The organism is Idiomarina sp. 28-8, assembly GCF_000320945.2.
Lineage (GTDB): Bacteria > Pseudomonadota > Gammaproteobacteria > Enterobacterales > Alteromonadaceae > Idiomarina > Idiomarina loihiensis.
The window spans coordinates 113224-169752 of record NZ_DF266793.1 but is presented as its reverse complement, the minus strand read 5'-3'; the positions used below and the strand labels follow the sequence as shown (position 1 = coordinate 169752).

The 56529-nt window shown below is 47.1% G+C and carries 59 protein-coding genes (2 of these 59 cut by a window edge); 35 read left to right on the top strand and 24 right to left on the bottom strand.

Annotation, left to right across the window (positions count from 1 at the left end; genetic code table 11):
- The 4 genes in view from RJ32_RS12900 to RJ32_RS12885 are tightly spaced (at most 18 nt apart) and all read left to right on the top strand, a layout consistent with a single transcriptional unit that may run on beyond the window.
- Positions 1 to 233: the 3' portion of a hypothetical protein gene (locus tag RJ32_RS12900; RefSeq protein WP_011235670.1), read on the top strand. Its footprint begins 7 nt before the window's first position; the window shows 233 of its 240 coding nt (coding positions 8-240); its start codon lies off the left edge, out of view; the stop codon is at positions 231 to 233.
- Positions 230 to 880, top strand: coding sequence for a DUF2959 domain-containing protein (locus RJ32_RS12895; protein ID WP_011235669.1), 651 nt, complete (start codon positions 230 to 232; stop codon positions 878 to 880). The genes RJ32_RS12900 and RJ32_RS12895 overlap by 4 nt, the downstream gene beginning before the upstream one ends.
- Positions 881 to 898: 18 nt before the next feature.
- On the top strand, positions 899 to 1417 hold the full coding sequence (locus RJ32_RS12890) for an NADPH-dependent FMN reductase (RefSeq protein WP_011235668.1): 519 nt from the start codon (positions 899 to 901) through the stop codon (positions 1415 to 1417).
- The gene (locus RJ32_RS12885) at positions 1417 to 1917 is read left to right on the top strand and encodes an MgtC/SapB family protein (RefSeq protein ID WP_011235667.1); all 501 of its coding nucleotides are present in this window, start codon (positions 1417 to 1419) and stop codon (positions 1915 to 1917) included. The genes RJ32_RS12890 and RJ32_RS12885 overlap by 1 nt, the downstream gene beginning before the upstream one ends.
- On the opposite strand, the gene RJ32_RS12880 is transcribed toward RJ32_RS12885, so the two are convergent.
- Positions 1914 to 2528 (bottom strand): TetR family transcriptional regulator, encoded by a 615-nt coding sequence (locus RJ32_RS12880; RefSeq protein WP_034822751.1) that lies wholly within the window; start codon positions 2526 to 2528, stop codon positions 1914 to 1916. The genes RJ32_RS12885 and RJ32_RS12880 overlap by 4 nt on opposite strands.
- A 180-nt stretch (positions 2529 to 2708) precedes the next feature.
- Between RJ32_RS12880 and RJ32_RS12875 the strand changes: the two genes are divergently transcribed.
- A complete protein-coding gene (locus tag RJ32_RS12875) occupies positions 2709 to 2990 on the top strand; it encodes a DUF3081 domain-containing protein (protein ID WP_011235665.1) in 282 nt (93 codons plus the stop codon).
- Positions 2987 to 3655 carry a hemolysin III family protein gene (locus RJ32_RS12870; RefSeq protein WP_011235664.1) on the top strand — a complete coding sequence of 223 codons (669 nt, stop codon included), beginning with the start codon at positions 2987 to 2989 and terminating at the stop codon, positions 3653 to 3655. The genes RJ32_RS12875 and RJ32_RS12870 overlap by 4 nt, the downstream gene beginning before the upstream one ends.
- A 75-nt stretch (positions 3656 to 3730) precedes the next feature.
- Here RJ32_RS12870 and typA read toward each other — a convergent pair whose 3' ends face one another.
- On the bottom strand, positions 3731 to 5572 hold the full coding sequence (gene typA, locus RJ32_RS12865; protein ID WP_034822749.1) for a translational GTPase TypA: 1842 nt from the start codon (positions 5570 to 5572) through the stop codon (positions 3731 to 3733).
- 310 nt (positions 5573 to 5882) lie between these two features.
- Between typA and glnA the strand changes: the two genes are divergently transcribed.
- The 6 genes from glnA (at position 5883) to RJ32_RS12835 (ending at position 12949) form a co-directional block, all read left to right on the top strand.
- Entirely contained in the window at positions 5883 to 7292 is a 1410-nt protein-coding gene (gene glnA / locus RJ32_RS12860) for a glutamate--ammonia ligase (protein WP_011235662.1), read from the top strand.
- A gap of 72 nt (positions 7293 to 7364) precedes the next feature.
- Positions 7365 to 8438: a nitrogen regulation protein NR(II) gene (gene glnL, locus RJ32_RS12855; RefSeq protein WP_231378597.1), complete on the top strand. Its 1074-nt coding sequence runs from the start codon at positions 7365 to 7367 to the stop codon at positions 8436 to 8438.
- Positions 8428 to 9834 (top strand): nitrogen regulation protein NR(I), encoded by a 1407-nt coding sequence (ntrC, locus tag RJ32_RS12850; RefSeq protein ID WP_011235660.1) that lies wholly within the window; start codon positions 8428 to 8430, stop codon positions 9832 to 9834. Before glnL ends, ntrC begins: the two co-directional genes overlap by 11 nt.
- Before the next feature lie 75 nt (positions 9835 to 9909).
- Entirely contained in the window at positions 9910 to 10590 is a 681-nt protein-coding gene (locus tag RJ32_RS12845; protein ID WP_011235659.1) for a response regulator transcription factor, read from the top strand.
- A 95-nt stretch (positions 10591 to 10685) separates the two neighbouring features.
- The gene (locus RJ32_RS12840) at positions 10686 to 11948 is read left to right on the top strand and encodes a HAMP domain-containing sensor histidine kinase (protein ID WP_227016379.1); all 1263 of its coding nucleotides are present in this window, start codon (positions 10686 to 10688) and stop codon (positions 11946 to 11948) included.
- Positions 11945 to 12949, top strand: coding sequence for an alpha/beta hydrolase (locus RJ32_RS12835; protein ID WP_011235657.1), 1005 nt, complete (start codon positions 11945 to 11947; stop codon positions 12947 to 12949). Before RJ32_RS12840 ends, RJ32_RS12835 begins: the two co-directional genes overlap by 4 nt.
- On the opposite strand, the gene RJ32_RS12830 is transcribed toward RJ32_RS12835, so the two are convergent.
- Positions 12939 to 13868: a cation diffusion facilitator family transporter gene (locus tag RJ32_RS12830; protein WP_011235656.1), complete on the bottom strand. Its 930-nt coding sequence runs from the start codon at positions 13866 to 13868 to the stop codon at positions 12939 to 12941. The two genes, RJ32_RS12835 and RJ32_RS12830, sit on opposite strands and share 11 nt — an antisense overlap.
- Positions 13869 to 13922: 54 nt before the next feature.
- Here RJ32_RS12830 and trmL point away from each other — a divergent pair, with 54 nt between their 5' ends.
- Positions 13923 to 14387: a tRNA (uridine(34)/cytosine(34)/5-carboxymethylaminomethyluridine(34)-2'-O)-methyltransferase TrmL gene (gene trmL, locus RJ32_RS12825; protein WP_011235655.1), complete on the top strand. Its 465-nt coding sequence runs from the start codon at positions 13923 to 13925 to the stop codon at positions 14385 to 14387.
- On the opposite strand, the gene RJ32_RS12820 is transcribed toward trmL, so the two are convergent.
- Entirely contained in the window at positions 14371 to 15711 is a 1341-nt protein-coding gene (locus RJ32_RS12820; protein WP_016341407.1) for a hypothetical protein, read from the bottom strand. The two genes, trmL and RJ32_RS12820, sit on opposite strands and share 17 nt — an antisense overlap.
- 298 nt (positions 15712 to 16009) lie before the next feature.
- On the opposite strand from RJ32_RS12820, the gene RJ32_RS12815 reads away from it, so the two are divergent.
- Positions 16010 to 17686, top strand: coding sequence for a cyanophycinase (locus RJ32_RS12815; protein ID WP_034822746.1), 1677 nt, complete (start codon positions 16010 to 16012; stop codon positions 17684 to 17686).
- A 102-nt stretch (positions 17687 to 17788) separates the two neighbouring features.
- Here RJ32_RS12815 and pyrE read toward each other — a convergent pair whose 3' ends face one another.
- Both pyrE and rph read right to left on the bottom strand, forming a co-directional pair.
- A complete protein-coding gene (gene pyrE, locus RJ32_RS12810; protein ID WP_034822744.1) occupies positions 17789 to 18433 on the bottom strand; it encodes an orotate phosphoribosyltransferase in 645 nt (214 codons plus the stop codon).
- Positions 18434 to 18468: 35 nt separating this feature from the next.
- The gene (rph, locus tag RJ32_RS12805) at positions 18469 to 19182 is read right to left on the bottom strand and encodes a ribonuclease PH (RefSeq protein ID WP_034822742.1); all 714 of its coding nucleotides are present in this window, start codon (positions 19180 to 19182) and stop codon (positions 18469 to 18471) included.
- A 136-nt stretch (positions 19183 to 19318) separates the two neighbouring features.
- Between rph and smrA the strand changes: the two genes are divergently transcribed.
- Both smrA and RJ32_RS12795 read left to right on the top strand, forming a co-directional pair.
- A complete protein-coding gene (smrA, locus tag RJ32_RS12800; RefSeq protein ID WP_034822740.1) occupies positions 19319 to 19906 on the top strand; it encodes a DNA endonuclease SmrA in 588 nt (195 codons plus the stop codon).
- Positions 19907 to 19915: 9 nt separating this feature from the next.
- Complete coding sequence (locus tag RJ32_RS12795; protein ID WP_034822739.1) at positions 19916 to 20779, top strand: YicC/YloC family endoribonuclease; 864 nt, start codon at positions 19916 to 19918, stop codon at positions 20777 to 20779.
- Positions 20780 to 20980: 201 nt separating this feature from the next.
- Here RJ32_RS12795 and RJ32_RS12790 read toward each other — a convergent pair whose 3' ends face one another.
- Complete coding sequence (locus RJ32_RS12790; RefSeq protein ID WP_034822738.1) at positions 20981 to 21556, bottom strand: helix-turn-helix domain-containing protein; 576 nt, start codon at positions 21554 to 21556, stop codon at positions 20981 to 20983.
- 88 nt (positions 21557 to 21644) lie between these two features.
- Here RJ32_RS12790 and RJ32_RS12785 point away from each other — a divergent pair, with 88 nt between their 5' ends.
- The 4 genes from RJ32_RS12785 (at position 21645) to RJ32_RS12770 (ending at position 25881) form a co-directional block, all read left to right on the top strand.
- A complete protein-coding gene (locus RJ32_RS12785) occupies positions 21645 to 22283 on the top strand; it encodes a LysE/ArgO family amino acid transporter (protein ID WP_034822737.1) in 639 nt (212 codons plus the stop codon).
- A gap of 127 nt (positions 22284 to 22410) precedes the next feature.
- Positions 22411 to 23514, top strand: coding sequence for a Fic family protein (locus RJ32_RS12780; RefSeq protein ID WP_034822736.1), 1104 nt, complete (start codon positions 22411 to 22413; stop codon positions 23512 to 23514).
- A gap of 102 nt (positions 23515 to 23616) precedes the next feature.
- Positions 23617 to 23913: a hypothetical protein gene (locus RJ32_RS12775; RefSeq protein ID WP_034822735.1), complete on the top strand. Its 297-nt coding sequence runs from the start codon at positions 23617 to 23619 to the stop codon at positions 23911 to 23913.
- 99 nt (positions 23914 to 24012) lie between these two features.
- Complete coding sequence (locus tag RJ32_RS12770; protein WP_034822734.1) at positions 24013 to 25881, top strand: DUF885 family protein; 1869 nt, start codon at positions 24013 to 24015, stop codon at positions 25879 to 25881.
- Positions 25882 to 25944: 63 nt separating this feature from the next.
- Here RJ32_RS12770 and RJ32_RS12765 read toward each other — a convergent pair whose 3' ends face one another.
- Positions 25945 to 26844: a sensor domain-containing diguanylate cyclase gene (locus tag RJ32_RS12765; protein ID WP_011235640.1), complete on the bottom strand. Its 900-nt coding sequence runs from the start codon at positions 26842 to 26844 to the stop codon at positions 25945 to 25947.
- Positions 26845 to 27104: 260 nt separating this feature from the next.
- Positions 27105 to 27248 (bottom strand): DUF2256 domain-containing protein, encoded by a 144-nt coding sequence (locus RJ32_RS14565; protein ID WP_082815469.1) that lies wholly within the window; start codon positions 27246 to 27248, stop codon positions 27105 to 27107.
- Positions 27249 to 27391: 143 nt separating this feature from the next.
- Between RJ32_RS14565 and RJ32_RS12760 the strand changes: the two genes are divergently transcribed.
- Positions 27392 to 27862, top strand: a complete 471-nt coding sequence (locus tag RJ32_RS12760) for a hypothetical protein (RefSeq protein WP_034822802.1) — start codon at positions 27392 to 27394, stop codon at positions 27860 to 27862.
- A gap of 21 nt (positions 27863 to 27883) precedes the next feature.
- Here the strand turns inward: RJ32_RS12760 and RJ32_RS12755 are convergent, their stop codons facing one another.
- Positions 27884 to 28162 carry a peptidylprolyl isomerase gene (locus tag RJ32_RS12755; protein ID WP_034822733.1) on the bottom strand — a complete coding sequence of 93 codons (279 nt, stop codon included), beginning with the start codon at positions 28160 to 28162 and terminating at the stop codon, positions 27884 to 27886.
- 26 nt (positions 28163 to 28188) lie between these two features.
- Entirely contained in the window at positions 28189 to 28623 is a 435-nt protein-coding gene (locus RJ32_RS12750; protein WP_034822732.1) for a nuclear transport factor 2 family protein, read from the bottom strand.
- A gap of 86 nt (positions 28624 to 28709) precedes the next feature.
- Between RJ32_RS12750 and RJ32_RS12745 the strand changes: the two genes are divergently transcribed.
- Positions 28710 to 29132, top strand: coding sequence for a secondary thiamine-phosphate synthase enzyme YjbQ (locus tag RJ32_RS12745; RefSeq protein WP_034822800.1), 423 nt, complete (start codon positions 28710 to 28712; stop codon positions 29130 to 29132).
- Between the two features lie 135 nt (positions 29133 to 29267).
- On the opposite strand, the gene RJ32_RS12740 is transcribed toward RJ32_RS12745, so the two are convergent.
- Complete coding sequence (locus RJ32_RS12740; protein ID WP_034822731.1) at positions 29268 to 30446, bottom strand: nitrate/nitrite transporter; 1179 nt, start codon at positions 30444 to 30446, stop codon at positions 29268 to 29270.
- A 133-nt stretch (positions 30447 to 30579) separates the two neighbouring features.
- Here RJ32_RS12740 and RJ32_RS12735 point away from each other — a divergent pair, with 133 nt between their 5' ends.
- Complete coding sequence (locus RJ32_RS12735; RefSeq protein ID WP_034822729.1) at positions 30580 to 31026, top strand: GNAT family N-acetyltransferase; 447 nt, start codon at positions 30580 to 30582, stop codon at positions 31024 to 31026.
- A gap of 77 nt (positions 31027 to 31103) precedes the next feature.
- A complete protein-coding gene (locus RJ32_RS12730) occupies positions 31104 to 31994 on the top strand; it encodes a TIGR00730 family Rossman fold protein (RefSeq protein ID WP_034822727.1) in 891 nt (296 codons plus the stop codon).
- A gap of 25 nt (positions 31995 to 32019) precedes the next feature.
- Here RJ32_RS12730 and pgsW read toward each other — a convergent pair whose 3' ends face one another.
- The 3 genes from pgsW to pgsB are packed head-to-tail and all read right to left on the bottom strand — an operon-like array spanning position 32020 to position 34963.
- Positions 32020 to 33171, bottom strand: coding sequence for a poly-gamma-glutamate system protein (gene pgsW / locus RJ32_RS12725; RefSeq protein WP_034822725.1), 1152 nt, complete (start codon positions 33169 to 33171; stop codon positions 32020 to 32022).
- Between the two features lie 14 nt (positions 33172 to 33185).
- Positions 33186 to 33761, bottom strand: coding sequence for a poly-gamma-glutamate biosynthesis protein PgsC (gene pgsC / locus RJ32_RS12720; RefSeq protein WP_011235627.1), 576 nt, complete (start codon positions 33759 to 33761; stop codon positions 33186 to 33188).
- The gene (gene pgsB / locus RJ32_RS12715) at positions 33758 to 34963 is read right to left on the bottom strand and encodes a poly-gamma-glutamate synthase PgsB (RefSeq protein WP_011235626.1); all 1206 of its coding nucleotides are present in this window, start codon (positions 34961 to 34963) and stop codon (positions 33758 to 33760) included. The genes pgsC and pgsB overlap by 4 nt, the downstream gene beginning before the upstream one ends.
- A 103-nt stretch (positions 34964 to 35066) precedes the next feature.
- Between pgsB and RJ32_RS12710 the strand changes: the two genes are divergently transcribed.
- Complete coding sequence (locus RJ32_RS12710) at positions 35067 to 35561, top strand: DUF4199 domain-containing protein (RefSeq protein ID WP_011235625.1); 495 nt, start codon at positions 35067 to 35069, stop codon at positions 35559 to 35561.
- Here the strand turns inward: RJ32_RS12710 and RJ32_RS12705 are convergent.
- The 3 genes from RJ32_RS12705 to RJ32_RS12695 are packed head-to-tail and all read right to left on the bottom strand — an operon-like array spanning position 35558 to position 38551.
- Positions 35558 to 36766: an ectonucleotide pyrophosphatase/phosphodiesterase gene (locus RJ32_RS12705; RefSeq protein WP_034822723.1), complete on the bottom strand. Its 1209-nt coding sequence runs from the start codon at positions 36764 to 36766 to the stop codon at positions 35558 to 35560. The genes RJ32_RS12710 and RJ32_RS12705 overlap by 4 nt on opposite strands.
- Positions 36767 to 36787: 21 nt before the next feature.
- Positions 36788 to 37126, bottom strand: coding sequence for a zinc ribbon domain-containing protein YjdM (locus RJ32_RS12700; RefSeq protein WP_034822721.1), 339 nt, complete (start codon positions 37124 to 37126; stop codon positions 36788 to 36790).
- Between the two features lie 60 nt (positions 37127 to 37186).
- Positions 37187 to 38551, bottom strand: coding sequence for a DASS family sodium-coupled anion symporter (locus RJ32_RS12695; protein ID WP_034822719.1), 1365 nt, complete (start codon positions 38549 to 38551; stop codon positions 37187 to 37189).
- Positions 38552 to 38639: 88 nt separating this feature from the next.
- Between RJ32_RS12695 and RJ32_RS12690 the strand changes: the two genes are divergently transcribed.
- Both RJ32_RS12690 and RJ32_RS12685 read left to right on the top strand, forming a co-directional pair.
- Complete coding sequence (locus tag RJ32_RS12690; RefSeq protein WP_034822717.1) at positions 38640 to 39863, top strand: APC family permease; 1224 nt, start codon at positions 38640 to 38642, stop codon at positions 39861 to 39863.
- A gap of 9 nt (positions 39864 to 39872) precedes the next feature.
- Positions 39873 to 40820 carry a RimK family alpha-L-glutamate ligase gene (locus tag RJ32_RS12685; RefSeq protein WP_034822715.1) on the top strand — a complete coding sequence of 316 codons (948 nt, stop codon included), beginning with the start codon at positions 39873 to 39875 and terminating at the stop codon, positions 40818 to 40820.
- Between the two features lie 64 nt (positions 40821 to 40884).
- Here RJ32_RS12685 and RJ32_RS12680 read toward each other — a convergent pair whose 3' ends face one another.
- Positions 40885 to 43014 (bottom strand): TonB-dependent receptor domain-containing protein, encoded by a 2130-nt coding sequence (locus RJ32_RS12680; RefSeq protein ID WP_034822713.1) that lies wholly within the window; start codon positions 43012 to 43014, stop codon positions 40885 to 40887.
- Positions 43015 to 43244: 230 nt separating this feature from the next.
- Here RJ32_RS12680 and RJ32_RS12675 point away from each other — a divergent pair, with 230 nt between their 5' ends.
- From RJ32_RS12675 to RJ32_RS12665, 3 genes are all read left to right on the top strand, one after another.
- Positions 43245 to 44186 carry an META domain-containing protein gene (locus RJ32_RS12675; RefSeq protein ID WP_034822711.1) on the top strand — a complete coding sequence of 314 codons (942 nt, stop codon included), beginning with the start codon at positions 43245 to 43247 and terminating at the stop codon, positions 44184 to 44186.
- A gap of 18 nt (positions 44187 to 44204) precedes the next feature.
- Positions 44205 to 44657 (top strand): Rrf2 family transcriptional regulator, encoded by a 453-nt coding sequence (locus RJ32_RS12670; protein ID WP_034822709.1) that lies wholly within the window; start codon positions 44205 to 44207, stop codon positions 44655 to 44657.
- 94 nt (positions 44658 to 44751) lie between these two features.
- Complete coding sequence (locus RJ32_RS12665) at positions 44752 to 46026, top strand: amidohydrolase family protein (protein WP_034822707.1); 1275 nt, start codon at positions 44752 to 44754, stop codon at positions 46024 to 46026.
- A gap of 15 nt (positions 46027 to 46041) precedes the next feature.
- Here the strand turns inward: RJ32_RS12665 and RJ32_RS12660 are convergent, their stop codons facing one another.
- Both RJ32_RS12660 and RJ32_RS12655 read right to left on the bottom strand, forming a co-directional pair.
- Positions 46042 to 46932 (bottom strand): MaoC/PaaZ C-terminal domain-containing protein, encoded by an 891-nt coding sequence (locus RJ32_RS12660; RefSeq protein WP_034822705.1) that lies wholly within the window; start codon positions 46930 to 46932, stop codon positions 46042 to 46044.
- A gap of 112 nt (positions 46933 to 47044) precedes the next feature.
- On the bottom strand, positions 47045 to 49087 hold the full coding sequence (locus RJ32_RS12655; RefSeq protein WP_034822703.1) for a BCCT family transporter: 2043 nt from the start codon (positions 49085 to 49087) through the stop codon (positions 47045 to 47047).
- A 151-nt stretch (positions 49088 to 49238) separates the two neighbouring features.
- Between RJ32_RS12655 and RJ32_RS12650 the strand changes: the two genes are divergently transcribed.
- Positions 49239 to 50405, top strand: a complete 1167-nt coding sequence (locus RJ32_RS12650; protein ID WP_235598961.1) for a PAS domain-containing protein — start codon at positions 49239 to 49241, stop codon at positions 50403 to 50405.
- Here the strand turns inward: RJ32_RS12650 and RJ32_RS12645 are convergent.
- Positions 50402 to 51670, bottom strand: a complete 1269-nt coding sequence (locus RJ32_RS12645) for an AMP-binding protein (protein WP_011235612.1) — start codon at positions 51668 to 51670, stop codon at positions 50402 to 50404. The genes RJ32_RS12650 and RJ32_RS12645 overlap by 4 nt on opposite strands.
- Before the next feature lies 1 nt (position 51671).
- Positions 51672 to 52049: a photoactive yellow protein gene (pyp, locus tag RJ32_RS12640; RefSeq protein ID WP_034822699.1), complete on the bottom strand. Its 378-nt coding sequence runs from the start codon at positions 52047 to 52049 to the stop codon at positions 51672 to 51674.
- Between the two features lie 143 nt (positions 52050 to 52192).
- Here pyp and RJ32_RS12635 point away from each other — a divergent pair, with 143 nt between their 5' ends.
- A complete protein-coding gene (locus RJ32_RS12635) occupies positions 52193 to 52783 on the top strand; it encodes a TetR/AcrR family transcriptional regulator (protein WP_034822697.1) in 591 nt (196 codons plus the stop codon).
- Here the strand turns inward: RJ32_RS12635 and RJ32_RS12630 are convergent.
- Positions 52767 to 53975 carry a CynX/NimT family MFS transporter gene (locus RJ32_RS12630; RefSeq protein WP_051018795.1) on the bottom strand — a complete coding sequence of 403 codons (1209 nt, stop codon included), beginning with the start codon at positions 53973 to 53975 and terminating at the stop codon, positions 52767 to 52769. The two genes, RJ32_RS12635 and RJ32_RS12630, sit on opposite strands and share 17 nt — an antisense overlap.
- A 114-nt stretch (positions 53976 to 54089) precedes the next feature.
- On the opposite strand from RJ32_RS12630, the gene gmk reads away from it, so the two are divergent.
- The 3 genes from gmk to spoT form a co-directional block, all read left to right on the top strand.
- Positions 54090 to 54722: a guanylate kinase gene (gmk, locus tag RJ32_RS12625; RefSeq protein ID WP_011235608.1), complete on the top strand. Its 633-nt coding sequence runs from the start codon at positions 54090 to 54092 to the stop codon at positions 54720 to 54722.
- Positions 54723 to 54790: 68 nt separating this feature from the next.
- Positions 54791 to 55060: a DNA-directed RNA polymerase subunit omega gene (gene rpoZ / locus RJ32_RS12620; RefSeq protein ID WP_011235607.1), complete on the top strand. Its 270-nt coding sequence runs from the start codon at positions 54791 to 54793 to the stop codon at positions 55058 to 55060.
- Positions 55061 to 55162: 102 nt separating this feature from the next.
- Positions 55163 to 56529: the 5' portion of a bifunctional GTP diphosphokinase/guanosine-3',5'-bis pyrophosphate 3'-pyrophosphohydrolase gene (spoT, locus tag RJ32_RS12615; RefSeq protein ID WP_034822695.1), read on the top strand. 739 nt of this gene lie beyond the right edge of the window; only the first 1367 of its 2106 coding nucleotides appear in the window; its start codon is at positions 55163 to 55165; its stop codon lies beyond the right edge, outside the window.

The window sequence follows — 56529 nt, the reverse complement described above, 5'->3', positions numbered from 1 at the left end:
ATATTTTAGCTATTTTACTTCCCCCCGTCGCTATTTTACTGACGGGTAAAATTTTTCAGGCGATATTTAATGCGGTTATCGCTATTGTCGGCGTAGTACTTTTTATTGTCTCGCTTGGTGCGCTGGGAGCTCTTTATATTATCGCTATTCTTCACGCCATTATTGCGGTGCATGGTTATCACCGTGACAAACGCGACGAACGTATTATTAAAGCTGCACGAGGTGACAAATGAGAAAATGGACATTGCCGTTGGTAACGGTCTTCATGCTGTCAGCATGTCAAAGTGCTTACTATGGCACTATGGAAAAATTTGGCGTAGAAAAGCGCGATATTTTAGTCGATAGAGTGGATGATGCACGTGACTCACAAACCGATGCTCAGGAAGAGTTCCGTTCTGCATTAGAGCGTCTGGACGCTATGCTAAACATTGATGGTGGTAATCTGGAAAAGCAATATAACGCGCTGCTTGATGATTACGAAGACAGTAAATCTGCAGCAGAGAGCGTTCGTAGCCGTATCGACGAAGTTGACGAAGTAGCTAATGACTTATTCGACGAATGGAGCGAAGAGCTGGGTGAATACAGTAACGACACTATGCGTCGCGAAAGTGAGCGACAGTTACGCCAGACGGAACGCCGTTATGCCGAGTTGCTGAGGGTGATGGAGCGCGCGGCAGATAAGATGCAGCCGGTGCTGGATAAAATGCAGGATAACGTGCTTTATCTGAAACATAACCTGAATGCTAAGGCCATTGATGCTATTCGCGGTGAGTTTGGTAATCTGCAGAATGATATTTCCGCATTAATTAAAGACATGGAAGCGGCGGTAAGTGAGTCAAACCGCTTTATTGAAGCAATGAAGAGTTCTCAATCCGAATAATCAGGAGATAGTAATCGTATGACCGTTGTATTCATTGGTGGTAGCCGTCGTAAAGACTCGCTTAATGCCAAACTCAAACATCGTTTGGCTGAAGTTGCAGATAAGCATGGCATTCGACATGACATCGTTGATGCCGATGCGCTGGACGCGCCGATCTACCATGGCGACTTAGAGGCCGCAGATGGTGTTCCCGAGTCGATGAAAAAGTTGGCTGAAAAGATTCAGTCAGCCTCAAAAGTGGTTTTAGTCAGCCCTGAATATAATTCGTCGGTCTCTCCACTGATAAAAAATGCGATTGACTGGGTGTCGCGGGTTGAGACGCAGGCCTGGGCCGGTAAAACGGTATTATTGGCTGCTGCTTCACCCGGGGGGTTAGGGGGCATTCGGGGGCTAAGCCACTTGCGGGACATTCTTGGCAATGTGAAGGCATGGACTGCGCCGTTGTTTGCCTGCTGTCCGAATGCCAATGACGAAAGCATTGCGGCAATGGATGAAAGTTTTCTTAAGCAATTTTTAGAGCAAGGAGAGGCCAGCTAGTGATTGACTGGCAAGTTGTTCAGGAACTGGGTCCTTACTCATGGAATGGCATCGGCACTGCCCTGCTCTGTGGTGCCATTGTCGGGCTCGAGCGACAGGTTAGAGGCAAACCGGTTGGTATAAGGACCGCTGCACTTATCATCTTAGGTACCTATCTATTTTTAACTGGTGGCTCCTCGGTTGTCAGTCAGGGCGGCGATCCATCCCGCGTCATTGGACAAATTATTACCGGCATTGGCTTTCTTGGTGCAGGCGTTATGTTGGCTCGGGACGGTGTTGTAGTTGGTGTCACATCGGCGGCGACAATCTGGGCCCTGGCGGCAATTGGCATTGCAGTCGGTCTTGGTATGTACGGGGTTAGTATTGTGTTGTCGATGGTAATTGTTGGTGTATTGCTTGGTGTCGACTTACTGGAAGATACTTTTCAATCTTTGACCCGCGGCGTGCACCGAAAATACAATGGCTGGCGCCGCGGACGTGCAGACAGCAACGAGCCTTAGCGTGCTAACCCGTTAATATAGCTATCGATAGCCTGGTTGCCGTACTCCACTAAAGGAAAGTAATCCGGAGCAAGCAGCCAGTTATAAATAAGGCCGTCCACTAATGAAAACAAGCCAATAACCGCAACCCTGGGGCTAGCTTTTGAGGACAACTGACCTTTTTGGATAGCTGATTCAAACAACTTTTCGACTTCACAAACGCATTCGTTACGACCGCTAACATGCCGTAATTTTATAGGATTTACTTCGTCAATGTACTCGCACTTGTGAAGAAGGATGCTGGCAATAGAACGTACCTGGGGCTCATTTTGAACGCGAGCTAAAAATTCTTTAGAGCGGGCTTTTACTTCTTCTAAGGCATCGAATTCTAAACTCTCGGCTATTTGTTCCCGCATTTCATCGATCGGAAGAGAAATTCTTCCCATTAACGATTCAATGAGATCCATTTTATTTTCAAAATGGTGATAGATAGCACCGCGAGTGACACCCGCTTTTTCAGCCACTTGCATCATCGACGTTTGAGTCACACCATTCTCGCTGAATAAAGCCTCAGCAGCGTCTAATAACTTGGCGCGGGTCTCCATTGCGTCTTCTTTTGTGCGTCGAACCATGTTCGGCTCCTATTTCTTAACATCCGTTCATTATTATAGCGGCTTTTGCCTAATCATGCACCTATGTATGTATATTCTGATACAAGGTTTTTGAAACAAATAGGTAAAAGCGGTTGTGGAATGGACATTCGACCCTAATAATAAGGGTATACATTTAGTTAGAAAACGCTGAGGTGTGTGATGAAAAACGAACTTGATAACAAACTGATGTTGGATGCGTACGAAAAGATCCACACTCATGGCGAAGCTCGTCAGGGACGTCACTACTTGGACGGAATAGAAGCTTATACCGACCATGACGGTTATACCGTTTTTTTGGAAGGGCATGGTGTCACGCTAACCCTGCAGTTTCATAACTCATATAACTTAAAATACGACAATGAAAGACAGTATGACCAGTTTATAAGGGCACTCAAGAATATCAGTAAAGGTTATGAGACGCCGGGAATGGAACGAGGATGAGCAATCAGCATAAAGTCTATACCGTAAAGGAAGAGGTGGCTCATGCATTAACTCATGGCATTGGTGCCGTTTTAAGTATTGTTGCTTTAGTTTTCATGTTGATTTGGGCGGCGGCTTACGGTGATGGTTGGCATGTTGTTGCTGCGAGTATCTACGGTGCTAGTCTTATTCTGCTTTATACCGCTTCAACGCTTTATCATGCGTTTCCCTGGCCAAAAATGAAAGCGGTGTTTCAACAGCTTGATCATGCCGCTATTTACATTTTAATTGCTGGTACTTATACGCCATTTGCTTTAATCAATTTAAGAGATGCCTGGGGCTGGACCTTATTGGGCGTGGCTTGGGGAATTGCTTTGGTGGGTGTCGTGCTTGAGCTGACGCTGAAAAAGCGAATTGCCTGGCTGTCGCTTACTCTCTACCTTGGAATGGGCTGGATGGCGATTATTGCGATTAACCCGATGATTGATAATGTGGATGCAGGTGGCTTGATGTTGCTTGTCGCCGGCGGTTTAGCTTATACGCTGGGTGTTATCTTTTATGTCTGGAAATCTCTGCCTTATCATCATGCCATCTGGCATTTGTTTGTATTGGCGGGCAGCGTCTTCCATTTCTTCTCGATTTTCTACTTTGTATTGCCGCAACCGGAGTTGCTGAGTGCGAACTAGCTGATAAGCTGAATTTTGGTTATAAAAAACGCCCGCTAAAGTAGCGGGCGTCTTTTTATAACAGCTCTGCAAATCTTAACCGTTCTTCGGCTCACGACCTAAACGTTTACGATCGTTTTCTGTCAGTGCGCGTTTACGAATACGAATAGACTCAGGTGTCACTTCGACCAGTTCATCGTCATTGATGAATTCCAGTGCTTGCTCCAACGTTAAACGAATTGGTGTACTTAAGGTCTGTGCTTCGTCAGTACCAGAAGCGCGTACGTTAGTCAGCTGTTTACCTTTCAGGCAGTTTACTGTCAGGTCGTTTGAACGGTTATGAATACCGATGATCTGGCCTTCATAAACTTCATCACCGTGTGATGCAAATAACTTACCGCGCTCCTGCAGGTTAAACAGTGAGTAAGTCAGAGCTTTACCCTGAGCATTTGAAATCAGTACACCGTTACTACGCTGACCGATGGTTCCGCCTTTGTGCGGACCGTAGTGGTCAAACGTATGGTACATAAGGCCAGTACCTGAAGTCAGTGTCATGAATTCTGTCTGGAAGCCAATCAAACCACGGCTTGGTACTTCAAAATCAACGCGAACGCGACCTTTACCGTCTGGTGTCATGTTGGTCATTTCGGCTTTACGCAAGCCTAATTTTTCCATAACCGCACCTTGATGCTGCTCTTCAATATCAACCGTCATGGTTTCATAAGGTTCCATTTTCTTACCATCTTCGTACTTGATGATAACTTCTGGACGAGAAACGGCTAATTCAAAACCTTCACGACGCATGTTTTCAATAAGAACACCTAAGTGAAGCTCACCACGGCCAGATACGCGGAAACGATCCGGGTTGTCAGTTTCTTCAACACGTAAAGCTACGTTATGAACCAACTCTTGTTGCAAACGTTCAAGAATTTGACGAGAAGTAACAAACTTTCCTTCTTTACCTGCGAAAGGTGAGGTGTTTACCTGGAAGGTCATAGTTACTGTTGGCTCGTCAACGGTCAGTGGCTTCATAGCTTCAGCTTTACCAACTGCACACACGGTGTCGGAGATTTTTAGCTCGCCCAGACCGGTAATGGCGCAGATGTCGCCTGCTGCAGCTTTGTCCGCTTCAATGTGGTCAAGACCCAGGTAGCTAAAGACTTTACCAATTTTTCCGTTACGTTCTTTGCCGTCGGCACCAACAATAGTCACTTGCTGGTTCACTTTAACGCTACCGCGGGTAACGCGACCAATACCAATAACGCCTAAGTAGCTCGAGTAATCAAGCTGTGACACCTGCATTTGCAGGTCGCTTTCAGGGTCAGCATCGGGATGGCTTACCTTACTAACGATAGTTTCGAACAATGGCGTCATGTCGCCGTCTTGATCTTCTATGTCTAATGATGCCCAGCCGTTAAGCGCTGATGCGTAAACTACCGGAAAGTCCAGCTGTTCGTCAGTAGCGCCCAGGTTATCAAATAAGTCGAATACCTGATCCATCACCCAGTCAGGGCGTGCACCAGGACGGTCAACTTTGTTAATAACAAGAATAGGGTTCAAACCATGAGAGAAAGCTTTCTGCGTGACAAATCGAGTTTGAGGCATAGGACCGTCAACGGCATCAACCACTAACAATACGGAGTCTGCCATAGAAAGTACGCGTTCAACTTCGCCACCGAAATCGGCGTGTCCCGGAGTATCCAGAATGTTGATGCGGTAATCTTGCCAGTTAACCGCGGTGTTTTTGGCGAGGATAGTAATACCACGTTCTTTTTCAAGATCGTTGGAATCCATAATACGGTCTTCTATTTCGCCACGGCTTTCTAAAGTGCCAGATTGTTGCAACAACTTGTCGACTAGGGTGGTTTTACCATGGTCAACGTGCGCGATAATCGCGATGTTGCGTAATTTTTCTATATCAAATACCTGAATTGTCATTAAGAACTGCCTGTAGTTGTCCGGGAATGAAACCCGTCCAAGGGGTTTTGTGAAAAATAGCGGCGTATTCTACCTTTTTGAGTTGGATTAAGAAAGACCTGATTGTTTTTTGTTCGTTATATTTTTATGACGTTATCTTAGAATGTTACTTTTGCACCAATTTTGTGCGTTATGCGCTATACTGGTGCGTATTAATTTACGCATTATAGTGCTAAATGAACTAACTTTATGAATATAAACAAAAAAGTCAGTTGGCACAGGCTTTGCTATACTCAAGCTGTATTTTTAGACGCTGTCTACGGAGGACAACATGTCAGCTAATAAGATTTTCGATACCATCAAAGAACACGACGTAAAATTCGTCGATTTACGCTTTACCGATACTAAAGGTAAAGAGCAACACGTCACTATTCCGGTGTCGCAAATCGATGAAGACTTCTTTGAAGAAGGTAAAATGTTTGATGGTTCATCTATTTCCGGCTGGAAAGGCATTAACGAATCAGACATGGTACTGATGCCAGACAACGAGTCTGCGGTGATTGATCCCTTTACTGATGAAGTCACATTGAATGTACGTTGTGACATTCTTGAGCCGGAAACTATGCAGGGCTATAGCCGTGACCCTCGTTCAATTGCAAAGCGTGCGGAAGATTTCCTGCGCTCATCAGGCATTGCAGACGACGCTTACTTCGGTCCGGAACCTGAGTTCTTCCTGTTCAACGACGTACGTTTCCACACAGACATGAGTGGTTCGTTCTACAAGATTGACGCGGAAGAAGCGAAGTGGAACTCAGGCCGTGAATATTCAGAAGGTAACCTGGCTCACCGTCCTGGAGTAAAAGGCGGCTACTTCCCGGTACCTCCGGTAGACTCAGCGCACGACATTCGTGGCACCATGAGCTTAGTAATGGAAGACATGGGTATGGTTGTTGAAGCCCATCACCACGAAGTAGCAACAGCAGGTCAGAACGAAGTGGCTACACGCTTCAATACTCTGACTAAGAAAGCTGATGAACTGCAGGTTTATAAGTATGTGGTGCATAACGTCGCGCACTCTTACGGCATGACCGCAACCTTTATGCCGAAGCCACTGGTTGGCGATAACGGCTCTGGCATGCACGTGCATATGTCACTGAACAAAGGCGGCGAAAACTTATTTGCCGGCGACCAGTACGCAGGCTTGAGCGAAACCGCGCTGTTCTATATTGGCGGTATTATTAAGCACGCACGTGCCATTAACGCTTTTGCGAACGCCTCTACTAACTCGTACAAGCGTCTGGTTCCTGGTTTTGAAGCACCGGTGATGCTGGCTTATTCCGCCCGTAACCGTTCGGCTTCTATCCGTATTCCATTGGTTTCCAGCGCGAAAGGTCGCCGTATTGAAGTGCGCTTCCCTGACCCAAGTGCGAACCCGTACCTGGCCTTTACTGCGCTGTTAATGGCTGGCCTTGACGGTATCCGTAACAAGATCCACCCTGGCGATGCCATGGACAAAGATTTATACAATCTGCCTCCTGAAGAAGCGAAAGACATTCCGACCGTTTGTCACTCACTGGAAATGGCTCTGGACGCGCTGGATAAAGACCGCGACTTCCTTAAGCAAGGCGGCGTTATGGACGACGACATGATTGATGCCTACATCGATCTTAAGTACAACGAAGTAGAGACATTGAAGAAGACTACCCACCCGGTAGAATTCGATATGTACTACAGCGTTTAATGGTTACTGGCCGGGTAAGGTGTCTTGCCTTACCCGGTTGCACCAACTTGGTGCGTAATTTATCCTGCCTTCGTGAACGATAGCGCGCTACTTAACCAACTACTCACAGGCATACTCATCCTCGATGATCGCCTGACCATCCGTTACGTCAATTCGTCTGCTGAATCCTTACTCGATCACAGTGCAAAACGCCTGTTGGGCGAACCTTTCACTGCGGCTTTTTATCAGTGTTCGCTGGCGTCAGAAACGCTGATGGAGTGCCTGAATAGCGAGCAAACGGTGCTGAATGCGGAAGCTCAGTTCGCGCTGCATTCCGGGCACAATATTCGGGTGGAAACCAGTATTCAAACAGTAGAGCAACCTTTTGGACGTGCTTTGCTACTGGAATTAAAACAAGTAGACCAGTTGCGGCGAATAAATCAGGAAGATCAACAGCGTAATCAGCTATTCGCTACCCAGCACTTATTGCGCGGTATGGCGCATGAAATAAAGAACCCTCTGGGAGGTTTACGCGGCGCTGCGCAGTTACTGGCACGGCAACTTCCGGACGAGAGCCTGACAGAGTATACGGACTTGATCATCACCCAGTCGGACCGGTTAAGGTATTTGGTCGACAGGTTATTAGGGCCGGTAAAAAGGGGCGAGTCGAAGGAAACCAATATTCATGAAGTGTTGGAAAGAGTTGCCAGAACTTTGGTGTACGAATATGGAGACTCGCTGAATTTAGTTCGGGATTACGACCCGTCGCTGCCGGATATTCAGGTGGTTGCGGAAGCTTGTGAACAGGTGTTTTTGAATATTGCCCAAAATGCAGCACAAGCTATGTCAGGCGAAGGCACTATTACAATTAAAACGCGGGTAGAACACCAATTGACTCTGTTTGGACAGCGCTATCGACAATGTGCGGTGGTTACTTTGACCGATAATGGGCCCGGTATTCCGGCCGAGTTGCGCGAAACCCTGTTTTATCCGTTGATAAGCGGCCGTGCTGAAGGAACCGGACTCGGCTTGTCGCTGGCACAAAATTTAGTGCATCAGCATAAAGGGAAAATTGATTTTGATTCCAGTCCCGGAAAAACCCGATTTTCAGTGTATTTGCCTTATCTTTCAGCAGAAAATGGTAATGAGGTGACGGATGACCACTAATGCTCAGTTATGGATAATTGATGATGACGACTCTATTCGCTGGGTACTGGAAAAAGCCTTTGCTGATAGCCGTTATCACGTGCGCAGTTTTGCCAATGGCGAAGACTTTTTCATGGCTCTAAAGAGCGATAAACCAACCGTTGTGCTCACCGATATCCGTATGCCGGGAGAAAACGGCCTGGCTGTACTGGAGCGGCTGCATCAGACCGAGGCGCATTTGCCTGTTGTGGTTATGACCGCGCATTCCGATCTCGAGACAACGGTAAAAGCGTTTCAGGGCGGCGCATTTGAGTATCTGGCAAAGCCCTTTGACATTGATGAAGCTATTACCGCCGTTGACCGTGCTCTGCAGCATGCCAGACAAAGTGAAAATGCGCCCGCGCAAATAGACGCAAATTCAGTTCCCGAGCTTATTGGTGAAGCCACGCCTATGCAGGATGTGTTTCGTGCTATCGGTCGCTTGTCGGGCTCAAGCGTTAGTGTGCTGCTTACCGGAGAAACCGGTACTGGCAAAGAAGTTGTCGCGCGAGCTCTGCATAAACACAGCCCACGGGCGGATAAACCTTTTATTGCGCTTAACATGGCAGCAATACCCGCCGATTTAATTGAGTCGGAGCTGTTCGGGCACGAACGCGGGGCCTTTACCGGAGCCGACCGTAAACGCGTCGGGCGTTTTCAGCAAGCTGACGGTGGTACTTTGTTTCTGGATGAAATTGGCGATATGCCTTTACCAGTTCAGACACGGCTGTTGAGAGTTCTGGCCGAAGGACAGTTTTACCCGGTGGGAGCGTTGCAACCGGTAAAAGTGGATGTGCGCGTTATTGCCGCCACCCACCGGGAACTAGAACACTTGGTTAACCAGGGCACATTCAGGGATGACCTTTATCATCGTCTTAACGTTATCCGTTTGCGGCTGCCGCCTCTGCGTGAGCGGGCGGAAGATATCGATACTCTGGCAAGACACTTTCTTAAAAAGTCGGCCGAAGAGTTGAATGTCACACCAAAAACATTGTTAAATGAAACGCTTAGCACATTAAAGAGTTACAATTGGCCAGGTAACGTCCGACAACTGGAAAATACCTGTCGCTGGCTAACCGTTATGGCGCCCGGGCAGCAAATAAGTCCCCGGGACTTGCCTGAAGACATTCTGGTGACTTCAGAGCCAGGTTCGACAGAGCCAGGCGGTGAGCTTACCTGGTTACACTTTTTGCAAACTGAGCTGGAACAGCAGCCGTTAAACTCGCAGGATGTTCTGCAAAGTTATCAGCAGCAGCTGGAGCAGGTTGCGTTACAGACTGCTTTAAAACGTTTTTCCGGACATAAACAAAAAGCAGCCGCATGGCTGGGCTGGGGAAGGAATACCTTAACCCGAAAGTTGAAAACTCTGCTAAAGTAAAAGTTATGTAAAGAGGGTCGTATCCATCCCCGGCATTTTGGATCATGGATTTATTTCTGGAGAGAACAACAAGTTATGAGACATTCCGTACTACTCATTGACGATGATACTGAAATGTCTGTCATGCTGACAGAATTGTTTAAACGTGAATCTGTGGATTTAAGTGTCGCCGAAGATGGTGTCACTGGTCTTGATAAAGCACTTAACGGTGACTACGAACTTATTTTGCTGGACGTTATGCTACCCGGCATTGATGGTATGCAGCTTTTGCAGCGGTTACGCCAACAACATCGTGATACCGCGGTGCTGATGCTGACGGCTCGTGGTGACGATGATGACAGAGTCATGGGGCTGGAGCTTGGCGCAGATGATTATCTGCCAAAGCCTTTTAATCCACGTGAGCTGATTGCCCGTGTAAGAGCTTTGCTGCGTCGCACGCCAAACACAACCATGCAGAATGAAAGCCTGAACGTTTGTGGCATAGTGCTGGATCCGGCTACTACGGAAGTAAAATGCGATGATGCTGAACTGATTCTGACACCAACTGAGTTTGATATTTTGCGTTGTCTGATGCAGCAAGCCGGTCAAATGGTCAGTAAAGATCAGCTTTCTGTTGCGGCACTGGGACGAAAAATGGAGCCTTTTGACCGCAGTCTTGACGTGCATATTAGTAACATCCGGAAGAAATTCCCGGCAAAACCTGATCGTATTCAAACTATACGAGGTCGCGGCTACCGACTGATTGCAAGCTTATGAAGAACCGGCGTACGCGGTGGTACCGATCGCTTGCTCTGAGATTACTTTTCATTTTTTGGGCGCTGCTTTCGGTCACAGCGGCCAGTGGTTATTTGTTGGCGGTTTGGAACAAACCTAAAGCTGAACTTAAACCACTGGAGCCGGAGATTTATCAGACGTTACAGCCTTTATTGAGCGATGCGTTAACCTTTCACTCTCTACAACCCGGCCGGCTTATTGCTGGCGACTACCGCGTTGCCGCACAGTTGTCGGTGCAGGGCAGCGAAAAGCTATTAATGGACGAGATGCTGCGCGTAAGTCACGGTTCCACGCTATTGCGTATGCTGGGTCAAGAGTCTCCGCAGCAGATTCCTCTGGACGAGCGTTTGTTAATGGGTCCGTTCGAGCTCGACGGCAATAAAATTCTGGTGACTAAGCCCTTAGGCATTGAAGAGCAGGTTGACCGTGAGCGGTTGGAAGCAGAATCGACCCGCGCGCGCATACTGACCTTAATGGTTGGTAGCGGTTTACTCGCAGTATTACTGGGTATTTGGCTTATTCGACCTATACGACGAATGATTCTGGCAATGCGCGAAGTGGCTGATGGTAGTGCAACGCCTGAACTTAAACGTTTACCTAAACGTGGTGATGAAATTGGTGAACTGGCACGGGCTTTATCGCAAGGGGCGGTCGACTTAGCAACTTCGCGTGACGCGCAACGGCGATTACTCAGCGATGTATCGCACGAATTACGTTCACCTATGGCGCGTATGCAGGTGGCTCTGGATTTAGCCGATTGCAATGAGGACGACCCTAATTGGCAACAATTGCGCCGCGATACGGAACGTCTCAGTGTGATTATTGAGCGAATTCTTTCGCTGTCGAGACTGGAGAATGGGCTGGTTGATCTGAACCATGAAAGCCTGGATAGCGGTGAACTGGTGCAGCAGCTTATTAATGATATGTGTTATCAGCATCCAGAAGTACGCGAGCGCTTGCTGCGGCATGGTAGCAACTGGCCGGTTATTGATACTGACCCTGAATTGCTGCGGCTGGTTCTGGAAAATATTGTCCGTAATGCACTGCACTACACCGAAGATAACGTAGAGCTTTCCTGTGACGATTACGGCAAAGGCTGTCATATTCGCATTCGGGATCACGGCCCGGGGGTTGATGAGAGCACCATAAGTAAACTGTTTGTGCCTTTTTATCGCGGCGATCCGGCGCGACACCATAAAGCCGGCGTTGGTCTTGGTTTAGCCTTGAGTCATCGCGCGGCGGCTGTTCTGGGTGGTGAATTAAAAGCTCATAATCACTCTGAAGGGGGACTTGAAGTCGTGTTAGACTTACCCAAAAGTCAGCCCGAACAGAAAGAATGAAGCAACCGCCTACTACACAACAACGCCCTGCAGACGACACGCCCGAATGGCTGGAGTTTTTTAAGGCTCAAGTCGAAGTCTTTTGGGAACAACAAGTTACCTCTGAGTATTTTGCTGCGTTTGATGGTCTCAAATTACATTTTGCCTATTACCGACATAGTGACTCCGCACCCTTAGTGGTTATTGCTCCGGGGCGAATAGAGTCGGCACTGAAGTATCAGGAACTGTTTTGGGAGCTGGCACAGCAGGGCTTTTCTGTTGCGGCACTGGATCACCGTGGGCAGGGATTGTCGGGGCGCCTGACGGCGAACCCTCATCAGGGACATGTCGAAAACTTTAATGACTTTGTACGTGACTTTTCGGACTTTACCAACCTGTTAGTGGCACGATTTGGCGATGTACCCAAAACACTGTTTTCTCACTCGATGGGCGGAACAATAGCGACCATTTACTGTGCCACTTACCAGCATCCTTATAAAAAACTCATACTCTCTGCTCCTATGTTTTCTATAGAAACAGGAATAGTGCCTTATTGGTTCGCGCGTTGGATAGTTTTTGCGGGAGCCTGGTTAAACCGCTGGCTGGCAAAACCGTGGTATTTTCTCGGTATGGGAAATTATAAGCCGGTGCCTTTTGAAGAGAACGTTCTGACACATAGCCGACAGCGATATAAGGCGTTTCGGGATGCTTATGATAATGTTTCGGATGTTCAGCTAGGCGGGCCCACATTTAATTGGCTGTATGAGGCCATCAGTGCCGCTATCAACGCGCAGAAACTGGCAAATGACATTACCATTTCGGTCATTCTGTTTCAGGCAGGGAATGATAAAGTGGTTTCCGCGTCAGGACAAAAGAAAGTAGCTGCTGCGGTTACCCGGGACCACTTTAGGTTTGAGACCATTAAAGGTGCATCGCACGAGCTTATGATGGAAACTGACAAGTTTCGTCAACCTGTGCTGGACGCTCTTATTGAAGAAACCCGGAAACTTGCTAACGCTTAAGTGAACCTTCTACCACGGCGACAATTTCAGGATCCATGTGGACAATAATATCGGCGCCCGGGAAAGCTTTCATCAGCTGTGCTTCAACATCATCGGCAATGGCGTGAGCCCGTAATAAAGACAATTCGTTGGCCAGCTCAATGTGTAACTGAATAAAGCGCACCGGGCCTGCCTCCCGTGTGCGTAGACCGTGAAAGCCTTTAACGCCGTTTACCGCCATTGTGATATTAGCAATCTGCTCTTGCAGCTCTTCTGACAACTCACGATCCATCAGTGCCTGAAATGCATCCCAGCCAATACGAACTGCGCCAATAATGAGGTAAACGGCAATGCCCATGGCAAAAATACTGTCAGCCCAGAGCCAGCCATAGCTACTTAAAATTAACGCCACAATAACGGCTAAGTTCAGCAGTATGTCCGACTGATAGTGAAGATTATCGGCCTGCACGGCCTGAGAGTTGGTATGACGAATAGCCATACGCTGTATAACAATTAAAACAAAGGTAATGACAATAGCAATGGCAGAAACCGCGATACCGTAACCCACTTTAGGCACACTGCCGCCCTGCATAAACTGTTGAACGCTGTGAAAAATAAGCAGCATGCTGGAACCGGAAATAAAGGCGCTTTGCGCTAACGCCGCCAGGGATTCGGCTTTACCGTGACCGAATCGATGCTCTTCATCTGCTGGTTGCAAAGCGTAGCGAATCGCAAAAAAGCTGAATATGGAAGCGCCGCTGTCTAAAATTGAATCGGTGAGAGATGCCAGCATACTGGCGGATTCTGTCTGGAACCAGGCAAAAAGCTTAATGGTAATTAGGATTATGGCAACGATAACCGACGCTGTACTAGCCAGTCGTACCCAAAAAGCATAATTCTGTTGGTAGTTTTTCTGATTTGCCACAGTACCGGTACACATTTATAAAAGATATTCTGCTATTCTACCGCTTTTACCCAAGTGATGAAAACGACCATGTTGCACCTTGTACTGTTTGAGCCTGAAATTCCCCCTAATACCGGCAACGTTATTCGTTTGGCGGCGAACACGGGCATGTCCTTGCATTTAATTGAGCCCTTAGGGTTTGAGCTGGATGAAAAAAAAGTACGTCGGGCGGGTCTTGATTATCACGATTTAGCTTCTGTAAATATCCATAAAGACTGGCAGAGCTTTCTGAATAGTACCTCGTTTAACCGCATTTTTGCGTGCACAACCAAAGGTAAGACAAATTACTCTGCAGTGGCTTATGAGGCCGGCGATGTTTTGTTGTTTGGCCCTGAAACTCGCGGGCTGCCAATGGAGGTCCTGGAAACTTTTCCACAAGAGAACTGGTTGCGGTTGCCAATGGCGGACACCAGCCGAAGCCTGAATTTATCCAATTCAGTGGCTATTTTTGCTTATGAAGCCTGGCGCCAGAACGATTTTACAGGCGCTCGTTAATTTGCTGTTTAGCCCTTTTTTCAATTGTCTGTTCGAACAGCGTGTTATCAAATAGTTGACGAAGTGCACGGCCTCTGTTGTTGTCGAGAAAGGCCATGAATAAAGGTTGTGGTCCCGACAGCTTCTGTTTCTTGTAGGGCTTTTCGGTCCAGTCAGGCAGGTTGTCCTTGTAGTCTATTACCGCACTGACCCTTTCCATATCCAGCAGTGCAAAGCAGTCCAGTGAATTCGAGGCCCGGTAAAAGGGTCGGTCGGTATCCACTAAGGTTTGCATGAAGCGAGGGCCGGATACACAAATAGGACCATCATTCGGTTGTTCAAGGGTGAAAAGAAAAATGCTGTCGTCGTAGCCAATATGATATTTAGACAGAATGATATTTTTTATTTTCTGATCAGGACGAACACCGATTAACGCATCTGCACGGCCTTCCTGTAGTAATTGAATACTTCGCTGCCAACTGCTGACAACCGTATTGAGCCGGGAGGTAAAAGTCGGAAATACGGATTTAGCCAAATTCCATAATTTGCCCGTGCCGTCGGCATTCAGTAAGCCCTGGTGTATGGCTCCTACAACCGTCAGTTGCTCAGGACGCTTTATGGGCTGTATTGGTGTTTCCAGGGTGACACCATACTGCTCGCGCAGTGCCTTCATCCGGCCGTTGTCGCGCATAGTTTGCAGGTGATAAGTCAGTTGAGGTATCAGTCTCGCATGCTCTTCATTCAGATAATGAAAACCAACCTCTGTCGATAACTTATGAGTAATTAAATGAGGGTTATCTTTCAGATCTGAATTTTCAAATTGAAAATCCCCCATAAATGCCATTTGAATGCGCCCCGAATCGAGTAATTTTACCACTTGCTCAATATCAATAGGGGTGACAATAGACGGTTCGTAAGGCAGGTTTTCGACCAATTTGGTAATTGAGTCCATACCGTTAACATAGGCCAGACTTTTCATTTCTGACAATGGGCAGTAACCACAGTTACGACGATCGGCTACCGCGATAATATCGAAAGTGAATAGTGGAAAAGGCACCCGGCGCAGGTGCCGGCGCTTGTCTTCAAGTAGCGCTGTTCTTCCCAGCTCCCCGGCGATGGTACCTTCAGCAGCCAACTGCTCACCTCGTAAGCGGGGAAGTTCGATGTACTCGAGTTCAATACCGAGTTTTTCGTATGCCTCTTCAAGCACCGCTGTTACATATTGCGTAAAGGGACCTTCCTCGGGAGCACGGAAAGTCAGTTTCTGCTCTGAGAAGGCAAAACTGGTCATCGGGAGCAGGCCCGCGAGCAGTAACAGAACGCAAAAACGTAACGGTGACTTCATAACAACACGTGTGATCTTATTTCATAAAAGAGAGATTAGTATAGCAGTGTTCGGATGCTCGTCACGAGCCCTGAAAATTATTTATTTTCATAGGTTTACGCTTATTAACAGTGAGTTTACTATGCCGTATCACATAAGTTAATTCTGCGAGAATTTTAGGTCTGTCTATAATAAATGCGTTAATCTATTGTCCTATATTTGACAGTTGGGTTGTTAACGCTCTAGCGTTGCAGCCTGTTGATTTTGTTAGTTGAAATATTCTAGCGGTGAAAGCCGTCGGTAACTAGGGGTTTTATTTATGGTTAAGTCGTTGTTTTCCTTGCTCTCTTTGGCGGCATTGTCATCAGCTTTTGCGGCGCCGTCAAATGCTGCCGATGACGATACATACCGACATTTATTGTTGGCTGGTGGCGGTCTGACGGCCTGTTCCAGTTTCGCGTCGGATAACTGTGATGACGTTGACTGGATTGATAAGGAAACGATGCGCACCGACAGGTATTTAAACCTGTCGAAAAAATTTCGTTCGAGAGCAACGGCAGAGTCGGTTTGGCCTAGTTACCGTGAAGAAACTCGCAAAAAAGTTGCTGATGCGCTGGAATTAATTCACGAGCGTTTAAAAGAAGACATTGTTCCTGAGCGCGTTTTTCTGCGTGAGTTTACCCGGCGGGCGACACAACAGCTTTATAACTCGTTGTCAGATGCTGAGTGGAACCGGATTATTGACTTAATTGAGCTACCGGTTCCGGATTCCGCACGTGAAGTGGTTAATCTGGATGAAAACCTCAAAGGTGAGTCAAAAGCAATTTTTCAGCGCTTTGTTGAAATGGCGCAGTCAGTTGCCGGAGATGAACGGAAGCCAAAGGTGTATTTCCTGACCTCTGCATCACGTAATCCGTACGATAAGATAGATTTTTACAATAGTGTATTTGAACAGCTGGGAGCAGAAGTGCATTGGCTGCCACTGGATTCTGCTGTAGTAAAAGCTCAGCGGGAAGGTCGTTGCGATGAACTGGCAAAAATTCAGCAAAAGCAATTAGGTGCTTATGAACGTGACCGGGTGCATAAAGACTGGTATCAGGAGCAAGTCGCTTTTTGCAAAGATTCTGATGCGGCCGCAGAGATGCTGGCCGATGCCGATGGACTGTTTTTTAATGATGGTGATCAGAACCTGACTCGTTCAACCTTTATTAAGGCGAATAATGAACCCGGCGATGTGCTGAAGACGATTATTGCAGCTGTGCAACAAAAGGAAGTGGTTATTGGCGGAACGGGTGCCGGCACTGCGGTTATGACTTCTAAGCCTATGATTTCTAATGGCACAACCGCTGAGGCCATAAAAGAGGGAGCGATTGCTTCCGATCCTCCTCCATTTGGTTGCAATTTAGACACCACCTGTCCGCCGAATGTTGGACCTGATAGCCTGACTTACCATCCGCTGGGCGGCTTAAGTTTGTTTCACTATGCCACATTGGATACTGAGTTTTCTGAGCGCGGGCGGCAGGGGCGCTTAATGCGTCTGGCAGCTGCGAGTTCCACACCATTATCTATTGGTATTGACGAAAATACCGCAATGGAAGTGAATTTAGAGAGTGGTGCTTTCAACATTATTGGTGAGCGTGGTGCGTTTATGGTGGAAGATGCACAAGGAACCGATAATGCCGTAGCTGCTACGTTTCATTATCTGGTCGCCGGAGCATCGGGGGTTATCTCTCCGTATGGATTACAAACCGCCGAGTTTGCGGAGGGTGATGATGTGGTTCAGGAAGAGCCAACAACAAACTTTCTCAGTGATCGTGGCTTAATTGATTCTATGCGCATTTTGTGTGGCGAGCGTAAGCAGGTTAGCTTGCTGAATAAAGACTTCCGTTTAATTGCACAGCGCGGGGAATCCAGTCGCGTGCAGTCTTCAGGTGGCGAATGCCAGATTGTAAACGGCAGCATTGGTATTGCCTGGCAGCCACAGGAAAAGCTGTAACGGCTGGGAAACTGGGGAAACGAGTGCTGAGGTGCGTAGCCTGACATTCATGTCAGGTGAGATATTGGACCTGACGTAAACGTCAGGCTACGCACATTCGGATCAGGCGACGCCGAATTCGGCGCGATACGCTTCAACTTTGGGTAAATATTCCTTAAAGGTGTCGTCATCTTTCAAAAAGGTGATGACATCATTCAGGCTCACAATACTAACTACCTGAGCGCCAAAATCACGCTCAACTTCTTGAATGGCTGATAACTCGCCTTTGCCTTTTTCCTGACGGTCTAGAGCAATCAGAACACCGGACAATTCGGCGCCGTTCGTTTCGACAATCTCCATGGCTTCGCGAATTGCTGTGCCGGCGGTGATCACGTCATCCACCAGCATCACTTTGCCTTCCAGCGCTGAGCCCACCAGGTTACCGCCTTCGCCGTGGTCTTTCTTTTCTTTACGGTTAAAGCAATATGGGGTGTCCTGCTGATGGTGGTCGTATAAAGCAACGGCTGTGGCGGTGGCAATTGGAATGCCTTTGTAGGCCGGGCCAAAAAGCACATCAAAATCGATACCGGAGTCGACCAGCGCGGCGGCATAAAAGCGGCCTAAGCGAGCCAGGTCAGACCCTTTATTAAACAGCCCGGCATTAAAAAAGTAGGGGCTGGTGCGGCCGGACTTTAAGGTAAACTCACCAAACTTTAATACGCCACGCTCTATGGCAAACTCAATAAACTCTTTTTGATACGCTTTCATTGCTGAAGGGTTCCTCACCTACTGTTACACCAAATTTATGCTAAAGCTTGTTTCTGAATATCAATTAACTCGCGAATGCTGTGACGAGCCATTTCGACCAGCCTGTTCATTTCGTCAAAACTGAAGGCTTCGCCCTCGGCTGTGCCCTGAATTTCGATAAACTTACCGGCTTCTGTCATCACTATGTTCATGTCGGTATCGGCTTTTGAGTCTTCAATGTATTCAAGATCGCTGACCGGTTCGCCATCTAAAATACCGACTGAAATTGCCGCGACCATTTCTTTTAACGGGTTCACTTTAACCATACCTTGCGCCCGCATCCAGTTCAGCGCGTCAACTAAGGCGACACAAGCGCCAGTGATAGACGCGGTACGTGTGCCACCGTCGGCCTGAATCACGTCACAGTCGATAGTAATGGTGTGTTCGCCTAATGCGCTCATGTCGATGCAGGTACGCAGCGAGCGACCAATTAGGCGCTGAATTTCTAAGGTGCGACCACCTTGCTTACCGCGGGAAGCTTCGCGGGCGGAACGGGTATGAGTTGCGCGTGGTAACATGCTGTATTCAGCGGTAACCCAGCCCTGGCCTTTACCTTTTAAAAAGCGCGGAACGCCGCGCTCTACCGATGCATTACAAAGCACCTTGGTTTCGCCAAACTCGATTAAAACCGAGCCTTCTGCGTGTTTGGTAAAGTTACGGGTAATGGTTACCGGTCGAATTTGTTGTGCCGTACGGCCACTTGGACGCATGTCATCTCCTTACTGAGTGAATGTCGCAATGTATAAATTGAGCGCAATTGTAGCAGAATTGCACGATTAATGGATCGCGATTCGCGCAGCAACGTATTACACTAGACCGATTAGAAAAATATGGACGGGAGGCAGTATGTCGCGTTCAGATGATGAAGAATTTGAGCTGTTTCGTCAGGAAATGACTGACGTAACGCCCTTGGCGGGGGAAGAAGTTGCTGATATTAAGCAGGCTTTTGAACCGACGCTGGCGCAAAAAGAGCGGCGCCGGGCGGCGGAAGCAGAGGAAGAAGAAAATGCTAACTTCTTGTCGACTGAATATGTCGATTTAGTGGAGCCGGGTGAAGCTATCGAGTTTCACCGCGACGGGGTGCAAGCCGGTGTGTTTAAACGCCTGAAACAAGGCCGCTACACCATGGAGGCCAGCCTGAACTTGCATCACCACACGTTGCGTGAAGCACGCACGGCGGTATTTAACTTTGTGCAGGATTGTCATCAGGCGGGTATTCGCACTGCGCTAATTATTCATGGGCAAGGTAAACACTCGAAGCCACATCCGGCGTTGATAAAGAGCTATGTGAATAAGTGGCTGCGCGAAATGGCGCCGGTACTAGCATTCCATAGCGCGCAACGACCGCACGGCGGCCGCGGCGCAGCCTATGTAATGCTCAAGAAAAATGCTGAGCAAAAGCAAAAGAATCGCGAAAAACACGCGAAAAAATAAGGAATTGCAATGATTCAAAGCATGACAGGATACGCACGTTACGAGCATAAAGCTGATTGGGGCTCTGCCACGTGGGAAATTCGTTCCGTTAACCAGCGCTATTTAGAAACCTATTTTCGCCTGCCGGAAGCGTTCCGTTCGCTGGAAAACACCTTACGTGAACAGTTTCGTAAGAAACTGCAACGCGGCAAGGTTGAATGCAAACTCTATATACACATGGACGAAGCACGCCAGACAGAATTAAACATCAATGAACCGCTGGCTAAAAGTGTTATCGCTGGCGCTAAATGGGTCAGTCAGCAATCAGCCGCTGGTCAGCTGAATCCAATTGATGTGCTCAAGTGGCCGGGGGTAGTGAGTAATGATGAACAAGACATGGATGAAGTGCAAAAGGAAGTGTTAGCTGCGCTCGATAAAGCCACTGCTGATTTCATCGACAACCGCAAAAGTGAAGGCAGTGCCATCGATCGCATGCTGCAGGAGCGCTTAGACGGTGTGACCACGCAGGTGGCCTTTGTGCGTGAACGTATGCCCGAAGTTATGGCCTGGCAACGTGAGCGCTTACTAACTCGTTTTGAAGAAGCTAAAGTGGAGCTGGACCAGCAACGCGTTGAACAGGAAATGGTCATGCTGGCGCAGAAAACCGACGTAGCCGAAGAGCTCGATCGCTTAGACGCGCACGTGGAAGAAGCCCGCAAAATTCTGAAAAAAGGCGGCCCTTGTGGACGTCGTCTGGACTTCATGATGCAAGAGTTTAACCGTGAAGCAAACACCCTGGCCTCAAAGTCGATTAATGCCGATATCACCGCCGCTGCGGTAGAGCTTAAGGTGTTGATTGAGCAAATGAGAGAACAGATCCAAAATATAGAATGACGTGCTTTGAGTAGCCTGCGGTTTTACCGCAGGTGAGAGCTCATAGTTCAGTAAACCTCAGCAATCGAACAATATTTAACGCATCATCAATAGCTCGGTGATGCGTGCCTTCAAAAGACAAACCGTGATATTTAAGCGCATTGGCTAAGCCAGCGCTACGACTGTTCACTTTCCCCTGACGCCACTGTTGTTATGAAACGCCTACCGAGACTTTTCATAAACCGTCATTGTGAAGTGAACGGGTTCGGTAGTGCTGTTTAGGTAGGTGTGTTCGACATCCATTTCGGCGGTCATTGAGTCACCTGCGGATAACGTATAAGTTTCTTCATTCACCAAAACGTCTAAACAACCCTCCTCAACGTGAATGAGTTCAATGGTTCCTTTAGAGTGCGCCTCAGATACAAATTGTTCTTTGGGAAACATAGACCATCGCCATAACTCGATCATGATTGTGCCCTTTGAACCTGCAAGCAGTCGAGCAGCCCCCCCATGATCACCATTCCAGAGTGTCGGAATGTCCTGAGGCTGTCGAATCGTTACTTTCGGGTCGTCTGATACAGCTACTATATCCGCCACAGAAACGGCAAGTGCATTGGCTAATTTGCATAGAATTCCGATACTTGGGTTTGCACGCCCTTTCTCTATTTGCACTAGCATTCCCTTGCTGATTTCGGCATTTTTAGCCAGCTCATCAAGGGACATTCCGTATTGCTTACGAAAGGTGTAAACGCGTTTTGCGATAGCTTCGTTAATAGCTGTTTTATCTTTATCGGTCATTATATTGACTGTTTGTTTCTTTATATTAAACTGGAGATGATTTCCATTATCGTTGACTTAAACGATTAGAACAACGCAGGAAGTGATAATGTTTGAGTTTGTCAGTGTATTCGTTATGGGTGCCGTAATTTCTGGTGGGTTGATTATCGCAATTGGTAGCCAGAATGCATTTCTGTTAAAAACCGGGCTAACCAATAATCATCCGTTTGCAGCGGCGACCGTTTGCTTTATCGGCGATATTCTACTTATTGGTGCGGGCGTATTTGGCGTTGGCGCGCTCTTTTCGATTGAAAGCATCTGGGGGCAAATGCTGAGCTTAGCGGGTGCTATTTTCTTAATCTGGTATGGAAGTAATGCGCTAAAAGCTGCGATAAAAGGTGAAAGTCGATTATCGATAGAAAAGGGTGAAAGCAAAAGAACATCGCTTAAAAGCGCATTATTGATGGCTTTTGCAATGACATTTCTAAACCCACACGTTTATATAGACACTGTTGTTCTGGTTGGCGGTGTTACTGCTGGCTTTGAGCAAGTCTATAGACCGTGGTTCGTTGCCGGAGCTTTATGTGCCTCGGCAGTCTGGTTCTATACACTGGTATTTGTTGCAAAAAAACTTGCGAACAAACTGAATAAACCAAGAACCTGGCGTATTATCAATGCATTAATCAGTGCGGTAATGTATCTGATCGCAGGTAGTCTTTTAGTAGATTTAGTCCCGTATTGGCTTTAGCAGGTAAAAGGTACAGAAGTACCAATGTTTGCAAAATGAGCCGAATACACCTACTATTTGGCTCATATATCGAGCCGAATAAATTTAGTATTCAGCTCACGACGCAAGCAACTAAGGTAATCAGCAAATGACCGCGTGGCTTTGGCAACATAAAAATTGGCCGAACATGGTGTGGCAGCAACAACAGCTGGCGCCTTTGTTGCGTGGTGTTTATGATCGTCTTGGTCAGCTAAAGGGTAAATCTGCACTAGTTGAGAATGACGCTGAGTTTAGTCTGGATACGCTCTTGGCAAATATTGTTGCATCGTCGGCGATAGAAAGTGAAAAAGTTGATGTGTACGCGGTGCGCTCATCTTTGGCTCGGCAGTTCGGTATTAATGACGAATCACCGGTAAAAACAGATGGTTCCTCGGAAGGGCTAGCCAGTTTAATGCGATCTGCAGTAACAGACCTGGATGAGCCAATTAAATTAGAAAAGCTACTAAACTGGCATCGGTGGTTGTTTGAACATCATGAATCGCTTATGCAAAAAGTAGAGCCTGGTGTTTTGCGCGGTGAAGCACCTATGCAAATTGTTTCTGGCCCTATTTCACGACCGACCGTTCATTTTGAAGCGCCACCAAGAGCCAATATTGAGCCAGAGCTCGAAAGCTTTGTTAATTGGTACAACGAAACGCAGCAGGACTCGCACTACGACCCTTTGTTACGTGCTGCTATTGCCCATTTGTGGTTTGTGACAATACACCCATTTGAGGATGGGAACGGGCGTATAACTCGAGCGCTTACCGACAGAGCTCTGGCTCAGGCGGACAGGCAAAGTATTCGGTTATTTGCGATGTCCGAAGCGATTTTGGCAAATCGTACGGGTTATTACGACATACTGGAATATACCCAGAAACATGGGGTTGATATAACGCCATGGCTTGTTTGGTTTTTACAAACACTTACTGAAGCTATTGACGCTGCCCTAGTAAAAATTGACAGGGTTGTCGCTAAGGCAAAATTCTGGGCTCACCACGCGGATAAAAATGTTCAACCGAATCAGCAAAAGGTGCTTAACCGGTTGTTGGATGGTGATTTTGCGGACGGCATTAATGCATCGCAGTATAAGTCGGTGGCTAAAGTGAGCAAAGCAACGGCGACGCGACACTTGGCGGATATGGTTGCACAAGGGCTGCTTTATAAAACAGAAGGCGGTGGGCGAAGTACGCGTTATAAGGCTTCTACCTAACTTATCGACAACCACATGCTACCAGCATAGAGCACCGTAATAAATACGCTTTCCATACCAATATAGCCGAGGCTTTCTGTTGAACGAATACGAAAGGTTTCTATGCGAAAAACGGACAAAAAGCTAGAACGCGAGATAATCCGCGAACTGACTCAAATGTGCGAAGCCGCAAAGTTTGATCACGAGGGGTTTATCTGGCTGACTCATGAAGTGAACTACCAGCGCTTTCCGCAAAGCTTAAAGGTGACACTTGTGTTTAATGAAAGCGTAAGCGAAGAGGTTTTGCTGGCAGAGTTTCAGGCACTGATCCCAAAAGTGCAGTTAGCACTTGAACCGGTAATAGGTGAACCCTTGCCTGCGGCGCAAATTGAAGCCTGCCGGGAACATAGACTGCAATAAGCAGCTGCCTGCCTTAACAATTTACCCTGTGGTCGTGCCTGCGTTGACATACTGTGCTACAACAGATATCAAGTTTAGAAAACTGACAGGAGAGAACACATGTTTGAATATAAAAAGATAGCGCTGGCGGTCTCGCTAGTGTTAATGACAACAGCCTGCTCTGACGCTTCCAAAGAAGAAGCGACGACGGCAACTGCGGAGTCGAAAACTGCGACGACTGAAAACACTACCCATAATGCGGAGCAAACCGAATCGGAAAAGGCGAATAAGCTGTTTGAAGACATTTTCATGGAAAATGTTATGCGCAGCCCTATGTATCAGTCTTACCTTGGTATTAAAGATGACCAGGATAAATGGGACGATATTTCTGAAGAGCGCGCAAAAGAAGATTTAGAGTTTCAGAAAGCACAGCTGGAACGGGTAATGGCTATTGATGAGTCTAAGCTGAATGAGCAGACTAAAATAAGCTGGACGCTAATGAAGCAGAAGCTGGAAAACGACATTGCTGACTTTAAATGGCGTCACTATAACTACCCGGTTAACCAAATGTTCGGTATGCACTCCAGCGTAGCATCGTTGCTAATTAATCAGCACGGTATTAGCGAAGTGGATGATGCAGAAGACTATATTGCGCGTCTTAATGGCCTGCCGGAATTATTTGAGCAGTTGGCAGAGAACCTGGAGCTGCGGGCTGAGAAAGGCATTATCGCACCTAAGTTCGTTTACCCTTATGTCATTAGCGACAGTGAAAATATCATTACCGGTGCGCCGTTTGATGATGGTGAACCCAGCGCGTTATGGGCAGACTTTTCTAAGAAAATAGACGGCTTAGATATTGATGACAGTCAGCGCGATGAGCTTTTAGATTCGGCGAAAAAAGCGATGCTGGAATCAGTAAAACCGGCCTATGAAAGCTTGATCACCTCAGTAGAGGGCATTGCTGAGCAAGCGGATACTAAAGACGGCGCCTGGAAATTTCCTGATGGCGAAGCTTTTTATAATAACGCATTAAAACGCACCACCACGACCGATCTGACTGCCGATGAAATTCATCAAATTGGTCTGGACGAAGTAGAGCGTATTCACGAAGAAATGCGCGGCATTATGAAAGAAGTTGGCTTTGACGGCACGCTTCAGAAGTTCTTTGTGCATATGCGCAACAGTGACGACTTTACTTATTCGAGTACGGAAGAAGGTCGTCAACGTTATCTGGATGAAGCCACTGCCGTTATTGATGACATGCGTGGACGCCTTGATGAATTGTTTCTTAATAAACCAAAAGCTGAGTTAACGGTAAAAGCGGTAGAGCCTTTCCGCGAGAAGTCTGCAGGTAAAGCATTCTATCAGCAGCCGTCAATGGACGGTTCACGTCCGGGAATCTATTACGCCAACCTGTACGATATGTCATCTATGCCGACGTATCAGATGGAAGCTTTGGCTTATCATGAAGGTATTCCGGGTCACCATATGCAAATTGCAATGGCCCAGGAGCTGGAAGGTATTCCGAGTTTCAGAAAGTATGGCCGCTACACGGCTTATACAGAAGGCTGGGGGCTATATACCGAAAAACTTCCAAAAGAGATTGGCCTTTATGAAGACCCTTACTCTGACTTTGGTCGTTTAGCTATGGAGCTTTGGCGTGCAGTGCGTTTGGTTGTTGATACCGGTATCCATGACAAAAAATGGACTCGTGAAGAGGGTATCGATTTCTACGTGAACAATACGCCGAACGCGAAAGCCGATGCCGTGAAAATGGTTGAGCGTCATATTGTTATGCCAGGCCAGGCAACAGCCTATAAAATTGGTATGAACAAAATTCTTGAATTGCGCGAAAAAGCTAAATCAGAGCTTGGTGATGCGTTTGATATTCGTGAGTTCCATGACGTTGTGCTGGGTAGTGGTCCGGTACCACTTAATGTACTTGAGCAATTCGTTAACGACTATATTAGCGAAACGAAAAGTTCTTAAATCTTTTCCCTAAATACAGCGCATCACCGCACTAACTCTGCGGTGATGCGCTGCTTTCATTGGTTATTCACTTAGTCGATTCCCACCGCCGCGCTTGGCCTGATACATAGCTTGATCTGCCCGGTTTATTAGAGCGTCTACGGTGTCTCCGTGTTTAGGCCACAGAGCCATTCCTATACTGGCGGTAACAACCTCTTCTCCATGCGGCAGTATTAATGGTGCCTGCATTGCCTGACGAATTTTCTCAGCAACGGTTCGCACTATATCGACTCCTTCATCTGTTGTCGGAACCGCATCAATAAGTACCACAAACTCATCGCCACCTAAGCGCGCTACCGTGTCGGTTGCACGAACTGAAGCTGCAATCCGTTCAGCAACTCCCTTCAGTAACTGGTCTCCGGTTGCGTGCCCATAGGCGTCATTGATAACTTTGAATTTATCGAGATCTAAATACAACAGACCCAGGCCGCCGCCATCGCGTTCTGCTCGTGTTTGTGATGTACGAACCCGGTCATAAAATAGTGCGCGGTTGGGGAGCTGGGTTAATGGATCGGTCAGTGCCATATGCTCTAAGCGCGCTATTAAAGCTTCACGTTCTGCTTCAAGTTGCTTTTGCTCAGATACATCCCGGGCAACGCCAACCCGCATCTGGTCTCGTTCAGACCAGCGCGCGGACCATAGCAAATGCACTATTGAGCCGTCTTTACGTATGTATCGGTTCTCGAACTGAACAACCTCGTTACCTGAGTTGACTTGTTGAGCGATAGCCATGGTTGCCTGATGGTCATCGGGGTGCATAAAGTCAAACATTGAACGACCAATCATTTCTTCAGGGGTATAACCAAAAACACGGGCTGCACCCGGGCTCAAATAACTGAACTGGTGCTGCTTATTAACAACGCAAATCGCATCTAATAGCAAATCCATGTATTCGGCAAGATCGGCGAACGCGGCTTTATTCATTGAAAATATAAGACCCGGCTGGTGTAAATAGGAATATGGACATGGTTACGCTTAAGCAAAACCATTGTCCACTGTTTTAAGCAGGTTTTCTCCTGTGCGATTTAGTACGTAATTTTATGTTCGTAGGTTCAGTATACACATTCCAATCTTTACAAAACCACGCTAGCATAGAAGAAAAGCGGCTAAAGAATTTTATGAAATATTGGCGAAAATACCACCCGACTATTGGCGCTGATGACCCTCGGTATCATCAGGTGTCGCTAGTTTTGACGGCCTTGTCTTCGACAGCGTTCAGAGCAGTATTTAACGTCATCCCAGCAGTCCTTCCATTTTTTACGCCAGACAAATGGACGCTGGCAAACCGGACATAGCTTGCTGGGCAGGTGCGGTTTTTGGTGCGCCAATTGAAAGCTCCTCTTTTAATAAAGCATGAACAGCGTTTATTCCAACTGCATTCTACGGCTCCTTAAAGATATTGAAAGAGTTGAGTGAAATCTCCACTTCTGTGCTATTGATTAAGGATGGAATTGAAACCGAGAGTCGTATTATGAAACACAACATTTCTTATGGTTTAGTTTTTGGTCTGGCGTTGTTAATGGCGGGCTGTGCGTCACCGTCTTCTTCCGTGCTTATTGGTGATGCTCGTCCGGAAATTCCGGCTGAGCAGGTAAAAGTCTATTTAGAAAAACCAGAAAACTATGAGGAAATAGCTTTAATTGAAGCAACCAGCGACTCCTCGTGGAGCTTTGGTGAGCAGGCGAAAATGGACGCGGTATTAAAGCGCCTGAAACAGGAAGCGGCAAAAGTTGGTGCTAATGGAATTTTGCTTCAAAAAACGGGTGAAAAAGAAGGTAACTCTGTTTATGTCGGCACCGGCGCAGGGAAATACTCGGGTAACTTGGGCTTAGGAGTAAGTGTGGGTAAGGCTTTTGGGTTGACTGATAAAACCGGAGAAGGCATTGCTATTTATGTAAAATCTGAAAACGAGAAAGGCGTTGAGCCGGAACAAAATAATTAAGTCCGGCACCGCCCCGGCTAGCTAGCTGCGAGACAACGTCTTAATTAAGTGCCAGCCAAATTGGGTTTTGACCGGGCCATGCACTTCAAGAGTGGGCTTGCCGAACACTACTTTGTCAAAAGCAGGAACCATTTGTCCGCGGTTAAACTCGCCTAAGTCACCACCTTTTTTGCCCGAGGGGCAAAGTGAATGCTTACGTGCAAGCTCGGCAAACTTAGCACCTTTGGTCAGTTGCTCTTTTAGTTTTTCGGCTTCATCTTTAGTCTCGACTAAAATATGTAATGCGTGTGCTCTTGCCATTTTTACCCCCGGCGTTTATGTCGGTTTTATTCAGGGACTTCAGTCGCGTTCCAGTTAACTGCCTGCCAGCGACCATCCCGCTCAATGAGAACGCCGGTATTGTAATAGTATTTTGTCACTTTTCCTTCTTCTTCGGCGGTTAGTGTGAAATTAAAAACCACAGTGTCACCAAATTGCTTTACTTCGATATCTTCGGCCTCGTACCACACTTCAACTTCTTCCGGGTCTTTGGTCTTTGAGCTTTTAACGCCGGACATAAGATGCTCTTTACCAAAGCGGTTTCCAGTCGAGCTGGTGTAAGTGAGTTCTTCTGCCCAGAAGTTATCGTGAACCTTGTGGTCATTGATGCTGGCACCGTAAAGAAAGCCCTCAACAGCCTTCGTTGTCGCTTCCTCTACATTTTCTTGAGCTAAAACCGTACTGCTGAATAGCAGGCTGAAAACTATAATTAAGTATCGCATCGTCAGTCTTCCTTTAAGTTATACTTTTATTTTCTGTATGCTGTCAGCATATGGCAAGCTCTGATATACGGCAAACAGGTTTACAAATGCTTATCAAACAAACGGAACTTCAGTTAGCGGCTAAGCCGCGTGGTTTTCATCTTATTAGTCATGAAGTAGAACAAGCTTTATCACAACTCGGTTCGGTTAAAGCTGGGCTATTACACGTATTTATAAAACACACATCGGCATCGCTGACCATCAACGAAAACGCTGATCCAACAGTGCGGCAGGATTTTGAAAGCCACTTTAATGAAATGGTACCGGAGAATGCGCCCTATTACCGGCATACATTTGAAGGTTCTGACGACATGCCCGCACATTTAAAGTCCAGTATTCTGGGAAGTAGCGTGACGGTTCCGGTTACCGAAGGTGGTCTGAATATGGGAACATGGCAAGGTATATACCTATGTGAACATAGAGATCATGGTGGCGCTCGTACTTTAGTTTTGACATTGCAGGGTGAGTGAGGGGTAGCGAGTACTCACTTAGCCAAACCTGGCAATAAGAAAAATAAGAGCTAAAGCAGCAATTATCCCGACAATGGTGAAAATGCCGTGCTTGTAGATACGCTGGTCTTTCTGTTCTGTCGTCATGTTTCTTCTCTATGCTGATAATTTACGCATTGCCCATAAACCAATAACGGGACCGGGCAGTAAAAGCCAGGTGACCCATTCATTATGTATAGACCACAAGTTGCTGGTTAGCCATATTGCCGGTAGTGTTAAAGAAAAGCCAATGGCATTCATTATAGCCAGTGCCGAACCAATATTCTCCTTTGGCGCAAACTGGGCGGCTAGTGCCGAAAACTGTGGCGAGTCAGCGATAACAGTTAGACCCCACAATAGTAACAAACCGAAAATTAACTCTGCAGGAAGCTCTGTCATTAAAGGGTATAGTAAGCAAATGGCACCGGAACTGAATAAAGCCAGTCGGGCAACGCGTAAACCGCCTATTTTTTTACTCATGATACCGCCGCCAATACAGCCCAGACTGCCAATAGCAATAATACTAAATGCCAGCCAGGATGCCGCGCTTAATGGCAGGTTTAGAGTCGCCAGTGGGTGCAATACCAACAAGGGTGTCAGCATCCAAAAAGCGTAGAGCTCCCAGGCATGACCAAAATAGCCTATTGCTATGGCACGAAATTTAGGTTGGATTAATGCGCGTAATCCGGAACGGAACGTGTGGGGCTTCGCTACGCTAGGTAAATGAGGCCCACTACCAAGCCAGCCCACTAATAAACCACCAAGCAATGCCAATAGTGAAGAGGCCAGTAACGGGATCTGCCATGAAAAATCCAGAGTTATGCCGCGCATGAGGTGGGGCAAGGCCGTGCCCAGAGTAAGCATCGCCAATAGCCAGGCAAGTGCACTGCCAGCGTAACGGGGCACCCAGGATATCACCAGTTTCATTCCCATTGGGTAAATTCCAGCTAAGCACAGCCCGGTTAAAAAGCGCAGCAACCAGGCTATGCTGGAAATATCAACGGTAAGAATAAAGAGTGCATTAACGACTGCGCCAAGCATGCTTGAGAACAGGAAGATCTGACTGGCGCGGTAACGGTCAGCCAACCCGGTTAATGCCAGTGACAGAGTGCCAATAATAAAGCCCAGCTGCACAGCCAGGGTTAGAGCGCCTAAGTCTGATTCAGTGAGTTGCTGCTCTGCCGATAAAGGATGCCAGACTCCGTTAATACTGAACCACAGGGAAGTACCGAGTAATTGAGAGAGAATAATTAAGGGTAAAGCGAGCTTCTGGTGCAGTTTGGTATTGCTTAGCATGGTGCCGTTAATTACCTCTTATAGGAGGTTATTTTTATCTGCTTTACATTACCTTAGTTAACGAACTAATGCGACGTTGGCTTTTTTTCTGTGATAATTTACGTTGAAAATCCCACTATTTAGACAAAGAGCGATGCTAAAGAAAGCTGAAATCAACGAATTAAAAGTGGCACTGACCTGGCCTGAGAATGCTGCCGAGTTTCGTCTGTGGTTTGGCGATAAAGTTCGGTATGGCAGCCCGGCAGAGGCTATTTGGCGACAGATTAAAGGCAATGAGCGCGGGACTTTTGCATTTTATCAGAATGAAGAGCTGGTTGGTTTTGCTCAGGCCTATGAAAAAGTAGAGAATGGTATTCACCTGGCGTGCCTTATTGTTAACCCAAAAGTTAGAGGTCAAGGGGTCGGTCGGTTGTTTGTAAAAGCATTACTGGAAAATGCCTGGGCGCAGCAGCAAACCCGGTTTATTACGTTGAATGTATATCCTGAAAATATCCCGGCCCGGTCACTTTATAAAGATTTGGGATTTCAAGAGGTGGGCGAGAATAATGACATGGTCTCTATGCGGCTGGAGAGAGAATAATTCAAAAGGCTTTGCTCTGTATTTAAGATAAACTGGCCGTTATTGGTCAACACTAAATCTATGCATACGGGCTTCCCATGACAGAAAATGAATTACATCGACGCCGCTTAATTTCAGCAAAGCAGTCTGAAGAATCTATTGCCAAGATAGAAGGGCAAGGTTCGTATAAGCTGGCATTTGCCGACCATGAATTTTTACTGCAGGACGATTTGCGCGCGGTACGCTTGCAACTGGAGTATTTAAAGCCTCAGTTAACCCTCGAAAAGCATCAGATAGACGCAACCATTGTTGTGTTTGGTAGTGCACGATTTTTATCCCCCGAACAGGCGCAGCATGATGCCCGAATGGCCGAGCAGGCATTAGCAGAAGACCCGGATAACGACAGCTTAAAGGGTAACTTAAAGCGTGCTCAGCGGGCATTAAAAAATAGCGCTTATTATCAGCAGGCATTGGATTTTTCGCGTATTGCGACTGAACATAACCTGAGGCACGATGAAGAAAACCTGATGATTGTTAGTGGCGGTGGTCCCGGCATAATGGAAGCTGCAAACCGTGGTGCGATGGAAGCCGGAGGCGAAAGTATTGGGCTGAATATCGTACTGCCTCATGAGCAACGCCCGAACCCATATATAACGCCTGAATATTGCTTTCAATTTCATTATTTTGCTATTCGCAAAATGCACTTTCTGCAACGAGCCCGTGCGTTAGTTGCTTTTCCCGGAGGGTTTGGAACACTCGATGAGTTATTCGAAACCTTAACTTTGGTACAAACCAAAAAGTCTGAGCCAGTACCTATCGTTTTGGTTGGTTCTGAGTTTTGGAGTCGGGCAATCGATTTCGATTTACTGGTAGAAGAAGGCACTATTGCAGAATACGACTTAGATTTGTTCCAGATTGTAGATAGTGCGGAAGACGCGTGGCAGGCAATTTGTCATTGTTATGACTTAAAAAACGGGAGCAAAGGTTAACTTGCTCCCGTTGCGCTTGGTTCTATTAAACCATCGGTTTCGTGCTCTTACCGCTTTCGCCGGTTCGGCGCCACAAGCTAGTGATGCGTGCAGAGCGGACGATAAGCCAGGTCATGGCGAATAAACCAAGGCCTAAACCAAGTGCTAACCAGCGGTTATAAACGGTTGCTGAATAGATACCGCCATTGCCAACGGGCACAACTTCTTGTGGCATTAACGGAAGGCCATGTCGTGTGGCCATATCTTTAATGCCACTAAAGTGAATACCCGGAATATCTTCTTGCAGGAAATAGCCCATCATGGTGTCGACAGCAAAAGCTCGTGAAGGAGCGTCCCTCTGAAGACCAGACTTGAACATATCATCAATACCGGGAGGGCCTACTATAGTCGCGCCACCACCGACGTTTACAAAAGCTTTGTATTGACGGTCAGCTGAATATTCACGAAATATGGCAATACGGTCAGCGACGGCTTCCTGGTAGCTTGCAGGATCAATAAAATTGATACCGGCTCTTTCTATTGTATTTCGTATTGAGGTAATGCCTTCTTCGGGAATACCAATTCCCCGATCTTCAATACCTCCGATAGAAGCGTAAACGGGTTTTGAACTGAGTACGCCGGCTTCGCGGAGTTCTCGCTCCATATCAAGCCATAGAAAGTTGGGTACGTTTCCGCCCCACTGCGAGGATGATGCGGAAGCGATAATAATCGCTTCTGCTCCCATCGCTTCGATAGCTGAATAGACGGCCAGGTTCATTGCCGGAAAGGAGCCTGATACCGTAACTGCAACTAAATCTCCTTCCTGCACACCAGCATCTGCCATTAATTTGACCGCGACCGCTGCCCAGTTAGGGTTAACAGTGGTTTGTTTGGATTCGCGACTACCATGGTTAGTGGTAACAATACTGTTTTCCAAACCAACCATGCCAGAGCGTTGGGGGTCGAACTCCGGGTTAATTGGAGCCAGTTTTGCGCGTAACGGTTTAAGAACCTGCATACCTTCACGCATTATTTTTGACGCATTAACCATGGTTGCGTAATTGTCATCAACGACGGGATCGCGTTGTTTTATATTTTCCGCAGAAACCATAACGATTACTGACAGTACGATAAGAAAAATAAGTCCCCAGGTTGGTACGCCCGACGAACGCCAATAAATCTTTGTAAAACTACTCATGATTCGTCCTCCTGTTACCAGCCTGGCATCTGAAATGCTTGGCTTGCTTCGTACATTTGTAATGATTCCGGCATAATAATGATAAGTGCCAAGCGGACCAGTACCGCAGTTACTGCGAGTCCGCATAAGGTCTGCAGTACGCCTTGCCGATCAAACCAAATAGCGATAAGCCCGGGAATAATGTAGCCGACGATGCTACTTTCCATAATCGACATCATAAAGCTAGATTCAAGAGTGGCAACTTGAGCCTGTGCATCACCACCGCCTGCTATCATTTGCAAATCTACCCAGTTAACAATGTTACCAAGGAATAAATCCATCAAGCCGGCAATGAGATAACCGGTAAGAATCATGATAATGGTTTGGCGACGCCCATAAATAATAGCGAAGCTGGCAATAACTCTGACAATTAGGTAGGTAATAAGCGCCGCAACAAGCGTGATAGCCAAGCTTAGAGGATCAGTCAGTTGCAATGCAACATAACCGGGAACAACCAAGCCGCCGGCGGCTAAACCTAATGTTTGTGTGAGTAACAAAGTAAAAAATAAACCGACACCAATGGCAACGGCAAGAATGTTTAATGCAATCATAAATCTTCCTCCTTGATTGCCCGGTTCTGGAAGAAACGAGCGACTTCTTCGCCACCTCCGTGAATGTTGCACATACCGACAACTAATGCGCTGCTGCCGGATTCTTCTAAAATAGTTTCGGTAATTTCGGTCATCTCAGCATTTTCCATAACAAGTAGCTTTTCGGGGTCAAGGCCGTATTTCACGGCATTACGGACGAAAATGAAGGTTCCTGAGCCCATCAGCAGATATTTATCTGCCGGACTCCATTTGACGATGTCTTCGGCCATTTGCTGAGAGCGGTGGGGGCGGTCAGCCCTGCAGTTGATCAAAACAATTTTACGTCGCTCTTCGCCATGTTTTTCCAGCATATTTTCCCAAATGCGTCCTGTAGACTCAGGGTCATTGGCTGCAAAGGCGTTGACGAATACAATTTCGCGCTTGAAGTAGTTAACGTGAAGAACCTGCATGGCACCCGCTTCCGGCTCTAATGCAACCATGCCATCCAGAGCTTTCTCCCGGTCAACACCAAGGTGCTGGCAGACATTCAGAGCTAAAGCAACATTTTCGGCGTGCTCTGCGTAACGGAAACGCTTCATGGTGTCATCGGTAATAGCGTTAACTTCGTCCTCGGTTACGCCATGCAGTTCACTTTTACGGTCGTTACATGAATGTTTAAACACATCCAGTAAGTCGCGTTCTGCGGTGAATAAGTCGCCTTTTAGTGGGGTGCTACCTGCCAGAGCTAAGGCGACATCGTTCTCACCGGGGCCCATAACATCTAAATGGTCGGCACGGGCATTGGTAATAACACCAACAGTTGAGCGAACCATTCGCAATTCACTCAAAGACTGATACTGAGGCTGCAGTGCCATACATTCCATAACCACAATTTCAGGCTTTAATGCTGCCATTCTTTTGAGTGTGCGCATTTGTTCAATAATATTTGCACCGCTTATTCGGTAAATAGGAAATTCGCGACCATCCGGGTCGGTAATAGCTGCTGCAGAACCAGTTGTTTTAGCACAAATGCGTTTACCACCACTGCGTAATCCTGCCGCAATTAACCGGGTAACGCTGGTTTTTCCCCGAGTACCATTTACATGGACTCGCACTGGAATTTTACGGACAAGTGCCCAATGGCGAACGGCCTCAAAAGCGCCGGCTATCACCAGAACAACCCACAGTGCAGCCACGATAGCGAGCATGCTGGGTATTTCCACGAGAATCCTCCTGAATTAATTCGTTTAAAACGGGACTATAATTACAGACTATCCCTTAATAGTGCTATTGTTTTTAGGGATCTTTACAAAAGGGTAATCCAGAATGCTTAAAACACGAACAACAGAAATAAAGTGGGGCGTTATTTTTATTATAGTCAGTATGTTGTGGGTATTAATAGCAAGGCTAGTTGGTCTTCATGACAATTACATTGCTTACCATTCAACTTACTCGAACTTCTTTGCACTTATTGCTATCGCCATTTATGTATTAGCACTTAGAGAAAAACGAGAAAAAGATCTTAACGGATCAATGACCTGGAAACAGGGGTTTATCAGTGGTCTGATTATAGCCATTGTGGTGGCGGTTTTAACGCCAATTAGCCAGTGGATAACACACGTTATTATTTCACCGAATTATTTTGAAAACGTTAGTAACTTTGCTGTTAATGAAGGTGGAATGGACGCTGAGCAAGCAGAAGTTTATTTTACTTTAGGTAGCTATATTATTCAGTCAATGCTTTTTGCCCTTGTTGTCGGCACCATCACGGCAGCAATAGTCGCGATATTTATGAAAACACCGCAACTTGACGATAATTAATTCGCTTTTAAGATTGGCCGGAGTACGTCAGCCCGGCCATCAATTTCGGTGAGCAGCTCTAAATTGAGTAATTCTGCCAGCATTGGGTATATATGGATATTCTCAAAACGCTCAATTTGCTGGCCACGATGAAAACCGCTTCCGGCTGCAACAAAAAAGCCGTCCATATCGCGGGTGCCGTAATACCCGTGAGTGCCGCCGTCTGACCACTGACTACGCGGTCGTGTAGCGAAGCTGGTAGGAGCATCCGTTGCTAAAACAATGGCAGGAACCCGTGGGCTATTCACGAAGTGCCGTTGAGCCAACGCTGCTTCCGATTCTGTATAAAAGGGGGCATCAGCCATTTGGTTCAGGCGTTGTCGGAGTGAGTCCACTTGCTTGTCCGAAGTCTCCTCATTTGCGTAAATAAGCAGTCGAGTTTGTGCATTCACAACGTTAAAAAGCTCTTCATCAATATTCAGCTCATTAACATCAATCATATTGTTGGCCTTTATCGGCGCCATGCCGTGGTCAGAAACCAGAACCAGATTAACCGGCGCATCCACTTCCGTTTGCATTCGCTGCCATAACTCGCCAATAAGCTTATCAACGTGCTGAACTGCACCTTTCACTTGTTTAGCGCCCGGGCCAAACCGATGACCCATTGTGTCAACGACAGAAAAATAGCCAGTAACCAGTCTTGGACGCGCTTGCTCCGGTAACTTTAACCATTCAATAATTTGGTCTACTCGTTGGCTATTAGGAACCGGTGTACTGTAATGATAGAAGTAACTGGGCGTCCGGCCATTAATGCGGGCATCAGACTCAGGCCAGAAAAAGGTCGCCGCTTTTACGCCCTGAAATTCGGCAAGGTTCCATAGGGGTAAAGCGGTAATCCAGCTACTGTCCTCTAAGCCGTCGCCCATGCTGTACTTTTGCTGGCGTTCGGTATCGTAAAAATTATTATCCACCAGGCCGTGATTAGTGGGATAACGGCCGGTGATAATAGATAGATGATTTGGGAATGTCTTTGACGGATAAACAGGAATAAGCCCTTTACTGCGCACACCGCTTTTAGCTAATTCTGCAATGTTTTTGGCGTCATGTTTTTCAATATAGTCGTGACGAAAGCCATCAATTGAAATAAGCACCACAGTTTGTTCATTACTTTTCCCGAAAGTAAATGACGAAAAAAGAACAAGGCAGACAGCTAAAAGCGTTCTCATAGTAATTTCCGGTATCCGATTTTAGACCTTTTTAACAAATTCAGATTTCAGTTTCATTGCACCAATACCATCAATTTTACAGTCGATGTCATGGTCACCATCAATTAAACGGATATTCTTAACTTTGGTACCGACTTTAACGACCGATGATGAACCTTTAATTTTAAGATCTTTAATGACAGTGACAGTATCGCCGTCTTCCAGTGGTGCACCGTTGGCATCGCGAAAAGTGGGTGCATCGTCAGTTGTTTCTGGCTCGTTTTCAGACCATTCGTGTCCGCATTCAGGACAAACTAATAAGGTACCATCGTGGTAGGTGAAGCTTGATTTACACTCAGGGCAGGCTGGGAAGTCGCTCATGTCAGATCCTTTTGAGGAGATGAAAGCGTGCGATTATAGCCTGTCAGAGCTGTCGGCGCACTAGACAAAAATTAATACCACTAGTGTTGTGACAATGGCCAGCAAAATATTCAGTACCAGGCCTTCTTTCGCCATGTCTTTTATAGTGACTCTATTAGAGGCAAAAACAATAGAGTTTGGCGGTGTGGCCACCGGCATGCAAAAGGCACAACTGCAGGCAATAACCGCCGGTATCATGAGTAACTCGATAGGTAACTCAAGTGCTGTTGCCGTGGCAGCCAGAATTGGCATCAGCAAGGTGGCAGTTGCTGTATTGGAGGTGACTTCTGTAACGAAGGATACGGTCAGACTCAAAACAAAAATCAGTAACCACAATGGCAGAGCGTCCAACGCCGTGAGAGACTGACCAATAAGTTCGCCAAGCCCACTTTCCATAACGCCGCGGGCTAAGCAAATACCGCCGGCAAATAATAGCAGAATGCCCCAGGGAATATCTCTAGCCAACGGCCAGTTTAACAGTTTCTCGTTTTTCGCATTTCCGGTAGGAATAACAAACATAGAGACAACGCCGGCCAGGGCAACGGTCGCGTCATTGAGGTTGCCAACGCCAAGCAATCCAGTCCAGCCGCCAAAGGGAGCGGTACGTGTTATCCACAAAACGACGACAGTACCAAATACCATCAGCACGCGCTTTTCGTAGGTTGTCATTTCACTGGTGGTTGGCAACTCAAGTGGCTTTGACAGTTTGACGTTACGCGTTAACCAAAGTGCGATAATAGGTAACCCCAGCAGAACCATGGGTAAACCAATGCCCAGCCAACGGGTAAAACCGAATTCTACGCCGGTAATATTCTGGTAAATAGACGCAAAAATCAGATTTGGTGGTGTTCCTACTAACGTCGCGACGCCGCCAAGTGAGCCGGCGTAGGCCAGGCCTAACAGCAAAGCCCGCTGGAAATTTTCGTCGTCGCTGGCATCGGCCAGAGCTAAAGCAACGGGTAAAAGTGCTAAAACACTCGCTGTGTTCGATATCCACATGGACAGAAAGGCGGTTGCTGCCATAAAGGAAATAACCACTTTGCGACCATTGTCAGCACCAATGCGGGCAATCAAAGACAGAGCCATGCGTTTATGAACACCGCTGGCTTCAACGGCTTTGGCCAGCATGAATGCCCCCATAAACAACAGAATGATGTTGTCGCCTAAAGCGCCTGCGGCGGTTTGTGTGTCGATAACCCCAAACGTTGGAAGCAACACAAAAGGCAGTAATGAGGTGACAGGTAAAGGGATGCACTCGGTTACCCACCACCAGGCCACCCAGACAACGGTGCTTAAGGTTAGAGCCGCGGGTAACGGCATGTTTGCCAGTTGTGTTGTGAGTAATACAATAAGGGCGGTTATGGGCCCCAGTGCTAAATGTTTCATTAAGTGGTTGTCACATCCAGTTCATCTTTTACCCTGTAAGATAATAGAGAAGTGACTGAATAACCAACGAAAGAAAAAAGGGCAGCCTATGAGTCAACAACTCGTGCGTTCCACCTCGCTGGCTGGAGCTATAGTTTTAGGGCTGGGTTCCATTTTAGGTACCGGTGCGTTCGTTAGTGTGGGTATTGGTGCGGATATTGCCGGTGGTGCCGTTTTATGGGCCATTCTCATTGCGGCAGTAACGGCTTTATGCAATGGCCTGTCTTCGGCTCAGTTAGCTTCCGCACATTCAGTAAGCGGCGGCACCTATGAATATGGTTATCGGTTTTTGAACCCGGCTTATGGCGTAACGGCGGGTAGCTTGTTCGTAGTAGCAAAAAGTGCGTCAGCGGCAACCGCTGCGCTGGCGGTAGGCTGGTATGTGACGAATGTCACGGCAATACCTGAATATTTAGCACAGTGGATAGCCGCCGCAGTATTGGTGCTATTTACGTTATTAGTACTGGGGGGCGTTAAGCGCACAAACTGGGTTAATGCAGCCATTGTTACGGTGAGCATAGTGGCTCTGCTGGCTTTTATTATTACAGGTCATCAACAAACCGCCGTTGTTGTTGAGCGGGCTTCGGTCGAGTGGTGGCACGTTTTGCAGGCGGCAGCTCTGCTTTTTGTTGCCTACACAGGTTACGGACGTATTGCCACCATGGGGGAAGAGGTACAAAATCCGCGTCAGGTTATTCCGCTGACCGTTATTTTAACTCTGGCGGTTGTGACGCTTCTGTATTTGGGGGTTGGTAGCGCTCTCTTGCATTTTCCCAGCATAGCGGACTTCCAGGCGGAGCACTTCTCTTTGGCGAGTTTGTTGCCAACTGGACCGATACAATGGTTAGTGGCCGTGGGTGCAGTGGTCGCTATGGGCGGAGTTATTCTCAACTTAATTTTGGGGGTGTCGCGGGTGGTTCTGGCCATGGGGCGCAGAGCCGATTTGCCAATGCGCTTTGCTAACTTAAATGACCAACAAACCTCGGCGCCACCGGCAACCTGGTTAACTTGTTTTGTCATGCTAGTGTTGGTCGCTATTGGTGATATAAAGACCGCATGGTCGTTCAGTGCCTTCACGGTTTTAGTGTATTATGGCATCACGAATTTAGCGGCACTGAAGGTCACAAAAAGTGATCGTTTTGTGCCTAAATGGGTATCCATACTAGGTTTAGTCAGTTGTCTTGGGCTGGCCGTTTTTGTTCCCTGGCAGGTATTGTTGTCAGGGCTTATTTTTATTGTCGTAGTTCTGCTGATACATCAGCTGAGACGCTAAGAGGTAACCATGCGAGATATTGTTATTCTGCACGAAAATGAAGAGTGGCTGGTGCCACTAAGAGCAGAGTTTGAGAAACGCGGTGTGCAAGCCAAAGAATGGTTCCTGGATACGGGGGTTATACCTTTTTCCGAGCTTCCGGAAGATGCGGTTTACTATAATCGTATGAGTGCCTCCTCGCATACAAGAGGACATCGTTTTGCACCGGAGCTGACTCGCATGGCGTTAACCTGGTTGGAAAACAGTAATAGAACCGTGGTTAATGGTACCCGTGTGCTGGCGCTGGAAGTGTGTAAGCTGTCGCAGTATGCGGCATTACAAAAAGCCGGTCTCAACGTGCCTAAAACACAGGCTGTGGTGGGGAAAGAGCTGCTGACCGAGGCCGCTGAGAAATTTGCCGAGTGGCCATTGATTTTAAAACCTAACCGCGGTGGTAAAGGCTTAGGTGTTATTAAGTTTGATGATGTTGCTGGCTTAAAGAGCTACATAAACAGCGATGATTATGAAGAGCCGTTAGATGGCATCTGGCTGTTACAGGAATACATTAAACCAAAGCAACCGCATATTACGCGCAGCGAATTTGTCGGGCAGAAATTTATTTACGCGGTTAACGTGAACACTGAGCAAGGCTTTGAGCTATGCCCGGCCGATGTGTGCAGTGTGGATGATGCGTTTTGCCCAACCAATGAAGCACCTGCTGAGAACAATCAACCCAATAAATTCACTATTACACAGCGCTTTAATGACCATGAAATTATTTTTGCGCTGGAAGCATTCTTGAAGGCCAATGATATTGATGTGGCCGGCATTGAGTTTATTGAAGACGCAAAAGGCGAGCTGTACGTTTACGATGTGAACACCAACACTAACTATAATCAAAGTGCAGAACGCGAAGCGGGGGTTAAGAAAACAGGCATGGGCGCGTTAGCGGATTACCTTATTAGCTTAGCGCAATAAGGCGGCCCAGAAAAAATGGCCCCATAAAAATGGGGCCATAACAAATGCAGGGAGGGATTGGCTTTTAGAAAGTGTATTCCACACCGAAAGAAGCGGTTTGAGGTTTGTTCGGACGCGCGCCATGTGGTGAGCGAGCAACGATCTTCTGTTGGTCGAATAGGTTCTCAACTTTGAAATAAACCGCCATGTTGTTGTTCATTTCGTAGCGGCTGACAAAATCGGTGACAAAAACGGACTCCGTTTTGTCAAAGCGGCTGTTGCTTCGGTTGCAGCCGGTGCTGACGCACATTTCGTCAGCATATTTGGCGACAACATAATTTACCCATCCTTGTTGGTTATCGAGTGCAATACGCATACTGAACATGTTTTGTGGAATGTCAGCTAACTCGTCGCCGTCAAGGTTATTGAGGTTGTCTTCGCTAATTTCACCCTTGGTATAGGTGTAAGTAACATCAATAGGTATTAAGAAACTTCCTGCTTCAAAGGTATTGCTCGCCTGGAATTCCAAACCGCGAACTACTGACTCACCCAATACGTAGTTACCCGACTCAGCACCGTTGTCACAAGGGTTAGCAATTGAACATTGCTGGGTGGTGTCGCTAAAGTCGCTGTAGAAACCAATAGCTTCCGCAAAGAAAGAACCTTGGTTAAAACGAACGCCGGCTTCGTAGTTATTGCTGGTTTCTGGTTCCTGGAACTCTTTGGCACCGCCGCCTAAAGGCGAAAAACCTTTATGTGCGCCGGCCAGTACTTGCCAGTTATCGTTGACGTCATAAGTGAAGGATACGCCCGGCAACCACTCGTCGCTATCGTTTGAACGCGTGCTGTCCAGTTGCTCGCGAGCCGTATCAGCAAACTGATTACGATAAGACTCTACGTCTTCATAACGCAGCGCAAAGTGTACATTAAGGTCTTCTGTTGCCTGCCACCGATCTGTCAGCCAGAAGCTAATTGCGTCAGCGCCTTCTAAACGGTTATTGCCGCCGGTAGGCATAACTTCGCCCTGGTAGACGAGGCTGCCGTTAACCTGATCATAAATTTCAACCGGCTGAAAACGATCCATCTCGTCGCTGTGGTCACGAACACCTACTTCAAGGTTATGAGTTCCTAAAGCAAACTGAGCATTGGCTTCAATGCCTTTTGATTCATAAGCACGGTTGTTGTTTTTGTAGTTCAAACCGGCTTCATCCTGAGTGCCTCGCAAAATAGCCAATGCCTCGGCGTCACCGTTATTAGCCGCACTGACGTACGCATTACCTCCATCCAGTTTGAACCAGTTACGGGCATAGTCGTTGTAGTAGCCTAAAATACTGAAAGTCAGATTATCCGTCGCTTCAAACGCGTAGTTTAAGCTGTAGCCTTTGTGCGAGTTATCCATCTGGTCAATCTCAGACAGCCCGTAACGGCGGTTTTCATTCTGAGCGAAATCTTCATCGGTCAAACCGAGATAAGTTTCGTTTGAGATTTCTTCTGAATATTGAACTTTGGCCAACAAGCTCTGGCGCTCGCCAGTCCACTGCAGTTTTGCAACGTAGTCTTCAATATCAAAACCGGCATCGCGGCTGCTACGGTCAATTTCTTTGAAGCCGTCACTGCTGCGTTGAACGGTTTCTAATAAAAAGCCCCACTGGCCTTCCGTACCGCCCACATGAGCGTGAATGTCACGGCTGCTGTTTTCGCCAAATTCAGTTAGTACCTGGCCGCCAAAGTCTTCCGGAACGGGTGTTGTCACCAGGTTTAGAACTCCGCCGGTTGTCTGTGGGCCGTAACGCAGTAAAGGAGCGCCTTTTAATACTTCAACTGATGACATACGGAAGGTGGTCGGGAAGTAGTAGGCGGCCGGGTTTGAATAAGGTGCCGGAGCCATCATGACACCGTCTTCCAGCAGCGTGACCTTGCTGACACGCCCTGCTGTTGCAGCACGAATACCGATATTCGGACGTAGGCCTTCGCCATCTTCTTCACGGACATAAACACCCGGGATGGTTTTCATTAACTGGTTGATGTCGCTCGGAACTTCAATGCGCATCTGTTCTTCGTCAATGACGGCGCTGGAGCCGGCTACATTGCGGGCGTCTGTTTTACTGCCAATAATTTTGATTTGCTCGATATCAGTATCGCCGTTGGCGTTATTGGCCATAGCGGGAGTTGCAAGAGCGGCCAATATGGTGCTGGCTAAGATCGTTTTCTTCATAACGGACTCGGTTCACCTTTATTAAAAAATTATTTTAGATTAATTAAATTCGAGGGGATGATAATTAAAATAAGAATGATTCGCAATAATAGATTCCGTTGTTTTTTGATCTAGCTCTTGATTCTGGCGCTGCTTCCACAGATTTGAAAAAGACTTGGAAGAATTAATGCAATTACCAGCGCGATCTATAGAATTCTAACTTAACGGTTAAAAATATAAGGATGGCAAGTATGCCCGCGATACATATGAAAGGAAGTGTCTCTATTCTCGTTGTAATGCTGCTGTCAGGTTGCGCCCTGTTAACTCCGAAAGAGCAAGTGCCGACATATTACCAGTGTGGTGCCAGCGAGCTCAGTGTACTGCAAAAAGAAAACGGTGTGCTGTTAAGTTACGGGTCGCAACAGGAAGAGTTACCTCGGGCTGTGAGTGGCTCCGGAGCTCGTTACTCAAATGATAAAGATCCATTAACTCAAGTCTGGAATAAAGGTAACGAAGCCGATATTACCTGGCGGGGTCAGGAAATGCCGCTGTGTGTTGAGCAAGGCACTTTACCCAAACACTTTACGGCAAGAGGTAATGAGCCTTTTTGGCAAGTGGCGGTAAATCCACAGCATATGGCACTGACCACTCCTGAGAGCGAAGCAATTATTGATTTAGTCGCAGCGGAGGTTGTTTCTGAGCAACCTTATGAATGGCGTATTGAGTCGACGACCGATAAACATCTTATTGTTATTGACAGACTATGTCGCGATTCGATGAGCGGACGTTTATATCCATACCAGGTCGACTTACAAGAATCTGACCGCATGTATTCTGGCTGCGGTGGCGATAGCGAATGGTTACTTCAGGGGGCTACCTGGGAGCTCTCTGAATTTGAAAGCCATGCGATACATTCTAAGCCGGCAACCATTCAGTTTTTGAAAGACAGCCAGCTTGCCGGTTTTAATGGTTGTAATCGTTATTTTGGGAACTACAACATGGGTGGAGAACTCGCTCAAATTCGTATTACAGGAAGCACAAAAATGGCGTGCAGTGGCGAGGCTAACGAACTCTCGCAAGAGTTCAGCAGTGTTCTGGAGCGAGTTTATCAAGTGAATATTGATGATAAAGGGCGCTTGATATTGAGCACTCGTGGGGGCCGTCAAATGACATTTAAGCAACAGAGCGAATAACGGCAAAAGGGCGCCACCATGCAATTAAAAAAGTACACAGATTACGGTCTGCGAGTTCTTATGTATCTTGCTGCAAAAGAGGATACGAAGCGCGCCACTATTGATGAGTTGAGCGGCATATTCAATGTTCCCCGCAATCACTTAAATAAGGTCGTTCATCAATTAGGCAAAGAAGGTCTAATTGAAACGCGTCGTGGTAAAAATGGTGGCTTCCTGTTGGCTATTAAGCCGTCTGATATCCGGCTGGATAAAGTCATACGCAGACTGGAGGGTGATGAGTACTGGGTCGACTGCCATAAACCCGAGTGCGCTATTTTTCCTGTTTGCGAGCTGAAACATGTGATCAATCAGGGGAAAGAAACCTTCTACGACTTTCTGGCGGGCTATACTCTTGCTTCATTAGTAAGTAATGATGCACAAATTAGAGAGTTTTGGGGGACCCCTATTCCGGTAACTATCGACAAAGACTGACTTTTTGTCTCAATGCTGGTCGCTGCCGTTGCAATTGGTTAGAGTTCGGAGTATCAAAGAAGAACAATAACCAGAATGAAGATTAGGGGGAACTATGCTGAAAAAGATAGCTATCGGATTGACTGTCGCTTTAGCCGGGCATTCCGCTCAAGCCGGTGAATGGCTGCACTGCGGAAACGTTTTTGATAGTGAGAGTGGTCGTCTGGCTGGTGAGCGTTATATTGAAGTTACTGACAACAAAATTACCGCTGTAAAAGTGAACCGACCCGGTGATGATGCTTCGATTACCGACTTGAGTTCTCATACCTGTTTACCCGGTCTTATAGACTTACACGTGCACCTTGACGGTCAGTCCGGGCCGAATTCATACATAAAACAGTTTACTGAAAACCCAGCCGATCTCGCTTTAACTGCTCAGCATTACGGTATGAAAACGCTGAATGCGGGCTTTACCACGGTAAGAAATCCGGGTGACTCTTATAATGTAACTATTGCTCTGCGCGATGCCATCAATGACGGTGTCGTTGATGGTCCCAGAATTTATTCTGCGGGCAAATCGTTGGCAACGACAGGTGGGCATGCCGACCCTACTAATGGTTGGAAGGAAGAACTCATGGGGCGTCCCACACCAAAAGACGGTGTCATTAACAGTGCGGAGGGCGCACGTGAGGCCGTACGCCAGCATTATAAAGATGGAGCTGATTTCATCAAAATTACCGCAACAGGTGGTGTTTTAAGTATGGCCAGTAGTGGCGATAACCCACAGTTTACCGATGATGAATTAAAAGCTCTGGTGGATATTGCTAACGATTATAACTTTCACGTTGCAGCCCATGCTCACGGCAAAGCCGGTATGTTACGTGCTGTAAAAGCGGGGATCACCTCGGTGGAACATGGCACTTACATGGATGACGAAGTGATTGCTGCAATGAAAGAGCATGGTACTTATTTGGTTCCGACAATTATGGCCGGTAAATTTGTTGCTAAGAAAGCTGAAATTGACGGCTATTTCCCCGATGTTGTCAGACCAAAAGCACGTGCCATAGGACCCCAAATTCAGGACACTTTTGCTAAGGCTTATAAGGCTGGTGTGAACTTTGCTTTTGGCACCGATAGCGGTGTTTCAGCGCACGGCGATAACGCGCTTGAATTCCAGTACATGGTAGAGGCTGGCGTATCGGAAGCAGAAGCGATCCAGTCAGCGACTAAAACGGCAGCAAAGTTACTGAAAAATGAAAATATTGGTCATCTGGAGGAAGGTAAACTGGCCGATATTGTTGCCGTAAAAGGGAATCCGCTGGAGGACATCACGGTACTACAAAATGTGAGCTTCGTGATGAAAGACGGCAAGGTTTATAAGCACCAGTAAGGCACCCCGGAAGGGTTAGTCGAAACGAACTGACCCTTCCAGCTTTAGTGAGCTGTGATCCGTACTGCGCACTTCGTATTTGGTTTTATCATCTTGCTCTGACGCCCATAGCTGTACCCGTGCAGGTAAAATAACTGGGCGCTTAAAGGTAACGTCGATATAAGTTACGGCTTTTTGCTGACGCTGCTCAAGCTCAGCCTGAGCTCTTGCCATCATATACATGCCATGAATAATTGGTTTTTCAAAGCCAAACCAGCGTGAGACCAGCGGATGCAGGTGAATTGGGTTAAAGTCGCCGGAAATGCGTGCATAGCGTCGGCCCATACCACTGCCTAATTGCCAGTGACTGAGATTTTCCCAGCCGGCTTCCGGCTCAAATGCTTTTATCGGAGGCGTCGATTTTTTCGTTGTTCCAGCATTCTGTCCACTCATCACCTGATAAACGCTGGAGCATGTTGCCACTTTCTCATTATTTTGCCAGAACTCAACCACAAACTGGGGGCGCAGGCGACGCGGAGAAACATCAGGGCCGCGCTTAGGTACTTTTACTCTGGATACCAGCTGAAAAGGCGCTTGCGCAGAAATGACCTGATGACGCTCAATTTTATTGCTGACATGAACTAAACCAGGCGCAGGCCAGGGAAAGCTGTCATCGAGCATTTGCGATAAATGAGCTCTTTGCGCAATGCAGTACAGCATGGCCAGAGGAACATCACTGACAAAACCACCAAACGACTGTTGATAACGGCTCAGATGCTTAGCTGTTGGCGCAGGAATAGAATACTCTTTGAGCAAAGTTTCAGACTCTGCTGCTGACTCATCGCTGCGTTGTAACGTTAACAGAGAACGCAGTAACATGCTGGGCATCGGGCTTAGCTTTTGCGGGCTTGTATCAACACGTTCCATAGTGATAGTTAAACTCCATACTGACAATATGGCTATTCTCGCACATGTCTCCTGCTATCAACAGTCCGACCACTAAAAAGCCGCTCCGGAGAGCGGCTTCTTTACGTTCCTTTTACTTTTGTGATTCAAGGTCTTCATTCAGGTCTTCGTCATGCTTTTCAAGGTCCCACGGGAGAACTCCGGGACTGTTATGACGGAAGTGCAGATAGTTCTCAAACTGATTAATCACATCGTTGATGATATCAGTCTGCTCATAACCATATAGATTATAAGACTGCCCACCTTGTCTGAGGAATACTTCAGCTCGATAATAAACTTCTCTGCCTTCATCGTTAGTTAAAGCATACTCTGGCAGCAGGTAGTCTTTTAAGCGAATTTCGTAAGCAAATTCTAAGTCGCCTTTTCGCTCAACGCTGAGAATAATGCGGTTATGCTCTTCGTCAGCTCGGAATTCTGCCGGCCAGTCCTGATCTTTTAACTCGTCCCGCACCTTTTTCATGCTTTCGGTAGCTGGTCCGTTGATAAACTTAAGTACTGACTCTTTATTCGGAAAGTCTACCAGCCCAGCCAGACGTTTTTTCCAATAGTCGGCTCCCTCGTTGACTCCGCGACGATGAGAATGGCGGTGACTCTGAAGACTTTTAGACTGATGACCTTCAATTATGAGCGCACGCCACATACCCGCCGCCGATATTAAGATAATGATCGCAAAGGGTAACGCGCTGGTAATAGCTGCGGTTTGCAGAGCTCCTAACCCACCCGCTACGAGCAATACGGATGCAACAATACCTTCAGTGCTCGCCCAGAAAACACGCTGCCAGACAGGCGTTTCCATCATGCCGCCAGAGGACAATGAATCAATAACCAATGAGCCAGAATCCGATGACGTTACAAAGAAGGTGATGATTAACAGTACTGTCAGGAAGCTCAGGACACTGGTCATAGGCAGATTTTCGTAGAGCTTAAACAGCGCTACTGCCTGGTTATCCTGAACTTCTGAAATTAAGGTTGTGTAACCCTCGTTCATGATCATATTCAACGCTGTGTCACCGAATACGGCAAACCAGAAGAAAGTGAATATGGTTGGTACCAGCATAACGCCAAAAACAAACTGGCGGATGGTGCGGCCGCGGCTGATTTTGGCAATAAACAGCCCGACAAAAGGTGCCCAGGCAATGGTCCAGCCGAAGATAAATAATGTCCAGTTACCAATCCAGTCACTGCGCTCATAGGCCTGTAAATTGAAGGTGCGCTCTACAATGCCACTTATGTAAGCGCCGGTATTTTGCAAGAAGGTTTCCAGAATATGGATAGTCGGCCCAACCGCGAAAACAAACAGAACCAGGAATAGGACTAAAGCTATATTGATCAAAGATAATCGTTTAATTCCTTTATCCATGCCTGCAACTACTGAAGCAATTGCGGCCAAGGTAATAATGCCAATAGCGATAACCTGAACCGTGGTTCCGACCGGAATGTCTTCCCACAAATAGTTGAGACCGGCATTAATTTGAATAACCGAAAGCCCTAACGTGGTGGCAATGCCGAACATGGTGCCGAGAATGGCGAAGGTATCAATAGTATGCCCAATGGGGCCATTAATTTTATCACCGATGAGTGGGTACAAGGTTGAGCGCATGGTGAGCGGTAAGCCGTGGCGAAATGAAAAATAGGCCAGAACCAAACCGACCAGGCCGTAAATTGCCCAAATGTGAAAGCCCCAGTGAAAATAAGCGATTTGCATCGCCTGTTTAGCTGAGCCGACGGTTTCAGCCGCACCAGCCGGGGGCTCGGCATAATGTAGTATGGGCTCAGAGACACCAAAAAAGAGTAAGGCTATGCCATAACCTGCTGAAAAGAGCATCGCAAACCAAGAGGTGAAACTGTATTCGGGTTCGCAATGATCGGGGCCGAGTTTAATTTTCCCCCAGCTTGAAACACCCACGCCAATAATGAACATGAGGAAAAGTGCGACGGCTAACATGTAGAACCAACCGAAATTTTCGGTAATACCAGCAAGAGTCCAGCTAAACAGCTCGCCGGCTTTTTCCGGGGCACTTAAAGTGCCTACAACCAGTAAAGCTATAACGATAACCGCAGGAAGAAAGACAGGCAGTAAAATCGCTGAATGCCACTTTCGCTTCTCGGTCGACATAAAAGCTCCTGTTTTTATTATGATTTATTTATATATAGACTACTTAAAAAGATTTGTAATGGGTCACTTTGCATTTATTTGCTGTTTAGTTTCTGGTCTGTGGGTTAATATTGCGGCGTATGTTTATCGATAATGAGTTATGTTGCAATTTATGGATCATGAGAAACAACTGGTTAACCTTGAACATTTAGCAAACTCGGTACCGGGGGCGCTATACCAGCTTGAACGCTCACCGGACGGGCAATTGAAATTTAATTATGTCAGTCAGGGCGTTGAGGCTATTTTTGGGTGCTCGGCTGAGTCACTGGCAAATGACGTGACATTGCTGAGTGAAATTATTCATCCCGACGACTTACAATCTGTTTTGAGCAGTATGCATAACTCTGCCCGCTATCAATATTTGTGGGTGAAAGAGTATCGGGTGATTAAAAATGGCAGAGTTAGCTGGATATATGGGCACGCAGTAACCAGTCAACAGGCCGACGGCAGTACGCTCTGGAATGGACAGATGCTGGACATTACTGAGAGAAAAATGCTGGAGCTGAAAGTTGAAGAAAACCAGCGCAATTTAATGCTTGCTGAGCGAGTTGCCGGGCTCGGGCATTGGCAGCTTGATTTAGAAACCGGGCAGTCGCAGTGGTCGGATACCATGTACAATTTACATGGTTTGGACAAGTCCAGGGTAACGCCCTCATTAGCCCTGACTTTAGAAAGAACTCATCCCGAAGACAGACAAGCGGTAACCGACGCAATTAATGCCGTTAAACAGTCTGGCGCGAGAGATGTCGAGCATCGTATTATGCTTGGCGACGGTGAAATCCGATGGTTACGGCAGTCGGGGATTTATCGCATTGACGAAGCCGGGCGTGAAATTATTTTTGGTACCACGCAGAATATTACCGACTATAAAGAACTTGAGCTCAAGCTCAGGGAAACCGGTGGCAATGACGAGCACACCGGATTTTATAATCGACGGCTTATGCTGCAGTCTCTGCAACGGCGCTTTAGTTTATACCAGGCTCATTCTGAGCATCAGTATTATGTCATGGTCGTGCGCGTTGCAAATAACGCAGAAACGTTAAAAGCCGTCAGCAAAATTGTCCGTCAGAACATTCAGGATTACGACACTCCGGGTTGCTTAGGAAAAGGAATTATCGTTGTACTCATGTCAACGCTGTCAGCAGAGCAAAATAAGAATTGCCTGCAGGCTACCCGGCAGTTGTTAGAGCAGCACGGCATTGAGCATAAAATAGCGTTGGAGTCTGCACAAATAACAGATCTGAGGTTTGACGATGTGTTATTACGTGCGTTGAATTAATTTAACGGCTTACCCGTTGGCGAGTTATCGATACTCCAGTCTTGCGCCTTACCCATGGAATTTATGGGTAATTGCTCTCCAAAGCTAATTCGCTCCGGTATTTCCGCAGCGCAGAGGTTGTCACTTAACCAGGTTTGAACACTTTGTTCAGTTACCGTTTCACTAATATTCTCCTGTAAAACAATAAAGGCCTTCAGTCCATAGCCTTCGTCGGATCTCATCGGGCGTACCGTTGCATCGGCAACTGCCGGGTGTTGACGCAGACACTTAGCAATATGAGCCGGGAACACATTGATTCCTCGTATCGAAACCGCCTTGTCGACTCGTCCGGTGATTTGGAATTCATCCTCTGTATGCCACTGGGTATTATCTGGTATTTCGTAAATAACCTTTGTTTGCCTATCAATTAGTTGCTGATGGTTTTCTGTATTTTTGCGCCAGCGGGATAACAAACGGTAGTTATTTTCTGGTTTACTCCGGTAAGCCATACCTGCAGTCTCGGAACTACCATAAATTTCCACAGCGCGAGCTGCGCCTATAGCATACAACTGGTGCACCGTACTGGCCGGGCATGGTCCGGCAGAGCTAATAAAAAGCACTCCGGGCGGTAATGGTGGCATCTCTGACGATAACTGAGTGAGTAACTCAGGGAAACCGACAACAGCATCTCCGGCACGTAAGCCACCGTTGCGAACGTGGCTATAAGCTTTAAAACCACGCAAAACCGGCGCATCAACAAGATGTGGCAACAATACGGTAAACAGAAACCCATAAATATGGTGGCTTGGCACTAAAGCGACAATACGAACTGGAGATAACTCATAATCGTTGTCAAAGATACGGACAAACTCTCTCACTTCCTCAACTAATGCACTCCATGAATGCTCGCAGGCTTTGGGTTGGCCGGTGCTGCCGGAAGTGGTAACTGTTAAGTTTTGGGTGTGAACTTGCCGCGATTTCAGAACAACTTCAGCCCATTCAGCCAGACTGTTACGGCGCAGAAGGTAATCTTCCACTCCGCTGTCCCCCATATGAAAGAACTGAACTACCCGGCCAGCTAAGGCCAGTCGTTCCAGCGAATCAACTACAACGTCATCCTCGCCATTGTCTTTGGTTGACTTGTTTTTTGCCACTAACGTGTCGTCTTCATGCCATTGGCGACGCTTCCAGTACTCACTTTCAGCCGGACGCATACGCGCAAGTTCATCGGCGATAAGATCGCCTATGACAGTAACAATAAGGTGCTGCTGAAGTGAGTCTGTCACTTTATAGTCGCTTAACGAATACCCAGTAGGTGTCGCCGGTTAAAGCTTTTTTCATATGAACTTTAACTTTGGTCGGTTGCATTTCGTAGTCAAAAACATATTCAAACATGGTGTTTAAATTGCCGTTTTTAACGCCTTCGTCGAAGCGTCCTTTAAACTCAGGGCTGTTGGTGCATGGTGCCACTTCGTTAAAGAAGTTTTTGCCAACGACAGCACCCGGGTCACGACCGGTAATGTCACCTTCGGCGGCGTTGTATTGAATGATTTTACCGCTGGCGTCTAACTGAATAGCACCAAACGCAATGTCGTTTAATTTGTCGTCTGACATTTTAGCTAAGGTGTTTTCGATATCATCAGAACCGAATTGAACAATTTCCATTGTGTTACCTCTAAGTACGAAATGTATGGGTTAATAGTGGAGCCCGAGACATTTAGATCATGTTTTCTTAACACTTCTTAAAGTGAAATTAACAACAAGCAGGTCTATACTTGCTCCCAGGTAAATAATTAAGGATAAAAATAATGCCCAGAACGCCTAAATTTCACCGGGAAACAGCGCTTAACAATGCGCTGAAGCTTTTCTGGCGCAAGGGGTACCACGCAACCTCTATGAAAGACATAGAGGAAGAAATGGATATGAGGCCAGGAAGTATTTATGCTGCATTTGGCAATAAAGAAGCCTTATTTAAAGAGACCCTTGAAGAATACTCCTCTCTTGCAGAAGATGAGTTTAAGCAAGCCTTAGCGCAGAAATCTTCGGTGCTGCAGGGAATAAGTTTGTACCTTCGTAACATTGCGGTAATGACAGAGACCTGTGCACCAACTCAGGCGTGTATGCTGGTAAAAACCTTGCTGGAATTTACGCCGGAAGACAAAGCGTTTAGCGAGCCTGTACAAAGTTATCTTGATAAATTTGAACAGCTTTTTACAGAGGCGTTTCAGCAGGCGCAGCAGCGTGGAGAAATCGGTAGTTCGCAGTCTCCTGAACGTCTGGGGCTTTTATTACAGACGAATATTATTGGTTTGCGCACCATGGCCAGGCGAGAAATTCCGCGGCAGCAGCTGGAAAGCTTAGCCGATGATATAATTGCGAGAATTATTCCCGCAAGTTAAACAGGCCACGGTAGCTATTAGGGTTAAATTGCCAGGTTATCAGCAAAATAAGAATGCCGACAATAATGTGTAACTGCCAGCCGAAACTGTAATTGCCGGAAACGTCTCTGAACCATCCGGTTAATAACGGCATCAGGCTGGCAAACATAAAGCCAATACCCTGCATAAAAGAAACTAGGCGTCCTGCCTGCACAGGGTTATCGATATGGTCCAGCGCCATAACAATGCATAGCGGGAAAGCGCCACCTAAGCCAAAGCCGCAAAGTGCCGACCATAGCCAGGGAGCTTCGGTCGGAAACCAGCTTAACCCCGCAAAGCCTGCCATTTGAATAAGTACCGCGGCTGTTAGCCACAACCTTCGGTCTTGTGTGCGCGAGAGAGCCGGCAGCAGCAAAGCGCCGATAACCTGAACCAGAGAAAATAGCGCCAGTAAATTCCCTGCTTTTTGTGCGGGCCAACCGAATTCACCATAAAATGGCGCTATCCACGCAATAAATCCGGCGTATCCGGCATTCACCAGGGCGAAATAAATACCCAGAAGCCAAGCCCGGGGGTAACGGTGAGCCCGCAGTAACAGGTGTCGGGGAGGAATGCTGGCAACCGGTGTGCGATTAAATGGTAAGTACCAAATAATCAGCACTATTGCCGCCAAAAGAGACCAGCTGCCTAGTGCCTGAAAGCGCTCAGGTAACAAATTTGCAGCCCATGGAGTCGCGACAGCACCTAGTGCCGCGCCGCCCATGAGTGCCGCAGACCAAAGGCCAGTGACCATGCCTAAGCGATTCAAATACTGTTGTTTGGTCAGTTCCGGAATAACGATATGCAGTAATGCAATGCCAACTCCGCCTACTAAAGCACTGGTAATCATGCTGGTGCTGGTCGGCTCAAATAGTCGGGTGGTAAGGCCTGCGCACAGAATCAACAAGCCCAGCCCAATACCTTGCCGATAACCCAAAGCTGTTGTCACCCGCCCGGCAAATAAGGCCATTAAGCCAATCATTAGAATGGGCAGTGTCGTTAACAGCGATATCTCACTGAAAGACAGACCTGTGATGGTTTGTAGCTCATCGGTTAGTGGCCCTACGGATGTCAGCAAAGGGCGCAGATTAAGCCCTAGCAATACCAGTACGAGCAAGCCGAACAGCAGGGGGAATTTAGACGGTTTTGCGACAGGCGCCGATTGAGTCTGCAAAGTAATACCACCAGTCCTTAAAAGCCATACTTTACTCAATTTTCATCGCGGTGTGAAACCGTGTTATTATTTCGCGCCAACAGTGATCGTCCGTTTTTTAAAAGAGAACCCGTTATGACCGCGTCTCCGGTGTTAGGGAATTTGTTTATCATTGCGGCCCCGAGTGGCGCAGGGAAATCGAGCCTGATTCGGGCTTTGTTGGAAAAGCATCCTGATCAGTCTATGCAGGTGTCTGTATCGTCCACCACACGTGCTCCGCGTCCGGGAGAAGTACAGGGCGTTCATTATCACTTTCTCAGTACTGAAGAATTTGAGCAACGTATTGATGCCGGTGAATTTTACGAATGGGCACGTGTATTTGGCAACTATTACGGCACTTCCCGTAAAGTTGTAGAGTCTTTATTGGCTGAAGGCAAAGACGTGTTTCTGGATATTGACTGGCAGGGCGCTCAACAGGTTCGTGAACATCACCCTGAAGTGCGTTCGGTTTTTATTGTTCCGCCCAGCCTGGAAATTCTGGAGGAACGTTTGCGTGTTCGCGGACAGGATTCTGACGAAGTTATTGCTGAGCGCATGGCAAAAGCTCAGGCAGAAATGTCGCATTATCATGAGTTTGACTATCTACTGGTAAATGATGACTTTAACAACAGCCTGGCATCGCTGGAGCATATTGTTTTAGCTCAGCGGCAAAAAATGCCGCATCAGCAAATAAGATATTCAAGCGTATTGAAGGAATTGCTTGGATAATAGGCCTTAATTCCGTATAATTCTTAGCCTTTCGAAAAATACGACTCACGCTTTATTGGGAGTAAACCATGGCTCGCGTAACTGTAGAAGATGCTGTAGACCGTGTTGGTAACCGTTTTGATTTAATTTTGTTAGCCTCACGCCGCGCGCGTCAGTTGGCCAATGGTAAAGAGCCATTAGTTGAAACAAAAAACGAAAAACCAACTGTTATTGCTTTGCGTGAAATAGAGCAAGGCCTTATCGACAATGAACGCCTTGATATTGAAGATCAGGCGGCTCAAAAGCAGCAAGACGCTGAAGAACTGCGTGCGGTAGATGCACTACGCGGTATCGAATAAAAGTTTCTGTTCGCCAACGGCATCAATGCCGTTGGCAATTCCGTCAAATCCCCTTATTCTGAAAGTATATTCATAGTCCGGTATTACCCGGGGAGTTAACTGGTGTACTTATTTGAAGGCTTAAAGGCTCAGGTTAGTGAGTATCTTCCGTCCGAGCAGGTGGAACGTATTCGTGATGCCTTTGTTGTAGCAAACGAAGCCCACAGTTCGCAAAAACGCAGCAGCGGCGAGCCTTACATTACGCACCCGGTTGCGGTTGCAAGCCTGCTTGCTGACATGAGGCTGGATTGCGAAACCTTAATGGCGGCTTTACTCCATGACGTTATTGAAGATACTGAAACCAGCCGGGAAGATCTGGCCGAGCGTTTTGGGGCAACTGTTGCCAGTTTAGTAGAGGGCGTGTCTAAACTGGATAAGTTGCAGTTCAACTCCAAAGAAGAAGCCCAGGCCGAAAACTACCGCAAGATGATTATGGCGATGGTGCAGGATATCCGGGTTATTCTGATTAAACTGGCTGACCGCACCCATAACATGCGCACCATTCAGCATTTGCGCCCCGACAAACGCCGCCGTATTGCCCGTGAAACCTTAGAAATTTATGCACCTTTAGCGCACCGCCTGGGTATGCACGATATTAAAAATGAGCTGGAGCAACTGGGCTTCTGGGCGCTGTACCCCTGGCGTGGAAAATTGCTTGAGTCAGAAGTAAAACGTGCCCGCGGTAACCGTCGCGAGTTTACCGAGCGAGTGCAAAGTGAAATCAGTTCGCGCCTGGACGGTAACAATATTCAGGCACGGGTGTCTGGCCGTGAAAAGCATCTGCACAGCATTTACCGGAAAATGCAGGCCAAAGAAGTGAAGTTTGAACAGGTCATGGACATATACGCTTTCCGCGTCATTGTGGACAGTGTCGATACTTGTTACCGGGTTCTTGGGGCGCTGCACAATTTGTATAAGCCTATTGAAACGCGGTTTAAAGACTACATTGCTATTCCAAAGTCGAACGGTTATCAGTCTTTGCATACCTCCTTGAAAGGCCCTCACGGGGTGCCGGTAGAAATTCAGATTCGTACCGAAGAGATGGATCTGATGGCTGACCGCGGTGTCGCCGCGCATTGGATGTACAAACAATCGGATGACTCCAGTACCACGGCTCAGGTGCGTGCGCGTAAGTGGATGCAAAGCTTGTTAGAGTTACAACAAAGTGCAGGCAACTCGTTTGAATTCATTGAAAGCGTAAAGTCTGACTTATTCCCGGATGAAATATACGTGTTCAGTCCCGATGGCCGAATTACCGAATTACCTCAGGGCGCTACCGCGGTAGATTTTGCCTACGCTGTGCACACCGACGTTGGTAACACCTGTATTGGTGCGAGAGTTAACCATCGTACTTATTCGTTGAGTAAACCGCTGGAAACCGGGCAAACGGTTGAGATAAAAACAGCACCTAACTCGCGGCCGAATATTGC

Bases quoted from the DNA above. Each gene is read 5' to 3' on its own strand.
- RJ32_RS12895 (WP_011235669.1), top strand. From the start codon at position 230: ATGAGAAAATGGACATTGCCGTTGGTAACGGTCTTCATGCTGTCAGCA.
- RJ32_RS12890 (WP_011235668.1), top strand. From the start codon at position 899: ATGACCGTTGTATTCATTGGTGGTAGCCGTCGTAAAGACTCGCTTAAT.
- RJ32_RS12880 (WP_034822751.1), bottom strand. From the start codon at position 2,528: ATGGTTCGACGCACAAAAGAAGACGCAATGGAGACCCGCGCCAAGTTA.
- RJ32_RS12875 (WP_011235665.1), top strand. From the start codon at position 2,709: ATGAAAAACGAACTTGATAACAAACTGATGTTGGATGCGTACGAAAAG.
- RJ32_RS12870 (WP_011235664.1), top strand. From the start codon at position 2,987: ATGAGCAATCAGCATAAAGTCTATACCGTAAAGGAAGAGGTGGCTCAT.
- typA (WP_034822749.1), bottom strand. From the start codon at position 5,572: ATGACAATTCAGGTATTTGATATAGAAAAATTACGCAACATCGCGATT.
- glnA (WP_011235662.1), top strand. From the start codon at position 5,883: ATGTCAGCTAATAAGATTTTCGATACCATCAAAGAACACGACGTAAAA.
- ntrC (WP_011235660.1), top strand. From the start codon at position 8,428: ATGACCACTAATGCTCAGTTATGGATAATTGATGATGACGACTCTATT.
- RJ32_RS12845 (WP_011235659.1), top strand. From the start codon at position 9,910: ATGAGACATTCCGTACTACTCATTGACGATGATACTGAAATGTCTGTC.
- RJ32_RS12835 (WP_011235657.1), top strand. From the start codon at position 11,945: ATGAAGCAACCGCCTACTACACAACAACGCCCTGCAGACGACACGCCC.
- RJ32_RS12830 (WP_011235656.1), bottom strand. From the start codon at position 13,868: ATGTGTACCGGTACTGTGGCAAATCAGAAAAACTACCAACAGAATTAT.
- trmL (WP_011235655.1), top strand. From the start codon at position 13,923: ATGTTGCACCTTGTACTGTTTGAGCCTGAAATTCCCCCTAATACCGGC.
- RJ32_RS12820 (WP_016341407.1), bottom strand. From the start codon at position 15,711: ATGAAGTCACCGTTACGTTTTTGCGTTCTGTTACTGCTCGCGGGCCTG.
- RJ32_RS12815 (WP_034822746.1), top strand. From the start codon at position 16,010: ATGGTTAAGTCGTTGTTTTCCTTGCTCTCTTTGGCGGCATTGTCATCA.
- pyrE (WP_034822744.1), bottom strand. From the start codon at position 18,433: ATGAAAGCGTATCAAAAAGAGTTTATTGAGTTTGCCATAGAGCGTGGC.
- rph (WP_034822742.1), bottom strand. From the start codon at position 19,182: ATGCGTCCAAGTGGCCGTACGGCACAACAAATTCGACCGGTAACCATT.
- smrA (WP_034822740.1), top strand. From the start codon at position 19,319: ATGTCGCGTTCAGATGATGAAGAATTTGAGCTGTTTCGTCAGGAAATG.
- RJ32_RS12795 (WP_034822739.1), top strand. From the start codon at position 19,916: ATGATTCAAAGCATGACAGGATACGCACGTTACGAGCATAAAGCTGAT.
- RJ32_RS12790 (WP_034822738.1), bottom strand. From the start codon at position 21,556: ATGACCGATAAAGATAAAACAGCTATTAACGAAGCTATCGCAAAACGC.
- RJ32_RS12785 (WP_034822737.1), top strand. From the start codon at position 21,645: ATGTTTGAGTTTGTCAGTGTATTCGTTATGGGTGCCGTAATTTCTGGT.
- RJ32_RS12780 (WP_034822736.1), top strand. From the start codon at position 22,411: ATGACCGCGTGGCTTTGGCAACATAAAAATTGGCCGAACATGGTGTGG.
- RJ32_RS12775 (WP_034822735.1), top strand. From the start codon at position 23,617: ATGCGAAAAACGGACAAAAAGCTAGAACGCGAGATAATCCGCGAACTG.
- RJ32_RS12770 (WP_034822734.1), top strand. From the start codon at position 24,013: ATGTTTGAATATAAAAAGATAGCGCTGGCGGTCTCGCTAGTGTTAATG.
- RJ32_RS12765 (WP_011235640.1), bottom strand. From the start codon at position 26,844: ATGAATAAAGCCGCGTTCGCCGATCTTGCCGAATACATGGATTTGCTA.
- RJ32_RS12760 (WP_034822802.1), top strand. From the start codon at position 27,392: ATGAAACACAACATTTCTTATGGTTTAGTTTTTGGTCTGGCGTTGTTA.
- RJ32_RS12755 (WP_034822733.1), bottom strand. From the start codon at position 28,162: ATGGCAAGAGCACACGCATTACATATTTTAGTCGAGACTAAAGATGAA.
- RJ32_RS12750 (WP_034822732.1), bottom strand. From the start codon at position 28,623: ATGCGATACTTAATTATAGTTTTCAGCCTGCTATTCAGCAGTACGGTT.
- RJ32_RS12745 (WP_034822800.1), top strand. From the start codon at position 28,710: ATGCTTATCAAACAAACGGAACTTCAGTTAGCGGCTAAGCCGCGTGGT.
- RJ32_RS12740 (WP_034822731.1), bottom strand. From the start codon at position 30,446: ATGCTAAGCAATACCAAACTGCACCAGAAGCTCGCTTTACCCTTAATT.
- RJ32_RS12735 (WP_034822729.1), top strand. From the start codon at position 30,580: ATGCTAAAGAAAGCTGAAATCAACGAATTAAAAGTGGCACTGACCTGG.
- RJ32_RS12730 (WP_034822727.1), top strand. From the start codon at position 31,104: ATGACAGAAAATGAATTACATCGACGCCGCTTAATTTCAGCAAAGCAG.
- pgsW (WP_034822725.1), bottom strand. From the start codon at position 33,171: ATGAGTAGTTTTACAAAGATTTATTGGCGTTCGTCGGGCGTACCAACC.
- pgsC (WP_011235627.1), bottom strand. From the start codon at position 33,761: ATGATTGCATTAAACATTCTTGCCGTTGCCATTGGTGTCGGTTTATTT.
- RJ32_RS12710 (WP_011235625.1), top strand. From the start codon at position 35,067: ATGCTTAAAACACGAACAACAGAAATAAAGTGGGGCGTTATTTTTATT.
- RJ32_RS12705 (WP_034822723.1), bottom strand. From the start codon at position 36,766: ATGAGAACGCTTTTAGCTGTCTGCCTTGTTCTTTTTTCGTCATTTACT.
- RJ32_RS12700 (WP_034822721.1), bottom strand. From the start codon at position 37,126: ATGAGCGACTTCCCAGCCTGCCCTGAGTGTAAATCAAGCTTCACCTAC.
- RJ32_RS12695 (WP_034822719.1), bottom strand. From the start codon at position 38,551: ATGAAACATTTAGCACTGGGGCCCATAACCGCCCTTATTGTATTACTC.
- RJ32_RS12690 (WP_034822717.1), top strand. From the start codon at position 38,640: ATGAGTCAACAACTCGTGCGTTCCACCTCGCTGGCTGGAGCTATAGTT.
- RJ32_RS12685 (WP_034822715.1), top strand. From the start codon at position 39,873: ATGCGAGATATTGTTATTCTGCACGAAAATGAAGAGTGGCTGGTGCCA.
- RJ32_RS12680 (WP_034822713.1), bottom strand. From the start codon at position 43,014: ATGAAGAAAACGATCTTAGCCAGCACCATATTGGCCGCTCTTGCAACT.
- RJ32_RS12675 (WP_034822711.1), top strand. From the start codon at position 43,245: ATGCCCGCGATACATATGAAAGGAAGTGTCTCTATTCTCGTTGTAATG.
- RJ32_RS12670 (WP_034822709.1), top strand. From the start codon at position 44,205: ATGCAATTAAAAAAGTACACAGATTACGGTCTGCGAGTTCTTATGTAT.
- RJ32_RS12665 (WP_034822707.1), top strand. From the start codon at position 44,752: ATGCTGAAAAAGATAGCTATCGGATTGACTGTCGCTTTAGCCGGGCAT.
- RJ32_RS12660 (WP_034822705.1), bottom strand. From the start codon at position 46,932: ATGGAACGTGTTGATACAAGCCCGCAAAAGCTAAGCCCGATGCCCAGC.
- RJ32_RS12655 (WP_034822703.1), bottom strand. From the start codon at position 49,087: ATGTCGACCGAGAAGCGAAAGTGGCATTCAGCGATTTTACTGCCTGTC.
- RJ32_RS12650 (WP_235598961.1), top strand. From the start codon at position 49,239: ATGGATCATGAGAAACAACTGGTTAACCTTGAACATTTAGCAAACTCG.
- pyp (WP_034822699.1), bottom strand. From the start codon at position 52,049: ATGGAAATTGTTCAATTCGGTTCTGATGATATCGAAAACACCTTAGCT.
- RJ32_RS12635 (WP_034822697.1), top strand. From the start codon at position 52,193: ATGCCCAGAACGCCTAAATTTCACCGGGAAACAGCGCTTAACAATGCG.
- gmk (WP_011235608.1), top strand. From the start codon at position 54,090: ATGACCGCGTCTCCGGTGTTAGGGAATTTGTTTATCATTGCGGCCCCG.
- rpoZ (WP_011235607.1), top strand. From the start codon at position 54,791: ATGGCTCGCGTAACTGTAGAAGATGCTGTAGACCGTGTTGGTAACCGT.